Origin of the sequence: Lentzea sp. NPDC058450 (assembly GCF_042721395.1) — a bacterium.
GTDB lineage: Bacteria > Actinomycetota > Actinomycetes > Mycobacteriales > Pseudonocardiaceae > Lentzea.
In genome coordinates, this window is record NZ_JBHXLO010000002.1 from 1 (window position 1) to 55,045 (window position 55,045).

General features: G+C 70.5%; 57 protein-coding genes (1 of these 57 cut by a window edge). 33 read left to right on the forward strand and 24 right to left on the reverse strand.

Annotation, left to right across the window (positions count from 1 at the left end; translation table 11 throughout):
• Positions 1-178 precede the first annotated feature (178 nt).
• Genes ACFWNN_RS04255 through ACFWNN_RS04280 form a run of 6 tightly spaced genes read right to left on the reverse strand, consistent with a single transcriptional unit; the run spans position 179 to position 5,257 of the window.
• On the reverse strand, positions 179-910 hold the full coding sequence (locus ACFWNN_RS04255) for an adenylyltransferase/cytidyltransferase family protein (protein WP_382438406.1): 732 nt from the start codon (positions 908-910) through the stop codon (positions 179-181).
• A complete protein-coding gene (gene catC, locus ACFWNN_RS04260; protein WP_382438407.1) occupies positions 907-1,194 on the reverse strand; it encodes a muconolactone Delta-isomerase in 288 nt (95 codons plus the stop codon). The genes ACFWNN_RS04255 and catC overlap by 4 nt, the downstream gene beginning before the upstream one ends.
• 2 nt (positions 1,195-1,196) lie before the next feature.
• Entirely contained in the window at positions 1,197-2,315 is a 1,119-nt protein-coding gene (locus ACFWNN_RS04265) for a muconate/chloromuconate family cycloisomerase (RefSeq protein WP_382438408.1), read from the reverse strand.
• Positions 2,312-3,139 (reverse strand): dioxygenase, encoded by an 828-nt coding sequence (locus tag ACFWNN_RS04270; protein ID WP_382438409.1) that lies wholly within the window; start codon positions 3,137-3,139, stop codon positions 2,312-2,314. The genes ACFWNN_RS04265 and ACFWNN_RS04270 overlap by 4 nt, the downstream gene beginning before the upstream one ends.
• A 7-nt stretch (positions 3,140-3,146) precedes the next feature.
• Positions 3,147-4,691, reverse strand: a complete 1,545-nt coding sequence (locus tag ACFWNN_RS04275; protein WP_382438410.1) for a 4-hydroxyphenylacetate 3-hydroxylase family protein — start codon at positions 4,689-4,691, stop codon at positions 3,147-3,149.
• 2 nt (positions 4,692-4,693) lie between these two features.
• Complete coding sequence (locus tag ACFWNN_RS04280; RefSeq protein WP_382438411.1) at positions 4,694-5,257, reverse strand: flavin reductase family protein; 564 nt, start codon at positions 5,255-5,257, stop codon at positions 4,694-4,696.
• A 110-nt stretch (positions 5,258-5,367) separates the two neighbouring features.
• On the opposite strand from ACFWNN_RS04280, the gene ACFWNN_RS04285 reads away from it, so the two are divergent.
• From ACFWNN_RS04285 to ACFWNN_RS04295, 3 genes are all read left to right on the forward strand, one after another.
• The gene (locus ACFWNN_RS04285; RefSeq protein WP_382438412.1) at positions 5,368-6,165 is read left to right on the forward strand and encodes an IclR family transcriptional regulator C-terminal domain-containing protein; all 798 of its coding nucleotides are present in this window, start codon (positions 5,368-5,370) and stop codon (positions 6,163-6,165) included.
• Positions 6,166-6,185: 20 nt separating this feature from the next.
• Positions 6,186-7,490: an NAD(P)/FAD-dependent oxidoreductase gene (locus tag ACFWNN_RS04290; RefSeq protein ID WP_382438413.1), complete on the forward strand. Its 1,305-nt coding sequence runs from the start codon at positions 6,186-6,188 to the stop codon at positions 7,488-7,490.
• A gap of 160 nt (positions 7,491-7,650) precedes the next feature.
• Positions 7,651-8,079 (forward strand): XRE family transcriptional regulator, encoded by a 429-nt coding sequence (locus tag ACFWNN_RS04295; protein WP_382438414.1) that lies wholly within the window; start codon positions 7,651-7,653, stop codon positions 8,077-8,079.
• Here the strand turns inward: ACFWNN_RS04295 and ACFWNN_RS04300 are convergent, their stop codons facing one another.
• The gene (locus tag ACFWNN_RS04300) at positions 8,080-8,586 is read right to left on the reverse strand and encodes a DinB family protein (protein WP_382438415.1); all 507 of its coding nucleotides are present in this window, start codon (positions 8,584-8,586) and stop codon (positions 8,080-8,082) included.
• 115 nt (positions 8,587-8,701) lie between these two features.
• Here ACFWNN_RS04300 and ACFWNN_RS04305 point away from each other — a divergent pair, with 115 nt between their 5' ends.
• A complete protein-coding gene (locus ACFWNN_RS04305) occupies positions 8,702-9,568 on the forward strand; it encodes an RNA polymerase sigma-70 factor (protein WP_382438416.1) in 867 nt (288 codons plus the stop codon).
• 80 nt (positions 9,569-9,648) lie between these two features.
• Positions 9,649-10,395, forward strand: a complete 747-nt coding sequence (locus ACFWNN_RS04310; RefSeq protein ID WP_382438417.1) for an SDR family oxidoreductase — start codon at positions 9,649-9,651, stop codon at positions 10,393-10,395.
• A gap of 23 nt (positions 10,396-10,418) precedes the next feature.
• Here ACFWNN_RS04310 and ACFWNN_RS04315 read toward each other — a convergent pair whose 3' ends face one another.
• Complete coding sequence (locus ACFWNN_RS04315; RefSeq protein WP_382438418.1) at positions 10,419-13,061, reverse strand: AAA family ATPase; 2,643 nt, start codon at positions 13,059-13,061, stop codon at positions 10,419-10,421.
• Between the two features lie 106 nt (positions 13,062-13,167).
• On the opposite strand from ACFWNN_RS04315, the gene ACFWNN_RS04320 reads away from it, so the two are divergent.
• The 11 genes from ACFWNN_RS04320 to ACFWNN_RS04370 all read left to right on the forward strand — a co-directional run bounded on the left by ACFWNN_RS04320 (position 13,168) and on the right by ACFWNN_RS04370 (position 22,406).
• On the forward strand, positions 13,168-13,614 hold the full coding sequence (locus ACFWNN_RS04320; RefSeq protein WP_382438419.1) for a VOC family protein: 447 nt from the start codon (positions 13,168-13,170) through the stop codon (positions 13,612-13,614).
• The gene (locus tag ACFWNN_RS04325) at positions 13,614-14,957 is read left to right on the forward strand and encodes a dihydrolipoyl dehydrogenase family protein (RefSeq protein WP_382438420.1); all 1,344 of its coding nucleotides are present in this window, start codon (positions 13,614-13,616) and stop codon (positions 14,955-14,957) included. Before ACFWNN_RS04320 ends, ACFWNN_RS04325 begins: the two co-directional genes overlap by 1 nt.
• Positions 14,954-15,547: a VOC family protein gene (locus ACFWNN_RS04330; protein ID WP_382438421.1), complete on the forward strand. Its 594-nt coding sequence runs from the start codon at positions 14,954-14,956 to the stop codon at positions 15,545-15,547. Before ACFWNN_RS04325 ends, ACFWNN_RS04330 begins: the two co-directional genes overlap by 4 nt.
• Before the next feature lie 10 nt (positions 15,548-15,557).
• Positions 15,558-17,063, forward strand: a complete 1,506-nt coding sequence (locus ACFWNN_RS04335; RefSeq protein WP_382438422.1) for a leucine-rich repeat domain-containing protein — start codon at positions 15,558-15,560, stop codon at positions 17,061-17,063.
• Positions 17,064-17,121: 58 nt separating this feature from the next.
• Positions 17,122-18,090 (forward strand): NAD(P)-dependent alcohol dehydrogenase, encoded by a 969-nt coding sequence (locus tag ACFWNN_RS04340; protein WP_382438423.1) that lies wholly within the window; start codon positions 17,122-17,124, stop codon positions 18,088-18,090.
• Positions 18,091-18,137: 47 nt separating this feature from the next.
• Positions 18,138-18,644, forward strand: a complete 507-nt coding sequence (locus ACFWNN_RS04345) for a DUF4231 domain-containing protein (protein ID WP_382438424.1) — start codon at positions 18,138-18,140, stop codon at positions 18,642-18,644.
• Between the two features lie 56 nt (positions 18,645-18,700).
• Positions 18,701-20,149 (forward strand): carboxylesterase/lipase family protein, encoded by a 1,449-nt coding sequence (locus ACFWNN_RS04350; protein ID WP_382438425.1) that lies wholly within the window; start codon positions 18,701-18,703, stop codon positions 20,147-20,149.
• Between the two features lie 70 nt (positions 20,150-20,219).
• Positions 20,220-20,528, forward strand: coding sequence for a hypothetical protein (locus ACFWNN_RS04355; protein ID WP_382438426.1), 309 nt, complete (start codon positions 20,220-20,222; stop codon positions 20,526-20,528).
• On the forward strand, positions 20,525-21,484 hold the full coding sequence (locus ACFWNN_RS04360; protein ID WP_382438427.1) for a hypothetical protein: 960 nt from the start codon (positions 20,525-20,527) through the stop codon (positions 21,482-21,484). The genes ACFWNN_RS04355 and ACFWNN_RS04360 overlap by 4 nt, the downstream gene beginning before the upstream one ends.
• Complete coding sequence (locus tag ACFWNN_RS04365) at positions 21,481-21,915, forward strand: YbaB/EbfC family nucleoid-associated protein (RefSeq protein ID WP_382438428.1); 435 nt, start codon at positions 21,481-21,483, stop codon at positions 21,913-21,915. The genes ACFWNN_RS04360 and ACFWNN_RS04365 overlap by 4 nt, the downstream gene beginning before the upstream one ends.
• 53 nt (positions 21,916-21,968) lie before the next feature.
• On the forward strand, positions 21,969-22,406 hold the full coding sequence (locus ACFWNN_RS04370; RefSeq protein WP_382438429.1) for a tetratricopeptide repeat protein: 438 nt from the start codon (positions 21,969-21,971) through the stop codon (positions 22,404-22,406).
• Positions 22,407-22,454: 48 nt separating this feature from the next.
• Here ACFWNN_RS04370 and ACFWNN_RS04375 read toward each other — a convergent pair whose 3' ends face one another.
• Genes ACFWNN_RS04375 through ACFWNN_RS04385 form a run of 3 tightly spaced genes read right to left on the reverse strand, consistent with a single transcriptional unit; the run spans position 22,455 to position 25,836 of the window.
• Positions 22,455-24,065, reverse strand: a complete 1,611-nt coding sequence (locus ACFWNN_RS04375) for an SDR family oxidoreductase (protein ID WP_382438430.1) — start codon at positions 24,063-24,065, stop codon at positions 22,455-22,457.
• A gap of 2 nt (positions 24,066-24,067) precedes the next feature.
• The gene (locus tag ACFWNN_RS04380) at positions 24,068-24,979 is read right to left on the reverse strand and encodes a PDR/VanB family oxidoreductase (protein WP_382438431.1); all 912 of its coding nucleotides are present in this window, start codon (positions 24,977-24,979) and stop codon (positions 24,068-24,070) included.
• Positions 24,979-25,836 (reverse strand): metal-dependent hydrolase, encoded by an 858-nt coding sequence (locus tag ACFWNN_RS04385; protein WP_382438432.1) that lies wholly within the window; start codon positions 25,834-25,836, stop codon positions 24,979-24,981. The genes ACFWNN_RS04380 and ACFWNN_RS04385 overlap by 1 nt, the downstream gene beginning before the upstream one ends.
• A gap of 72 nt (positions 25,837-25,908) precedes the next feature.
• Here ACFWNN_RS04385 and ACFWNN_RS04390 point away from each other — a divergent pair, with 72 nt between their 5' ends.
• Complete coding sequence (locus ACFWNN_RS04390; RefSeq protein ID WP_382438433.1) at positions 25,909-26,520, forward strand: TetR/AcrR family transcriptional regulator; 612 nt, start codon at positions 25,909-25,911, stop codon at positions 26,518-26,520.
• Here ACFWNN_RS04390 and ACFWNN_RS04395 read toward each other — a convergent pair.
• Positions 26,465-29,023 (reverse strand): BTAD domain-containing putative transcriptional regulator, encoded by a 2,559-nt coding sequence (locus ACFWNN_RS04395; protein WP_382438434.1) that lies wholly within the window; start codon positions 29,021-29,023, stop codon positions 26,465-26,467. The two genes, ACFWNN_RS04390 and ACFWNN_RS04395, sit on opposite strands and share 56 nt — an antisense overlap.
• A 63-nt stretch (positions 29,024-29,086) precedes the next feature.
• Between ACFWNN_RS04395 and ACFWNN_RS04400 the strand changes: the two genes are divergently transcribed.
• Positions 29,087-29,638 carry a DUF4386 domain-containing protein gene (locus ACFWNN_RS04400; protein ID WP_382438435.1) on the forward strand — a complete coding sequence of 184 codons (552 nt, stop codon included), beginning with the start codon at positions 29,087-29,089 and terminating at the stop codon, positions 29,636-29,638.
• On the opposite strand, the gene ACFWNN_RS04405 is transcribed toward ACFWNN_RS04400, so the two are convergent.
• The 6 genes from ACFWNN_RS04405 to ACFWNN_RS04430 all read right to left on the reverse strand — a co-directional run bounded on the left by ACFWNN_RS04405 (position 29,610) and on the right by ACFWNN_RS04430 (position 35,184).
• Positions 29,610-30,566 carry a class I SAM-dependent methyltransferase gene (locus ACFWNN_RS04405; protein ID WP_382438436.1) on the reverse strand — a complete coding sequence of 319 codons (957 nt, stop codon included), beginning with the start codon at positions 30,564-30,566 and terminating at the stop codon, positions 29,610-29,612. The genes ACFWNN_RS04400 and ACFWNN_RS04405 overlap by 29 nt on opposite strands.
• A 108-nt stretch (positions 30,567-30,674) precedes the next feature.
• Positions 30,675-31,517, reverse strand: a complete 843-nt coding sequence (locus ACFWNN_RS04410; protein ID WP_382438437.1) for an SGNH/GDSL hydrolase family protein — start codon at positions 31,515-31,517, stop codon at positions 30,675-30,677.
• A 64-nt stretch (positions 31,518-31,581) separates the two neighbouring features.
• Positions 31,582-33,774: a heavy metal translocating P-type ATPase gene (locus tag ACFWNN_RS04415; RefSeq protein ID WP_382438438.1), complete on the reverse strand. Its 2,193-nt coding sequence runs from the start codon at positions 33,772-33,774 to the stop codon at positions 31,582-31,584.
• Positions 33,764-34,600: a hypothetical protein gene (locus tag ACFWNN_RS04420; RefSeq protein WP_382438439.1), complete on the reverse strand. Its 837-nt coding sequence runs from the start codon at positions 34,598-34,600 to the stop codon at positions 33,764-33,766. The genes ACFWNN_RS04415 and ACFWNN_RS04420 overlap by 11 nt, the downstream gene beginning before the upstream one ends.
• Positions 34,597-34,776, reverse strand: a complete 180-nt coding sequence (locus ACFWNN_RS04425) for a heavy-metal-associated domain-containing protein (RefSeq protein WP_382438440.1) — start codon at positions 34,774-34,776, stop codon at positions 34,597-34,599. The genes ACFWNN_RS04420 and ACFWNN_RS04425 overlap by 4 nt, the downstream gene beginning before the upstream one ends.
• 126 nt (positions 34,777-34,902) lie before the next feature.
• The gene (locus ACFWNN_RS04430) at positions 34,903-35,184 is read right to left on the reverse strand and encodes a metal-sensitive transcriptional regulator (RefSeq protein ID WP_382438441.1); all 282 of its coding nucleotides are present in this window, start codon (positions 35,182-35,184) and stop codon (positions 34,903-34,905) included.
• Between the two features lie 691 nt (positions 35,185-35,875).
• On the opposite strand from ACFWNN_RS04430, the gene ACFWNN_RS04435 reads away from it, so the two are divergent.
• Together ACFWNN_RS04435 and ACFWNN_RS04440 are read left to right on the forward strand one after the other, a co-directional pair.
• Positions 35,876-37,807: a potassium transporter Kup gene (locus ACFWNN_RS04435; protein WP_382438442.1), complete on the forward strand. Its 1,932-nt coding sequence runs from the start codon at positions 35,876-35,878 to the stop codon at positions 37,805-37,807.
• Positions 37,808-37,816: 9 nt separating this feature from the next.
• Positions 37,817-38,419, forward strand: coding sequence for an AAA family ATPase (locus ACFWNN_RS04440; RefSeq protein WP_382438443.1), 603 nt, complete (start codon positions 37,817-37,819; stop codon positions 38,417-38,419).
• On the opposite strand, the gene ACFWNN_RS04445 is transcribed toward ACFWNN_RS04440, so the two are convergent.
• Positions 38,416-40,197, reverse strand: a complete 1,782-nt coding sequence (locus tag ACFWNN_RS04445; protein ID WP_382438444.1) for an FAD-binding dehydrogenase — start codon at positions 40,195-40,197, stop codon at positions 38,416-38,418. The genes ACFWNN_RS04440 and ACFWNN_RS04445 overlap by 4 nt on opposite strands.
• 162 nt (positions 40,198-40,359) lie before the next feature.
• Here ACFWNN_RS04445 and ACFWNN_RS04450 point away from each other — a divergent pair, with 162 nt between their 5' ends.
• Complete coding sequence (locus ACFWNN_RS04450; protein ID WP_382438445.1) at positions 40,360-41,517, forward strand: PucR family transcriptional regulator; 1,158 nt, start codon at positions 40,360-40,362, stop codon at positions 41,515-41,517.
• Between the two features lie 136 nt (positions 41,518-41,653).
• Here the strand turns inward: ACFWNN_RS04450 and ACFWNN_RS04455 are convergent, their stop codons facing one another.
• Positions 41,654-42,058 (reverse strand): ribonuclease domain-containing protein, encoded by a 405-nt coding sequence (locus tag ACFWNN_RS04455; protein WP_382438446.1) that lies wholly within the window; start codon positions 42,056-42,058, stop codon positions 41,654-41,656.
• 223 nt (positions 42,059-42,281) lie between these two features.
• On the opposite strand from ACFWNN_RS04455, the gene ACFWNN_RS04460 reads away from it, so the two are divergent.
• On the forward strand, positions 42,282-43,100 hold the full coding sequence (locus ACFWNN_RS04460) for a cellulose binding domain-containing protein (RefSeq protein ID WP_382438447.1): 819 nt from the start codon (positions 42,282-42,284) through the stop codon (positions 43,098-43,100).
• Here ACFWNN_RS04460 and ACFWNN_RS04465 read toward each other — a convergent pair.
• Entirely contained in the window at positions 43,097-43,909 is an 813-nt protein-coding gene (locus ACFWNN_RS04465; RefSeq protein ID WP_382438448.1) for an alpha/beta fold hydrolase, read from the reverse strand. The two genes, ACFWNN_RS04460 and ACFWNN_RS04465, sit on opposite strands and share 4 nt — an antisense overlap.
• Before the next feature lie 93 nt (positions 43,910-44,002).
• Positions 44,003-44,575 (reverse strand): TetR/AcrR family transcriptional regulator, encoded by a 573-nt coding sequence (locus ACFWNN_RS04470; protein ID WP_382438449.1) that lies wholly within the window; start codon positions 44,573-44,575, stop codon positions 44,003-44,005.
• A 109-nt stretch (positions 44,576-44,684) separates the two neighbouring features.
• On the opposite strand from ACFWNN_RS04470, the gene pcaH reads away from it, so the two are divergent.
• Genes pcaH through ACFWNN_RS04500 form a run of 6 tightly spaced genes read left to right on the forward strand, consistent with a single transcriptional unit; the run spans position 44,685 to position 49,674 of the window.
• Positions 44,685-45,422 carry a protocatechuate 3,4-dioxygenase subunit beta gene (gene pcaH / locus ACFWNN_RS04475; protein WP_382438450.1) on the forward strand — a complete coding sequence of 246 codons (738 nt, stop codon included), beginning with the start codon at positions 44,685-44,687 and terminating at the stop codon, positions 45,420-45,422.
• Positions 45,415-45,909, forward strand: a complete 495-nt coding sequence (locus ACFWNN_RS04480) for a protocatechuate 3,4-dioxygenase subunit alpha (RefSeq protein ID WP_382438451.1) — start codon at positions 45,415-45,417, stop codon at positions 45,907-45,909. The genes pcaH and ACFWNN_RS04480 overlap by 8 nt, the downstream gene beginning before the upstream one ends.
• Positions 45,906-47,018, forward strand: a complete 1,113-nt coding sequence (locus ACFWNN_RS04485) for a lyase family protein (RefSeq protein ID WP_382438452.1) — start codon at positions 45,906-45,908, stop codon at positions 47,016-47,018. Before ACFWNN_RS04480 ends, ACFWNN_RS04485 begins: the two co-directional genes overlap by 4 nt.
• Position 47,019: 1 nt before the next feature.
• Positions 47,020-47,382 (forward strand): 4-carboxymuconolactone decarboxylase, encoded by a 363-nt coding sequence (gene pcaC, locus ACFWNN_RS04490; RefSeq protein WP_382438453.1) that lies wholly within the window; start codon positions 47,020-47,022, stop codon positions 47,380-47,382.
• A complete protein-coding gene (locus tag ACFWNN_RS04495; protein WP_382438454.1) occupies positions 47,379-48,551 on the forward strand; it encodes a 4-hydroxybenzoate 3-monooxygenase in 1,173 nt (390 codons plus the stop codon). The genes pcaC and ACFWNN_RS04495 overlap by 4 nt, the downstream gene beginning before the upstream one ends.
• 34 nt (positions 48,552-48,585) lie before the next feature.
• Complete coding sequence (locus tag ACFWNN_RS04500) at positions 48,586-49,674, forward strand: winged helix DNA-binding domain-containing protein (RefSeq protein ID WP_382438455.1); 1,089 nt, start codon at positions 48,586-48,588, stop codon at positions 49,672-49,674.
• On the opposite strand, the gene ACFWNN_RS04505 is transcribed toward ACFWNN_RS04500, so the two are convergent.
• The gene (locus ACFWNN_RS04505) at positions 49,652-50,929 is read right to left on the reverse strand and encodes a molybdopterin molybdotransferase MoeA (protein WP_382438456.1); all 1,278 of its coding nucleotides are present in this window, start codon (positions 50,927-50,929) and stop codon (positions 49,652-49,654) included. The two genes, ACFWNN_RS04500 and ACFWNN_RS04505, sit on opposite strands and share 23 nt — an antisense overlap.
• A gap of 62 nt (positions 50,930-50,991) precedes the next feature.
• Between ACFWNN_RS04505 and ACFWNN_RS04510 the strand changes: the two genes are divergently transcribed.
• From ACFWNN_RS04510 to fdhD, 3 genes are read left to right on the forward strand one after another with little or no spacing between them, the layout of a single operon-like run.
• Positions 50,992-52,233, forward strand: coding sequence for an MFS transporter (locus tag ACFWNN_RS04510; RefSeq protein ID WP_382438457.1), 1,242 nt, complete (start codon positions 50,992-50,994; stop codon positions 52,231-52,233).
• Positions 52,230-52,769, forward strand: a complete 540-nt coding sequence (locus ACFWNN_RS04515; protein ID WP_382438458.1) for a hypothetical protein — start codon at positions 52,230-52,232, stop codon at positions 52,767-52,769. The genes ACFWNN_RS04510 and ACFWNN_RS04515 overlap by 4 nt, the downstream gene beginning before the upstream one ends.
• A complete protein-coding gene (gene fdhD, locus ACFWNN_RS04520; RefSeq protein ID WP_382438790.1) occupies positions 52,663-53,463 on the forward strand; it encodes a formate dehydrogenase accessory sulfurtransferase FdhD in 801 nt (266 codons plus the stop codon). Before ACFWNN_RS04515 ends, fdhD begins: the two co-directional genes overlap by 107 nt.
• Here fdhD and ACFWNN_RS04525 read toward each other — a convergent pair.
• A complete protein-coding gene (locus ACFWNN_RS04525; RefSeq protein ID WP_382438459.1) occupies positions 53,460-53,933 on the reverse strand; it encodes an NUDIX hydrolase in 474 nt (157 codons plus the stop codon). The genes fdhD and ACFWNN_RS04525 overlap by 4 nt on opposite strands.
• An 89-nt stretch (positions 53,934-54,022) precedes the next feature.
• Between ACFWNN_RS04525 and ACFWNN_RS04530 the strand changes: the two genes are divergently transcribed.
• Together ACFWNN_RS04530 and ACFWNN_RS04535 are read left to right on the forward strand one after the other, a co-directional pair.
• A complete protein-coding gene (locus ACFWNN_RS04530; RefSeq protein WP_382438460.1) occupies positions 54,023-54,892 on the forward strand; it encodes an ABC transporter ATP-binding protein in 870 nt (289 codons plus the stop codon).
• Position 54,893: 1 nt separating this feature from the next.
• On the forward strand, positions 54,894-55,045 hold the 5' end (the start) of the coding sequence (locus ACFWNN_RS04535; RefSeq protein ID WP_382438461.1) for an ABC transporter permease. Its footprint extends 916 nt past the window's final position; 152 of the gene's 1,068 nt are visible here — the first part of the coding sequence; it begins with the start codon at positions 54,894-54,896; the stop codon falls past the right edge of the window.

The window sequence follows — 55,045 nt, forward strand, 5'->3', positions numbered from 1 at the left end:
CGCCGCGCGCAAGAAGTAAGTTGGGTTCATGCAGACGCTGAAGGGTACCTTCACACGGATGAGGGGACCCCTCAGTGCCGGAGCGCCACGGATCCTCCGCCAGCTCCGCCAGGTCGACGGTGCGACGGCACGGTTAGCCGGCGGTAAATCCACATCGGACGAAGCCAGGGTCCTCAGGTCAGAGCCGGTCCACGAACTCGACCACCGCGGGCCCGTCCGGCCCCTCGACCAGCACCGGCCCGGACACGATCACCCGCGCCAGCCGTCCGTCCCGCAGCCCGAGGTACTGCCCGTCCGGCGGCACCGCGGTCCCCGGCGGCACCGCGAGCACACCGTCCGACAGCACGCCCTCCACCCGGTGCGGCCGCCCCAGCACGGCGTTGGCAGCGCTCACCTCGCCGCGCCGCACCAGCTCCCGCACCCGAGTCGACGAACACCCGTCCACCAGGTCGACCCCGAGCGCCTCCAGCCCCAGCTCCCGCAGCGTCTCCACGGTCCCGGCACCGCGATGCCCGAATGTGAAGTTCACCCCGACCACGACGGCCTCCGCGTGCAAAGCCGAGACCAGCACGTCCGAGACGAACGCGGCAGGCGACAACGCGGCGAACCGGCGCGTGAACGGCAGCACCAGGATCGCCTCCACCCCGAGCGAGTGCCCGAGCTCGGCCCGCCGGTCCACGGTGCTCAACGCCGCCGTGTCACGGGCCAACCCCAGCACGGCCGCCGGATGCGGGTCGAACGTCACCAGCACCACCGGCCGGTCGCCGGCCAGCGAGCGCGCGGCGGCGATCAGGTGAGCGTGCCCACGATGCACACCGTCGAACACCCCGATCGTCACCACGCAGCCCGGCCAGTCCGCCGGAACGTCCGCGAGCGAACGCCACACCAGGCCTTCCCGCACCGCTGTCATGGTTGCGCCGCCAGATCGGAGGGATGTGTCGCGAGTGGAGTCACCTGGACGTTCATGAACTCCCACAACGGCAACGACGACAGGAAAGCGTGCAGCTCGTCGTGCGTCGGCACGTCGAAAACGCTGATGTTGCTGTACTGCCCGACCACCCGCCACAGGTGCGGCCACACGCCCATCCGCTGCAGTTCCAGCGCCCGTTCGCGTTCGGCGCGCACCAGCTCGGCACGGCGCTGCGGGTCCATGTCGTGGGGCAGGGAAACGTCCATCCGCACGTGGAAGAGCACGGTCACCTCCGGGTGAAGGCCGCGACGGCCGCCGGGTCCAGCTCGATGCCGAGCCCGGGGCCGACCGGCAGGTGCAGGTCGCCGCCGTCGTAGCGCAGCGGCGTGGCGAGCAGCTCCTCGCGCATGAGCAACGGCCCGAACAGCTCGCTGCCCCACGTCACCGCCGGAGAGGCGCAGGCGAGGTGCAGCGACGCCGCCGTGCCGACCGGGCTCTCGATCGAGGTGCCGCCGTGGCACGGAATACCCGCCGCGGCCGCGATCGAAGCAATGGCCGCCGTGGCCCGCAGCCCGCCGGACTTGGTCGTCTTCAGCGAGTACACGTCCGCCGCCCGCATCCCCGCCAGCCGCAACGCGTCCGACGGCGTGCGCAACGACTCGTCCGCCATCACCGGGATCGGCAACGCGCGGTTGATCTCCGCGAGCCACTCGACCTCCGCTCCCGGCACCGGCTGCTCGACCAGCTCGACCCCGGCGTCGGCCAGCACCGGCAGGTACCGCAACGACGTCAGCCGGTCCCAGCGCGCGTTCAGGTCCACCCGCACACCCGCCACGCCGGCCAGCTTCTCGGCGATCGCGCACACCCGCCGCACGTCGTCGGCCGGGTCCTGCGCGCCCATCTTGAGCTTGAAGCTGCGGTGCCCGAGATCGAGCCTGGCCATCGCCTCCTCGATCACGACCGGCGCCGGTTCCGTGCCGAGCGCCCACGTCACCGGGATCGACGTCCGTGCGAGCCCGCCGAGCAACGTGTGCACGGGCACGCCCAACGACCGTGCCCACGCGTCGTGCAACGCGACCTCCACGGCGGCCTTGGCGTAGAGGTTCGCGTTCACAACGTCGTTGACCGCTTGGAGAATGCCCGCGATGTCGTCGACTCGGCGGCCCAGCAGCAGCGGGGCGACGTACTGGTCGATGACGACCTTCATCGTCTCGACCGACTCGCCGCCCCACCACGGCCCGCCCGGCACGACGCCCTCGCCGAGGCCGACCGCCCCGCCCGCGGTCCGGACGTGGACGAGCAGCACGGGCTGCGCGTCCATCCCGGTGCGGGCGAAGCGGTGCGGCCGGACGAGCGGGACGTCCAGCAGGACGGTGTCCACGCCGTCGATCAGCAGGTCGTTCATGCCCGCTCGAGCACGAAGTCGTACGTCACGCGCTGGTCGACGGGCGTCAGCACGAGCTCGGGCTTCACCGCTTCGGCCACGTCGTCGTCGACGTACTGACCGCCCGCGAAGTACAGCTGCGTGGTGATCGGCCGATGCCCGTCCGCGCGCACGACGAGGTGCAGGTGCGCGGGCCGCCACGGGTGCCAGCCCGCCGCGTCGATCATCCGCCCGGTCGGCCCGTCCGTCGGGATCTGGTACGGCGCGGGCTGCACCGTGGTGATCTCGAACCGCCCGTCGGCATCGCAGGAGACGACACCGCGCAGGTTGCCGGACGGGATGTCCGGCGCGAAGCCCGAGTAGTAGCCCTCGGAGTCGGCGTGCCAGATGTCGAGCTCGGCACCGGCCAGCGGCTGCCCGTCGAGGTCGGTCACGCGCCCGGAGAACACCAGCGGGTCACCTGCCTCGTCCGGACGGTGGGGGAGCGTGCACACCGACGGCAGCGCGACCTGGTCCGGCAGGTAGTACGGCCCGAGGATGCTGCCCTTGGTGCCGTCCTGGGTGCGGGCCGCGACCTCCTCGACGACGTGCTCCACGAACACGTCCAGGAACAACGGCCACTCGGCGCCCTCACCGAGGTCCATCAGCCACTGCTTCGCGGCCTGGAACTCGGGGTAGGTGACGTCGTGTGCGCGGATCGCCGAGTGCACGCCCTGCAGCACGGCGGCGACCACGGTGGACACCCGCTCGGTGGAGACGGCGACGCCTTCCCGTGCGGTGGAACGGAAGTTCGCGCTGGCGGAGGCGCCGGAGTCGGCGGCGGTGGGGGAGTGAACGGCAGTCATCGGGAGGTCACCTTCCGTTCAGCGTGGTGGCGCCGGGGTTGAAGAGGTCGGGAACGGTCCAGCCGTTCAGGTCGTACTCGGCCATGCACTGCTCGGCGAAGCCCTTCATGGAATCAGCCATTCCGGACTGCTGCGCGGCGAACAGCATCTCCGCGCGCACGCCCTCGTGGTTGCCCGAGTAGTTGCGCTCGTACAGCTCGTGCCGGCCGCCGAACTCGCTGCCGATCGAGTCCCAGATCAGCTTCATCAGCTTCACCCGCTCGACGGCGTCCATGCCGTCCGACCCGCGCACGTACTTGTCGAGGTACGGCCGCGTCTCGTCGGACATGAAGTCCTTCGCCGACGACGGCAGGTAGATGAGCGCGGATCCCATGTCCTGCATGATGATCTCGCGGATGCGCGGGTAGCCGACGGTCATGAACCACCGGTAGGCGAGGCCGAAGTCGAGGTGCGGCAGCACCGCGCCGTCGACCCACTCGTCCGGCCGCGCGCACATCGCCTCGGACAGCGCGTGGAACAGGTTGCGCCACCCGATGACCTCGCCGACGCGGGTCTGGATGCCGCGGAAGTCCTTGACCCCGGTGGCCTCCACGCCCTTGAGCAGCAGTCCGGCGATGAAGTCGAGCTTCACCGACAGCCGCGTGACGCCGTGGAACGTGAAGCGGTGCAGGAACCCGGAACCGGGGAAGAACGTGCTGGCCTTCTCGGCGTCGCCGTAGATGAAGACGTTCTCCCACGGGATCTTCACCCGGTCCAGCACGAAGATCGTGTCGTTCTCGTCGAACCGCGACGACAGCGGGTAGTCGAACGGCCCGGTGGTCTTGTCCACGTTGGCCGAGTAGGAGTTGCGGCAGATCAGCTTCATGCCCGGCGCGCCCATCGGCACCGTGCACACCAGCGCGAACTCGCGCTTCTTGATCGGCAGGCCGTAGTGCGCGATGAAGTTGTAGTTCGTGATCGCCGACCCGGTCGCCACGACCTTCGCGCCGGACACGATCAGGCCGTCGTCGCGCTCCTCCTCGACGTGCATGAACACGTCGCTGACCTCGTCGGGGTTGCGGTTGCGGTCGACCGGCGGGTTGATGATCGCGTGGTTCCAGTACAGGACCTTCTCCTGCGACTCCTGGTACCAGCGCCGCGCGTTGTCCGCGAACGGGTTGTAGAAGTCGGCGTTCGCGCCCAGCGTGCCGAGGAACGCGGCCTTGTAGTCGGGGCTGCGGCCCATCCAGCCGTAGGTCATCCGCGCCCACTCCGCGATGGCGGCGCGGTCGGCGTACAGATCGGCACTGCTGCGGGGCGTGCGGAAGAACGGGTGCGTGAAGCCGCTGCTGCCGGTGTCGGTCGGCGCGGTCAGCACGGCCTGCTTGTCCGGGTCGTGCAACGCGTCGTACAACCGCGCGGTCATCCGGACGGAGTTGCGGAACGCCGGGTGCGTCGTGACGTCACCGACCTTCTCGCCGCCGAGGAAGATCTCGCGTCCGTCCCGAATGGACTCGATGTACTCCTCGCCGGTCATCGGCCGGGTCGTGCGTTGCTGTTGCTGCGTGGTCATGCCTAACCCTTCAGCGTTGAAGTGGTTCGCAGTGGGGCGAAGCCGGAGCCGAACCACCCGATGTCGGGGCAGTCGACCGAGCTCATCCAGTGATCCGCGGTGCGGTCCGCCATCTCGCGGAACGCACCACCGAAGAACAGCAACGGATCGGCGTCGCTGGTGCTGAGGTGCGTGACCTCACCGATGACGATCAGGTGGTCACCACCGTCGTACGTGCGCCACGGCAGACAGGAGATGGTCGCGGCGTTGCCGAGCAGGACGGGGGCGGTCGGCCCGTCGGCCCAGCGCGGCGCGGGCCCTTGGGGGCGGCCCGCGAAGGTCCACGCCGCGTCGAGCTGGTCGGCGGCGAGGACGTTGACGGCGAACGGCTTGCCGTCGAGGAAGCGGCAGGCCTTGGCCTTGCGCGTGAGCGTGACCTGGCACAGCGCCGGTTCCAGCGAGACGGCCGTGAAGGCGTTGACGGTCGCGCCGTGCGGCTCTCCGTCGTCGTTGCGGCAGGTCACGACCGTGACACCGGTGGCGAACCTGCCGAACCCGTTGCGGATTGTGCGGTGATCCAGAGTCATCTCCCGCTCCTCCTGTACGCTGTGCGTACAACATGTACGCTTTGCGGTTACATGAGGGTGCACCGACGTTGCGGCCGTGTCAACGGGGCACGGTGCGGAAAGATGGGGCGATGACCAGCGGGCCGGACGAGCGCGACTTCATCCAGAGCATCGAGCGCGGGTTCGCGGTGCTGCTCGCGTTCGACGAGGACCGGGTCAGCCCGAACCTCGCCGAACTGGCCGCCGCGACCAACCTCTCGCGCCCGGCCGTGCGCCGGATTCTCCTTACGCTGCAACGGTTGGGGTACGTGCGCAACGAGGGCACGAGGTGGACGTTGACGCCTCGGGTGCTGAGCATCGGGCAGCACTACTCGGCGTCCCACGCGATGATCGAGATCGCCCAGCCGCACCTGCTGGAGCTGTCCGCGAAGACCGGCGAGTCGGCGTCGCTCGCGGAGCTGGACGGACGGGACGCCGTCTACGTCGCCCGCGTGCCGGTGCGGCGGATCATGAGCATCAACGTGTCGGTCGGCACCCGCGTGCCGGTGCACGCGACGTCGATGGGCCGCGTGCTGCTGGCGTGGGCGCCGGACGCCGTGACGGACGAGATCGTCGCCGCCGGCCTGCCTGCGCTCACCCGGCACACCGTCACCGACGCGGACGCGTTCCGGGCGAGCCTGCGCCAGGTTCGCTCGGACGGGTGGTCGATCGTGGCGGAGGAGCTGGAGATCGGGCTGCTCTCGGTGTCGGCGCCCGTCCGCGACCGCACCGGGGAGGTGGTCGCCGCGCTCGCGTCGTCGACCTCGGTCGGGCGATCATCTGTGCAGGAGATCCGCGGCGAGGTGGTGCCGTTGCTGCTCGACGCCGCGGAACGGATCAGCGCCGACCTGGGGCACAAGAGCTCCGCGCGGCGTGAGGGCTTCTACTGACGGTTGTACGAGGAGGACGGATGTCCGCTCGGCCGAGGGTCCTGGTGATCGGTACCGGGTTCGCCGGATTCCACTGTCTGCGCACGCTGGAACGCGCCCTGCCGGAGAGCGCGGCCGAGCTGGTCGCGGTCAACCCGGTCGACTACATGCTCTACATCCCGCTGCTGCCCGAGGTCGCGGGCGGCGTGCTCGACCCGCGCCGGGTCGCCGTGCCGCTGCGCAACAAGCTCAAGCGCACGAAGCTCGTGCTGGGCGCCGCGACCGGCATCGACCTCGCCGGCAAGTGCGTGCAGGTCACGGACGTCGAGGGCCGGGCGCGTGAGATGGCGTTCGACCGGCTGCTGATCACGTCCGGCAGCGTCACGCGGCTGCTGTCGATCCCCGGTGTCGCGGAGCACGCGAAGGGCTTCCGGACCATCGCCGAGGCCATCCACCTGCGGGACCACGTGCTGCGGCAGCTCGAACTGGCCGACCAGTCCGACGACCCGGAAGAACGGCGCGCGCGGTGCACGTTCGTGGTGGTGGGTGCGGGCTACACGGGGACGGAGGTCCTCGCGCAGACGCAGCTGCTGACCCAGGACGCCTGGCGTCACCTGCCGGGCCTCAAAGACGTGAAACCGCGGTGGATCCTGGTGGACGTGGCCCAGCGCGTGCTGCCGGGACTGGATCCGCGGCTGTCCGGCCCGACGCACAAGGTGCTGGTGAGGCGTGGCGCCGAGGTCAAGCTGGAGACGAGCCTGAAGGAGATGACGGCGACGTGCGCGCGTCTGTCTGACGGCAGCGAGATCCAGACACGGACCGTGGTGTGGTGTGTCGGCGTGCGGCCCGACCCACTCGTGAGCACGTTGAACCGGCCCGCGACCAACGGCCGGATCGACACCGACACGCACCTCCGCGTCTGCGAGGACGTGTGGGCCGCGGGTGACGCCGCCGCCGTGCCCGACCTGGTCCGGCCGGGCGAGATCACGGCCATGACCGCCCAGCACGCCGAACGCCAGGGCAAGACCGCCGCGCACAACATCGCCGCGTCGCTGGGCCACGGCACGTCCCGCGAGTACCGCCACAAGGACCTGGGGTTCGTGGTCGACCTCGGCGGCTGGCAGGCCGTCGCGAACCCGCTGGGCCTGCCGCTGACGAGCCTGCCCGCCAAGGCCGTGACGCGCGGCTACCACCTGATGGACCTGCCGTACGGGCGGTTCCGGACGGCGGCGAACTGGATCACCGAACTGGGTGCGGGCCGGCAGATCACGCACTTCGGCGTCGTTCCCGACCGGGGGATCACCCTGGCGCAGGCCGATCTTCCTCCGGCGGCCGCAGGGCACTGACCAGGAGTTCTGGTGGAGGGCGCCGCGTCGCCGCCCGCCCTCCACACCCCCAGAGTTGACACCCGCTCAGACTCATAAATCTGAGTTGACGAACTCTGGCACGCCGCCGATCGCACGGTCAAGCCGGTCCGGTGTGATCGCGGTCAACTACGATGTCCGGGTGGTAGCCCAGGGGGATCCGGCGTCGCTCGCCGGGCGGCTGGATCGGTTGTTCGGAACGGTGCGCCCGGCGGGCCAGCGCGAGTACACCTACGAAGAGGTGGCCGCGGCGATCCGCGAGGCAGGCATCTCGATCTCGCACACCTACGTCTGGCAGCTGCGCAAGGGCCTGCGCGACAACCCGACGAAGCGCCACCTCGAAGGCCTCGCCCAGTTCTTCGGCGTGCCCACGTCGTACTTCCTCGACGAGGACACCAGCGGCATCGACGACCAGCTGGAGCTGCTGGTGGCGTTGCGGGACAGCGACGTGCGCTCGTTGGCGTTGCGGGCCAACGGTCTGTCGCCCGCGAGCATCAAGGCCGTGCTCGGCATGATCCAGCACGCGCGGTCGATCGAGGGCCTGCCGCCCGCCGGCGACGACGCGGAGTGATCACGCCCCGGTGACGCCGTCGATCCCCTCGCGCAGGAAGTCCGCGTGGCCGTTGTGCCGCGCGTACTCGTGGCACAGGTGGTTCAGCACGAGCCGCAACGACACCTGCTCGCCCCAGCGCGGCTGGTAGCCCGTCACGTCGAGCGACTCGGCCTCGCGTTCGATCCGGCGCGCGTGCTCGACCTCGTGCTGCCAGGCGGCGAACGCCTCGGAGCGCGTGGAGTTCGAGGCGTCGTAGGCGGCCTGGTAGTCGTTCTCCTCGGACCAGACGAGGCTCAGGTCCTCGCCGTTGATGACCTTGCGGAACCAGGTGCGCTCGACCTCGGCCATGTGCCGCACCAGGCCCAGCAACGTGAGCGTGGACGGGGGCATCGAGCGGCGGCGCAGGTCCTCATCGGACAGTCCGTCGCACTTCATCGCGAGGGTGGCGCGGTGGAAGTCGAGGAACGCGCGCAGGGTCTCGCGTTCGCCCGCCTGAAGCGGAGGGCTGGGGCGTTCGGTGGTCACGCGCGCCAGTCTGATCTCCGAGATGATCTCCCGCACCCGGATTAACGCGTGCCGGGAGCCACAACGCTCGCTTGTCCGATCGGCGCTACCGTTGCCGCGAGGAGAGGGGTGGCGGATGACCCAGCAGCTCGACGAGGCCGAGTCGGCGTTCGCGGCGGCCCGGCCGAGGCTGTTCGGCATCGCCTACCGCATGACCGGCAGCGTGGCCGACGCCGAGGACCTCGTGCAGGAGGTGTGGCTGCGCTGGCAGCTCGCGGACCGCTCGGCCGTGCGCAACGCCGAGGCGTACCTCGCCACCGCCATCACCCGGCTCGCGATCAACGAGTCGCAGACCGCGCGGGCCCGTCGCGAGACCTACGTCGGGCCGTGGCTGCCCGAGCCCGTCGACACCACCGCGGACCCGCAGGTCGGGGCCGAGCAGGGGGCGGTGCTGGAGCTCGCGGTGCTGATGCTGCTGGAGAAGCTGACCCCGACCGAACGCGCCGCGTACGTGCTGCGCGAGGCGTTCGACTACCCGTACCGCGAGATCGCGGAGATCGTGCAGACCAGCGAGGTGGCGACGCGGCAGCTGGTGAGCCGGGCGCGCAAGCACCTCGCCGACGAACGCCGCGTGCCGGTCGGGCGTGCGGACCAGCGCAAGCTGCTGGAGGCGTTCGTGGCGGCGGCGCAGGCCGGTGACCTGGCGGCGCTGGAGGAGCTGTTCGCGCAGGACGTCGTGAGCTGGTCCGACAGCAACGGCGCCATCCGCGCGGCCGGACGCCCGCTGTTCGGCGCGGAGACCCTGGCGAAGATCATCTCGGGCTGGGCGCCGTCGTTCTGGGCGGGCGCGGAGATGGCGTTCGTCGAGGCGAACGGGCAGAGCGCGGTGCGGCTGAGCAAGGCCGACGGGACGTACGCGGTGATCACCGTGACGGCCTCGGACGAGGGCATCGACCAGGTGTTGTGGCTGGTCAATCCCGCCAAGCTGGGTGCGTTTCGGTAGTCCTGTCACAACCTCGGTGGCTGTCCTGTCTTAGCTCGTGAACGCCCGCACTCCAGCGGGCTCACGAGAGGGACGGACCCATGAGGATCGTTGTCATCGGTGGCACCGGGTTGATCGGCAGCCAGGTCGTGCGGCGGCTCGGCGAGCACGGCCACGACGCCGTGCCCGCGTCCCCGAACACCGGCGTCAACACGCTGACCGGTGAGGGGGTGAAGGAGGTCCTGCAGGGCGCCGACGTGCTGATCGACGTGTCGAACTCGCCGTCGTTCGCCGACGACGACGTCATGAACTTCTTCACCACGGCCACGACCAACCTGACCGAGGCGGCCGGCGAGGCGGGCGTCGGCCACTACGTCGCGCTGTCGATCGTCGGTACGGACGAGCTGCCCGAGTCCGGGTACCTGCGCGCGAAGGTGGCGCAGGAGAAGCTCATCAAGGAGTCGGGGCTCACCTACTCGATCATCCGCGCGACCCAGTTCTTCGAGTTCGCGGGTGCCATCGCGAACTCGGCCGAGCTGGACGGCGCCGTGCACCTCCCGCACGGTGGCGTCCAGCCGATCGCGGCGTCCGACGTGGCCGCGGTCGTGGGGCGCACGGCCGCGGGTGAGCCGGTCAACGGCGTGCTGGAGATCGGCGGGCCGGAAGAGTTCACAATGGACGGTTGGATCCGCACGGTTCTCGCGCACCGCAAGGACGAGCGCGAGGTCGTCGGTGACCCGCAGGCCAAGTACTTCGGCACGTTCCTGACCGGCAAGCAGCTCGTGCCGAACGCCGGCGCGCACCTGCAGCCGACGTCGTTGCGGGACTGGCTGGACGCCGGGAACTGATCAGCGGACCCGCGCCGCCGACGTCAGAACTCCGCGTCCCTGAGTTGGCGGCGCGAGGTCACACCGACCTTGCCGAACACCTTGCGCAGGTGCCACTCCACGGTGCGCGGGCTGAGGAAGAGCCTCGTGCCGATCTCCGGGTTCGAGAAGCCCTCCTTGGCCAGCTTGGCGATCTGGTACTCCTGCGCGGTCAGCTCGTCGGTCGGTTCGGCGGTGCGCTTGCGGGCCGTCTCGCCGGTCGCCTGCAGTTCGCGCCACGCCCTGTCGGCGAACGCCGGCATCCCGCACGCCGTCAGCGTTTCGTGCGCGGTGCGGAGGTGGTCGCGGGCTTCCACGCGGTGGCCTTCCCGGCGCAGCCACTCGCCCTGGAGCAGGTGGGCGCGGCCGAGTTCCGGGCGCAGCGCGGTCTGTTCGAAGTGGACGATCGACTCGGCGAAACCGGTGGGGTCGCCGTCGAAGGCGCGCAGTCTTGCCTTGATGCCCAGCGACCACGGGGTGTCCACCCACTGGGCTGATCGGGTCAGGGCCTCGGTGACGAGCTTCGCGTCACCGGTGCGGGAGGCGGCTTCGGCCAGTTCCGAGGCGACGAGGCAGCTGTAGACGAGGGTTTCCGGGATCCGTTGCGCCGCGGCCAGGGCCTGGTCGTGGCGGCCCAGTCCGTTGTGGAGGACGGCCAGGGTCCAGTCGGCGAACACGGCGAGCCTGCCCTGACCGGTCTTCAGGGCGTCGGTGCGGGCCGCGGTGGACAGGTCCTCGCCGCGGAAGGCCGCCTGCATGAGGATCGCGTAGCCGACCGGCGGGGTGCCGGTCACCTCCGCGATGCGCCGGTCCTCCTCGATCAGCGCCTGGGCGGCCGCGGGGTCGCCGGCCAGGATCTCGTTGTCCGCCAGGAAGTTCAGGGCGAACTGGAGCTGGACCAGTGCGCCGGCGTCCCTGGCCAGCTTGACCTGGTGGTGGGCGAACGCCCGCCGGGTGTCGAAGTCCCAGAGTTCGCTCGCGATGATGCCCGCCGCGCGGTTGCCGAACAGCCACGGGGTCCCGTCCCCGAGCGCCCGCACCTCGTTCAGCGCCTCGGTCATCGGGGCGATCGCCGCCGCGTAGCCCGCGGTGATCCGGGTGGTCAGCGCGTCCAGGACGAGGTCCAGGGCGCTGGGCGGGGTGCGCGGTGGGGGAGCCTCACGGGTGGTGCCGGGCGTTCCGGCCCAGACTTCGGCCGCGAGTGCCTCCAGGTGCGTCTCGCGGGCCAGGGCCTGGTCGAACGGCGTGAGTCTGCGGGCCGCGCTGAACAGGAGCGGGGCGGCGTCGGCCACTCGGCGCTGGTCGAAGGCGATGTGCCCGCGCAGCTGTTCGACCTGGGCGCTGCGGAGCTCGTCCGGCGGGCCGGCCTCGACGGCGCTGAGCAGCCGCAGCGAGGCGTCCAGCGATCCGGCATCGCGTTTCGCTCTGGCGGCGGCCAGTTCGCGGTCCGCACGCCGACCGGCCTCCGGGGTGAGCGCGGCGGCCTGTTCGAGGAACGCCGCCGCGGCCAGCAGACCACCCCTGGCCTGGGCACGTCCCGCCGTGTTCTCGAGAGCGGCGGCCACCGCCTCGTCGGGTGCGGCGGTGCCCTGCGCCCGGTGCCAGGCGCGGCGGTCCGGGTCGATGGCCTCGTTCGTGACGTCGGCCAGGGCGTTGTGGACCTTCAACCGGTCCGCGACGGACGCCGCGCGGTAGACGGCCGAGCGGACCAGCGGGTGGCGGAAGCGGACGCGGGCGCCGAACTCGATCAGGCCGGTGTTCAGGGCGGCCGCGGCCGGATCGGCGCCCAGGCCCAGCAGGCCCGCCGCCTGCCAGAGGAGGGTGGCGTCGCCCAGCGGTTCGGCAGCGGCGGTCAGCATCAGGAGACGGGTGTCCGCGGGCAGGTCGTCGATCTGCCGGGCGAACCCGGCCTCGATCCGGCTGGTCAGCGGGGCCGCGTCGAGGCCGTCGGCCAGTTCGGCGGTGGTCCAGGCCCTCGGCAGCTCCAGCAACGCGAGCGGGTTGCCGCGCGCCTCCGCGACGATCCGGTCGCGCACCCGCCCGTCCACCGGGCCCTTGACCACCGACTCCAGCAACGCCCGCGAGTCGGCGTCGTCCAGGCCGCGCACGTGGAGTTCCGGGAGTCCGTCGAGGTAGTCGTTGCCTTCGCGCAGGACGAAGACCAGGGCGATCCGTTCGGCCAGGAGGCGGCGGGCCACGAAGCCGAGCACCGCCGAGGACATCGAGTCGAGCCACTGGGCGTCGTCCACCAGACACACGAGGGGCTGTTCGTCGGCCACCTCGGCCAGCAGCGTCAGCACCGCCAGGCCGACCATGAAGCGGGTCGGCCGCGGGCCGGTGGCCATGCCGAACGCGGTGGCCAGTGCCTCGCGCTGGGGCGGCGGCAGGTGGTCGAGGCGGTCCAGGAACGGGACGCAGAGCTGGTGCAGGCCCGCGTAGGGGAACGCGCTCTCGGACTCGACGCCCGCGGCCCGCGCGACCCGGAAGCCGTCGGCCCTGCCGGACACCTGGTCGAGCAGGGCGGTCTTGCCGATGCCGGCCTCGCCGCGCAGCACCAGCACCTGACCTGCGCCGGAGCGGGCCTGCGTGAGCAGTCGGTCCAGCGTCTCACCCTCGGTGCGCCTGCCCAGCAGACCTTCGTCCGACACGGGCCCGAGCCTACGGGCCAGGGACTCACCAGGGTGTTCCACGGGTTCGAAGAGGGCTCCCGCAGGAGCAGAGTCGTGTCATCGACGAGATGAGGAGATGAACACGATGGACTACAGGTTCGAGGTGGCCGTGATCCCGGTCAGCGACATCGACCGGGCGGTGCACTTCTACAAGGCGCTGGGCTGGCGGTTCGACGCCGAGTTCGCGGACGACGAGGGGTATCGGCTCGTCCAGTTCACGCCGACCGGCTCGCCCGCCTCGATCATCTTCGGCACCGGCGTCTCGAACGCGGTGCCGGGCAGCGCCGAGGGGCTGCACCTGGTCGTGGACGACATCGAGGCCGCACGGGAGGACCTGGTCGGGCGCGGGGTGGAGGTCAGCGAGATCTTCCACGACAAGACAGGGGTGTTCCACCACGCCGGGGTCGAGGGACGGGTGGCCGGGCCGGATGCCGCGCGGGCCAGTTACGGGTCGTTCGCCTCGTTCAGCGACCCCGACGGCAACGGCTGGGTGCTGCAGGAGGTCACGACTCGCCTGCCCGGACGTGTGTGATGGCGACTGACTACGACGTGATCGTCATCGGTGGCGGGTCGCCCGGTGAGCACTTCGCCGCGGCCGTCGCCGAGGGCGGGCTGCGGGTGGCCGTGGTCGAGCAGGAGTTGCTGGGCGGGGAGTGCTCGTTCTGGGCTTGCATCCCCTCCAAGACGTTGGTCCGGGCCGGTGAGGTGCTCGCGGCGGCTCGGCAGGTGCCCGGTGCGCGGCAGGCGGTGACCGGTGGGGTCGACGTCGCGGCGGTGCTGGCGTACCGCGACTTCATGGTCTCGTCCTACGACGACGCGGGCGGCGCCCAGTGGGCCGAGAGTGCCGGGATCGACGTGCTGCGCGGTCACGGCAGGATCGCCGGGCACGGGCTCGTCGAGGTGGCCGGGCGGACGTACTCGGCCGATCACGTCGTGATCGCCACCGGGTCGGCGCCGTTCCTCCCGCCGATTCCCGGGCTGAGCGAGCTCGACGTGTGGACGAACCGCGAGGCCACCGGTGTCGCCGAGATCCCGCGGCGGTTGCTGGTGCTCGGCGGCGGACCCGTCGGGGTCGAGATAGCGCAGGCGTTCCGGAGCTTCGGGGCCGAGGTCGCGCTGGTCGAAGGTGCCGACCGGGTGCTGCCCCGGGAGCCTGAGGCGGCCGGGCGGGCGTTGACCGAGGCGCTGGCGGCGGACGGGGTCGAGTTGCACCTCGGATCGCACGCCAGCAGGGCGTCGTTCGTCGACGGCGAGTACGTGCTCGACTTCCCGGACGGCAGCCAGTTGCGCGGTGACAAGCTGCTCGTCGCCACCGGCAGGCGCCCTCGGGTCGACGGGATCGGCCTCGACACCATTGGTGTCGAAGCGAACCCGCGTGGACTGGCGACGGACGAGCGGATGAACGTCGCCGAGGGGGTCTGGGCCGTCGGTGACGTCACCGGGCAGTGGAACCTGACGCACGTCGGCAAGTACCAGGGGCGGGTCGCCGCCGCGAACATCCTCGGGCGGCACGCGACCGTCAACTACGACGCCGTGCCCAGGGTCGTGTTCACCACCCCCGAAGTCGCCGCGGTCGGTGCCGCGGAAGGCGAGTACACCGCCACGGCGCAGCTGTCCGGCGTCGCCCGCACGGCCACCTACACCAGCGAGTACGCCACGCGGCCCGGATTCCTGACCCTCGTGTCCGACGGCGAGGTGCTCACCGGCGCGTACGCCGTCGGACCGGAGGCCGGCGAGTGGTTGCAGCAGGCGACCCTGGCCATCCGGGCGAAGGTGCCGCTGGCCGTGCTGATCGACGTGATCCAACCGTTCCCCACCTTTTCGGAGGCGTTCCTCAACGCGCTCCGCGACCTCGTGAAGGAAGTAGCGAAGTGAAGCTCGAAGAGATCGACATGAAGCTCGAAGTCACCGTCGTCCCCGTGTCCGACGTCGAGCGGGCGAAGGAGTTCTACACGCGGCTCGGGTGGCGGCAGGACGTCACGCCGCCGTGGGTCGTGCAGTACACGCCGCACGGGTCCGGCGCGTCCATCCACTTCGGTGAGGGCGTGACGACCGCGGCACCCGGTTCGGGGCGGCACTTCCTGATCGTGGCGGACATCGTCGAGACGCACGAGGCATTGCTCGCGGCCGGGATCAAGGTCGGGCCGCTGTTCCACGGCGGGCCGGACGGGCCCGTCGAGGGTGCGGACCCGGAGCGTCGCAGCTACTTCACGCGGGCCGAGTTCGCCGACCCGGACGGCAACCTGTGGATCCTGCAGGAGGTCACGACCCGGCTTCCCGGCCGGGTGGACGCCGACGACACGTCGTACACGTCGATCACGGACCTGGCGGCGGCGTTGCGGCGGGCCGCGGTGGCGCACGGCGAGCACGAGAAGCGCAACGGCGGCGAGTACGACGTGAACTGGCCCGACTGGTACGCCGAGTACATGGTCAAGGAGCAGACGGGCGCGGAGCTGCCGCAGTAGGTTCGAGCGGGTGAGTGTGGAGAGAGCGCTGCGCGGGACGCCGACCAGGTTGGCGTTCCGCGCGCTTTGTGCCGCGGTGGCCAGAACCGGTGCGGATCTCGCTGCTGTTGAACGACGGCTGGCCGGCTGGCCGGACGACGTGCGGGAGGCGCCGTACTCGTGGGTCGCCGGGCTGGAGTCCGGGTTCACGAAGACCGTGTGGCCGCTGGTGCGGTCGGTGGATCTGCACACGGGTCAGCACGGGATGCGGCGACTGGCGGTGCCGGATCCTCGGGTGCGGGCCGAAGTGCGTGGCGTGACGCGGGTGAAGCTCTCCTGGTACGCCATGGAGCAGGTGGCAGCGCTGCCGGAGATCGCCGAGCACTGGGAAGCGTTGCGGGCCGTGGAGTTCCGCGGGCTGATGAAGTTCGACGGGCGGGCGCTGACCCGGTTCGTGGCGGGTGAGGCGTTCCAGTGGCTCGAGTCGCTCGTCGCGGACGCGTCGTTGCCGATCGACAGGCCGACTGCGTTGCGGCACATCGGGATGCGCGCGCCGGGCGTGGTTCGGTTGCTGCGCAACGGGTTCGTGCCGGAGCTGCGGTCGGCCGAGGTGCACGTGGCGACCGTGGAGGAGGCCCGTGAGCTCGCGGACTGCCCGTTGGCCGAGCTGGACCTCGCGCTCAGGTTCGACTGCGACGCGACCGAGTTCTTCAGTCGGGCCGACCTCGGAAACCTGACCAGCCTCAAGGTTCGTGGCGGGGTGCCGGACGTGGACCTGCCCGCGCTCGAACACCTCGACCTCAGCGGTGAGATCAGCGGTTCGCCGCACTACTACAGCCCGGTCGCGCACCCGATCGGTGACGTGCGGGCGCTCGCCCGGCTGCCTCGGCTCAAGTCGCTGAACCTCGCCGCCACCGGTCTCGCCGACCTGGACGAGGTCATGGCGCTGCCACTCGAATCCCTTGACGTGTCAGGAAATCCGCTGGGAGGACTGCCGGACGGACCCGCGTGGCAGACGCTTCGCGGTGTGCGCGCGGACGACTGTGCGATCGGCGAGCTGGACTGGCTGCCGGACGCGCCCGAGCTGGACGGAATCTCGTTGGCGCACAACGACATCGACTCCGACGGTGTGCGAAAGCTCGCACGATGGTCGGTGACGCCCCAGCTGTGGGAGTTGAACCTGCACGACAACGTCATCGGCGACGACGGTCTCGTGGAGTTCGCTCGATCCGGTGCGGCAGAAAACCTTCTCGAACTCGACCTGGCCCAGGACGCCTGGACGGCGGGCCGCCGCCGGTACCGGACGCCGTTGCCCGCCGAGGTGCTGGAGGCGTTCCCGAACCTCGACGCGGTGTTCACCGGCGTTGTTGACGGGTATCACGGCACTCGGCCCGCCACCGGGCTGCTGGCGAGTGAACGACCAGCGGTCGTCGCGTTCCTGAAGCACGTGAAGCCCTACGAGTTCGACGAGGCAGAGGAACGGGACCCGGACCCGCCCGCCGAAGACTTCCGGGATCGCCGTAGGGGGCGTCCCTGATGTGCTGAGGGCCGGGCGCGGCGAAGCTTCCCTCACGAGCGAATGAGGGAGACCCGCCATGAAGGCGATCGTCCAGGACAGATACGGCTCCGCGGACGTGTTGGAACTCAGAGAGGTCGAACGGCCCGTGCCCGGCGCGGGGGAGGTGCTCGTGCGGGTCAGGGCGTCCTCGGTGAACGCCGCCGACTGGCACATCATGCGCGGAGACCCGTACTTCGCGCGGTTGTTCCTCGGGCTCAAGGGGCCGAAGGCGCGGATCCGGGGGATGGACTTCGCGGGCGTGGTCGCGGAGGTCGGGCCGGGCGTCAGCGGCATGCTGCAGGTCGGGGACGAGGTGTTCGGGGAGGTCGAGGGGTCCTTCGCCGAGTACGTGCGGGTGCCCGCGAACCTGGTGGCGCACAAGCCGTCCAACCTCACGTTCGAGCAGGCGGCGACGCTGCCGCTGGCCGGCAACACCGCGTGGATGGGGCTGCGCGAACTGCAGGCCGGGCAGAAGGTGCTGATCAACGGCGCGTCCGGTGGGGTCGGGCTGATGGCAGTGCAGATCGCCAAGGCGCGCAAGGCCGTGGTCACGGGGGTGTGCAGCACGCGCAACGCCGAGCAGGTGCGGTCGGTAGGGGCCGACCACGTCGTCGACTACACGACCACGGACTTCACCCGGTCCGGCCAGGTCTACGACGTCGTGTTCGACCTGGTGGGGAACCGGACGATGGCCGAGTTGCGGGCGTTGCTCACCCCCGACGGCACGCTGGTGCTCTCCGGCGGCGGCAGCTTCACCGGGGGCGCGCTGTTCGGGCCGTACCGGCTGATCATCCAGGGGCGGCTGCTCGCGTCGTTCACCCGGCAGCGGCTCGTGGTGCTGGAGGCCAAGCCCAGCAAGGAGAACCTCGCCGCACTGCGGGAGCTCGCCGAGTCCGGGAGGCTCGTGCCCGTCATCGAGCGGACCTACCCGCTGACGGACGCGCCCGACGCGATCCGGCACGTCGAGTCGGAGCACGCGCGGGCCAAGGTGGTCGTGACAGCCTGACTATCGTTGAGGGGACCGGAGTTCAGTTCCTTGAGGGGGGAACCGACATGAAGTCCATCCCTGCGTTTCCGGTGCACATCGCGGAGATGAACGGCGGGGTGATCGCCACCGCGGACGCGTACGGCCAGTGGCTGCGGACGTTCTACGACGCCCGCGCGCACTGGCACCGGCGGTTCTACCGGCTCAGCGGGACGCTGGTGATCGTCGTCGGCGCCGCGCTGCCCGTGCCGACGAGCCTCGACTACCCCGGCAAGGCCCTGACGATCTCACTCGCCGGCCTCCTCGTGGCCGGGCTGACGGGCCTGCGGGCGTTCTACCGCTGGGACCAGTCGTGGGTGCTGCTGCGCAACAGCGAGATGGCCGTGACGGCGGCCTACCTGGAGTGGAAGGCCACGCCGGGCAACTTCCCCGCGTCGGACGAGCCGGAGCAGCGCGCGGTGCAGGAGAAGGCCGCGAGCGCGTTCATCGACCGGCTCGGCGAGCTCAGGAAGCTGGAGGCCACCCGGTACTTCAAGGATCTGGCGTTCCCGGACCTCAACGGCGCCAAGTCCTGATCCGCTGAGCGGTAAATGCCTGGCGTTCCCGCCGGGGGTGCGCTGACGATTCCGCCATGGTCGAAGCAAGGGTCACCGGCGGAACGGTTCGCGGCACGGTCGAGGCGGGAACGGCGGTGTTCCGCGGCATCCCGTTCGCGGCACCTCCGGTCGGGGAGGGCAGGTTCGCGGCGCCGCGGCCGGTGGTGCCGTGGGACGGCGTGCGGGACGCGGTGGCGTTCGGGCCGCCGCCACCGCAGGCCGGGGTGTTCGGGATGAACGGCATCGGCGTGGCCGGGGACGAGTGGCTGACCGTCAACGTGTGGTCGCCCGACCTGTCGGGCGGGCTGCCGGTGCTGGTGTGGATCCAGGGCGGTGCCTACACGGTCGGCACGTCCGGGCTGCCCGAGTACGACGGCACGCGGCTCGCGTCGGGCGGCGTCGTCGTGGTCACGTTCAACTACCGGGTCGGTGTCGAGGGGTTCCTGCAGGTCGAGGGCGCTCCGGCGAACCGGGGCCTGCTCGATCAGGTCGCCGCGCTGGAGTGGGTGAGCGCCAACATCCGCGCGTTCGGCGGGGATCCGGAGCGCGTGACGGTCTTCGGGCAGTCGGCGGGCGGGGGATCGGTGGCGGCGCTGCTCGCCATGCCTCGCGCTTCCGGGCTGTTCCACCGGGCGATCGCGAGCAGCGTGCCCGGGGTGTTCTTCGCGCCGGACCTGGCCGCCGACATCGCCTCGGTGTGCGCCGCCGAACTGGGGTTGCGCGCGACCGTCGCCGATCTGTCCACTGTGGAACCGGAGATGCTGACGGCCGCCGGTGACGAGGTCATGGCGAAGATGAGGCAGTACACCCGGTGGGGCCCGGCGGCGCACAAGCGGATCCCGTTCGCGCCCGTGGTCGACGGTGACGTGCTGCCGGTGACGCCGTGGGAGGCGTTGAAGGCCGGTGCGGGGCGGGAGGTCGAGCTGGTCACCGGGCACACGCGGGACGAGCAACGGCTGTTGTCCGTGCTGGACGGGCTGGTCGGCCAGGTCACCGCGGAGCAGGCGGCGCAGGCGCTGGAGTTGTTCGCGCCTGGTCTGACCTATCCGGACCTGGCGCCGGAGGAGCTGTTCGAGGCGGTGTGCTCGGACAGGCTGTTCCGCATGCCGTCGCTGCACCTCGCGGAGGCCCAGCTCGCCGGTGGCGGACGGGCGCACGTCTACGAGGTGACCTACGCGCCGACCGAGATGTTCCTCGCCTGCCACGGCCTGGACGTGCCGCTGGTGTTCGGCAACCTGGACGTGGGCGGGACGGCGGCGGTGCTCGGGGAGGTCACCTCGGTGATGGAGGAGGTGTCGGCGCGGATGCGGACGGCGTGGACGGGGTTTGCACTGCACGGTGACCCGTGGCCCGCCTACGACCTGGAGAACCGGCTGACGCGGGTGTTCGGCGAGCGGGACGAGGTCGTCGCTTACCCGGAGGAGGTGTCCCGGCAGATCTGGACAGAGCACGTCTTCGACGTGATCTCCGTTGTGCGGGACTAGAACCCACGCTTTGTGCCGTGTTCGCCCGTTCCGCGACGGTGATCTTGCGAGCGGGTCTAGCTTGCGGTGCATGAGCTCATTCGCCGTCGAGGTGGGGAACCTCGTGGACGCCGCGAAGGTCATGGAGACGCACGTCGCGGGCTCGTTCGAGTCCGTGCACCTCTGGATCAAGGGCGCCACCGAGAAGGAGAACGACGCGTTCTACAGCGGCGACGGCCAGGGCGGCCGTCACCTCTACGACCAGGTCGGGGACGAGTGGAGGGTGACGGCCGGCTTCCTGGGCCGCATCGCCGCCGACAACGCCGAGACGGCGCGGCTGGTGGGGGAGGCGTTGCGGGAGATCGCGCAGCGCTACCGCGAAGCGGACGGTCAGGCATGACCGGCTCGTTCGAGGTCGACGTCGAGAGCGACTCCGAGTGGCTCGCCGCCATGAACGAACTCGGTCCCGCCTGCCGGGAGATGCTCAGGATCTGGGCCGAGATGGAGGGCGAGGAGGAGCAGCTCTCGAACTACACGCCGCGGATGGAGGAGATCTTCCGCTGCTTCTCGTCCGGCTCGCAGCACCCTGCTGACGAGATCGCGGACGCGTTGCGCGACAGCCGTGACCTCATGATCGCGGTGAACGAGAAGCACCTCGAGCTGGTCCAGGGCGCCCTGAAGACCTGGCACGGCACCGCGGCCGACGACTTCGAGGTCTACCTCGCCTCGATGAAGGAGGCGTCGAGGAAGTACGAGAACGCACTGGTGGGCGTGAGCCTGCTGGTCGAGGCCTACCGCAGCCTCGTCCTGTCGATGCGCCGGGACGTCGTGGCGCTCGTGCAGCGGTGGATCGCCGCGATGGAGGCGGAGGAGCAGACCCAGGCCAAGATCGGTCTGGCGATCGCGTCGGCGTTCGTCGCGCTGATCGGCACGTTCGCGACCGCCGGGGGAGCGACCGGCCTGGTCGTGGCGGCGCTGGGCGGTGGTATCGGCATCGAGATCGAGCAGATGGGCGCGTCCAGCTACTTCGAGATCATGACGAGCCTGGTCCACCAGGGCGAGGACATCGTCCACGGCGTGAACCGGGCCCGCGCGAAGATCGAGAAGGGTTTCCGCGACCTGACCGAGGACATCACCGGCACGAAGCTCGGCGAGGTGCGCCCGGCCCGTCCGCAGATCATCACGGCCCCGAGCTTCGACCCCGACGACTTCTCGCTGTCGGAGGAGTTCCAACGGGGACACCCGGTTCCCGCCCCCGGTGGTCCGCTGGTCGAGGAGCCGAAGCCGGAGAAGGGCCCGGAGAGCGACATCGACGAGCACGGCACCGACGTCTACCCGGAGCAGGTGATGCGATGACCTCGCCACGTGAACTGGCCGCGCAGGGTTCTTTCCTGCTGGAGAAGGCGAAGCGCCGCCGGGACGCCCTGGAGGCGGTGCAACGGCAGTCGGCGGCCGAGATCGGCGAAGCGTCCTCTCCGGACGGTCTGGTGCGGGCCCGGGTCGACGCGGGCGGGATGCTCACCGGGCTGTTCCTCGCGCCCGGCGTCCGTCAGCTGGACCCGCGCGAGCTGGCCGCGTTGATCACATCGGTGACGCAGCAGGCCGCTGCCGGTCCCCGCGCGGCGGTCCGGCGCAACTACGAGCAGCTGCAGAACGAAGGCGTGCTGAAGCAGATGCCGTCGTTGCTGCCGGAACCCGTCGTGGCACCGCCGCCTCCGGTGCGGCGGCGACCCGCGCCCGTCGAGGAGGAGCAGGACCGGCCGATCCTGCGCGAGCAGGGCTGGTAGGGAATACCTGCCCGCCGGACGCGTTGTACGCGACCGGAAGGGAGGTTCTCCTCATGAACGAGTACTCCGTGCACGACAGCACGGGATTCAACGCCTACCAGCCGAACGGTGAAGTGGCGGCAGATCGCTGGATCACGGTCCGGCACCTGTTCGACCCGGACCACGTCGAGACTCCCGCCGAGAAGTGGGAGCGCGCACAGGCGCTGTTCGAGTCCCGTGACTACATCAAGGCGGCGCAGCTGCTCGCCGAGGTGGCGGACGAGGTCCCGTTCCAGACGGACCTCCGCCTGCTGCTGGCCCGCGCCTACTACCACTCCGCGCAGCTGGGCAAGGCCGAGGCGCAGCTCCGCGTGATCGTGGACCGCGACCCGGTCGAGCACTACGCCCACCTGCTGCTGGGGAGGACCCTCGAACGGCAGGGACGAGCTGAGGAGGCCGCACCCTGGCTGCGGCTCGCGGCCGCGTTCGGCGGGGACCTGGCCGAGGTCTAGGCGAACGTGCGAGGGGACGGTTGGTCAGGCCGTCCCCTCACCCTCCCCCTAGCCCACGTCCAGCTTGGCGAAGCTGCGCAGCAGTCCCGGCACAGCACGGCTGGCCAGCCTCGCCGCCTTGGCCTCCGCGGTCACCGGCACCACCGGCCGGTTGCGTCGCACCGCGCGCACGATCTCCCGCGCCACTCCCTCGGGCCCGAACCCGCGCCGCGCGTAGATCTTCGTCGCCCGATCCTGCTTGCGGCGTTCTTCTTCGTTGCTGACACCGGAGAACGTCGTGGTGTTCGTGATGTTCGTGTTCACCAGGCCGGGACAGATCGCGCTGACCCCGATGGCGTGCGGGGCGAGCTCGGCGCGCAGGCAGTCCGACAGCATGAACACCGCCGCCTTGCTGGTGGCGTACGCCGAGAGGATCTTCGACGGCAGGTAGGCCGCCGCCGAGGACAGGTTCACGACGTGACCGCCCTCGCCGCGTTCGATCATCAGCTCGCCGAACGCCCGGCAGCCGTGCACGACGCCCCACAGGTTGACGTCCAGCACCCGTTGCCACTGCTCGGTCGAGGTCGACATGAACGACCCGGAGTGGCCGATGCCGGCGTTGTTCACGACCACGTCGGGCACGCCGTGCTCGTCCGCGACCTGCCGCGCCCACGCCCGCACCGCTTCTTCGGAGCGCACGTCCACCTCGTAGGCGTGGCCGTTGGTGAGGTCGGCGGTCTCCTTGGCGGCGCGGAAGTCCACATCGGACACGATCACCTTCGCGCCGGTCTCGGCGAACGCGACCGCCGTGGCCCGGCCGATCCCGCTGCCGCCACCGGTGATCACGACGAGCTCGCGCTTCGGCGTGGAGTCGGTGACGAACTCGCTGATCATCCGGGACAGGGGTGCCGGATGACTGAGCGGTGCCCAGTGGCCTGCCGCGATCCTGCGCCGGGTGAGCGACGGCACCCAGCGTTCGAGGTCGAGCGGTTCGGTGCGGATGTACCGGTCCCGGGTCGGCTGGATCACCTGCACCGGCATGGGCGCGAGCCGGTGCCGCGGTGACCGCATCACCTGGCGGATGTTGGCCCGGTACAACGAGATCCCGCGCACGGCATCCCGCGTGATCGTGCGTGCGGGCGTGACCTTGACGCCTTCGAGCCGGCGCAGCACGGCGCCCCAGCGCGGCCCGAGGTAGAGCCGCCAGAACAACGGCGCGAGCACCGGCAGGTGGAACGCGCCGATGTACCAGGAGCGGACGAACTGCCGGAGGTGCGCGAGCGACAGGCCCTTGCGGCTCCAGTGGCCCATGTGGTCGAGGCACGGCCCGGAGATCGACGTGAACGTGGCGATCCGCGCGCCCGGCGTCGTCACGGCCTCCCACGACTGGATCGACCCCCAGTCGTGCCCGACGACGTGCACCGGCTCGTCCGGGCTGACCGCGTCGATCACCGCGAACAGGTCGGCGGCGAGCCGTTCCAGCCGGTAGCCGTCCTCAGTGGACGGCGCGGTGGACTCGCCGGCGCCGCGCACGTCGTAGGTGACGACCCGGAAGTCCTTCTCCAGCAACGCCGCCACCCGGTCCCAGACCTCGTGCGTGTCCGGATACCCGTGCACCAGGACCACGGTCGGCCCGTCGCCGCGCACCTGCACGGCGAGCTCGACTTCCCCCGAACGCACCTTCACAGTTCCTCCAACACCAGTCGGTCGCCGTCGGGCCGGTCCACGCAGATCCGCACGCCGCCGACGTCGCACGTGCCGCAGAACCCCTGCCGGCACGAGTAGGCGACGGACGGGCGGAAGTCCCTGATCACGTCCAGCGCCGACCGGTCGGCCGGCACGTCGAGGGTCACGCCGCTGCGCCGCAGTTCGACCGCGAACGGCCGTCCGTCCACGATCGGCGGCGGGCTGAACCGCTCGAAGTGCAGCCACCGCGACGCGAACTCGTCCCGCACCTGCTCCAGCATCGACGACGGGCCGCAGCAGTACACCGCCCCACGCGGGTGGGCGTCCTGCAAAAGCGGGCCACCCCGTCCGATGCGCACGTCCACGGGTCCGGCGGGGAGTTCGTCCAGGAACGGCATCGCCGTCCTCGACCGGCCGCAGTAGACGAGCCGCCAGTCGAGCCCGGCCCGTGCCGCCGCGTGCACCATCGGCAGGATCGCGGTGATCCCGATCCCACCCGCCACGAACACCACCGGTCCGAGGCCGGCGAACGGGAACGCGTTGAGCGGCCCCCGCACCTGGACGCGGTCGCCGACCTGCAACGCCTGCACCTCACGGGATCCCTCGCCGACCTCGCGCACCGCGATCCGGTAGGTGTTCTCGCTCGGATCGCCGCACAGGGAGTACTGGCGCCGCAGCCCGGACGGCAGGTGCAGGTCGACGTGGCACCCCGGCTGCCAGGCGGGCAGTCCCGTGCCGCCGAACCGCAGGCTGACCACCCCGTCGGCGACGTGTGAGCGTTCGACAACGGTGAGCCACAAGGCATCCCGGGTCGGTCCGGGCCGGGCGCGCCCGCCGAACCGGGTGACGGCGGCGTCGTAGAAGGCCCCGAACCGGGTGAGGCCGCCCAGCGCGGAACCTCGCGACATCAGTGCGCCTCCCGCGCCGCCGGCGAGCTCGCCAGGTACGCGATCGCCTGCGACGTCGAGCCTTCCTGCCGCGGGTGGTAGGCCGGGTGGAAGTACCGCAGGAACGCCCGGAAGATGTCCGACAGCCGCGGCAGCAACCCGCGCCGTCCCGCCCGCATCGCCTCACGCCAGGTCAGTCGCACCCGAGTCGTCCGGTCGGCGCGCACCATGAACCGCGCGCCCCGCACCCACAGCCAGAACAGCACTGGCGCGACCAGCAGCATCGTCCGCGCGCGCCGCACGTACCGGCGGTCCAGGTGGCACATCAGGTCGTACGCGACGCTGCGGTGCTCGACCTCCTCGGCCGCGTGCCAGCGCAGCAGGTCCAGCATCACCGGGTGGATGCCCGCCCGGTCCAGCGCGTCGGCGTTCAGCATCCAGTCGCCCAGGTACGCGGTGAAGTGCTCGATGGCGGCGACGATCGCGACGCGTTCGATGAGCTGCTCGCGCGCCTGCTCGCCGGCGAGTCCCGGCGTGGGCGCGAGGATGCGCTGGAAGACGTGCTCCATCTGGCGCGTGAACGGGCGCGGGTCCAGGCCGTTCGCGAGCAGGTGGTCGAGGACCTCGCTGTGCGCCTCGGCGTGCATCGCCTCCTGGCCGATGAACCCGAGCACGTCCTCGCGCAGCGTGTCGTCGTTGATCAGCGGCACGGCCTGCTGGAACGTGCGCACGAACCACCGCTCGCCCTCGGGCAGCAGCAGGTGCAGGACGTTCATGACGTGCGTGGTCACCGGCTCGTCCGGGACCCAGTGCATCGGCAGGGTCGACCAGTCGAACTGCACGTCACGCGGCTGCAGAACGAGGTTGTCCGGCTCCATCGCAAGTACCTCCGCCAATTACTACGCCTGCGTAGCTTTGTGAAAGCTACGCTACCGTAGCAATATGGTCGCGTGAACACAACGCGTCGCAAGTACGCCCGCCGGCTGCCTCCCGAGCAGCGCCGCGAGCAGCTGCTGGACGCCGCCCTGAGTCTGATCCCGGCCGGCTTCGACACCGTGACCATGGAGTCGGTGGCCAAGCGGGCCGAGGTCACCAAGCCCGTGCTCTACGACCTGTTCGCGAACCGCGGCGAGCTCATCGGCGCCCTGCTCGAACGCGAGGCGGGACGCGCGACCGAGCAGGTCATCGCGGCGCTGCCCACCGACTTCGCCACCCGCTCGCCGGACGACGCGTTCGCCGACGCCGTCCGCGCGTTCGTGAACGCCGTGGTGGAGGCGCCGGACCGGTGGCGGCTCGTGCTGCTGCCGCCCGAGGGGACGCCCGCCGAGTTCCGCGCCCAGGTCGAGCTGGTCCGCGCCGGGGTGCTGGCGCAGATCGAGGACCTGGCCGCGCTGGGACTCAAGGAGCTGGGCCGCCTCGACGACCTCGACTCGGCCCTGCTCGGGCACGCGATGCTGGCGCTGGCGGAGATGTCCGGGCGGCTCGTGCTCACCGACCCGGAGAAGTTCACGCCCGACCGGCTGGCGGCGTTCGTGACCCGGATCGCGCACGGCCTGCGCTGAGTGCCCCGCGCATGTACCTCAACGCCTCTCGATCGTCCATTCCGGACGCTTCGGTGGTCAGGCCGTGGACGAGCTTCGCCGCCGCCATCGCGCCGAAGTCGTTGGCGTGCTTGAGGTAGCCGAGGACTCTCGCTGCTTCGCCCGGCATGCTGTCGCGGGTGATCGCGATGAACTCGACGGCGACGACGCTGGCCGCGACCACGTTGCCGGTCTCCAGCAACTCGTCGACGTGCGCTCCGAGCAGCTCGAACGCCCTGCCGAGATCGCCGCGGCGGAACGCCCGCCGCGCCTCGGTGGTCTTGTTGGCCGACAACGTTCCCGGCGGCACGTCGACGTCGGCGGCTGCGTCGAAGAACTCGTCGGGCTCGCGTCCCTGGAACATCGCGCTGTAGCCGAGGGTCTGCAACGCCCAGTGCGCCAGCGTCGGCGGCCCTGTCACCCGGTACCGCGCGGCCAGCGCCGCGACCCGGCGGTCGACGTGCCCGAACTGCCCGGCGCCGATCAGCGTCCCGGACGGCATCAGCTCCAGGAACCCCTTCAGGTGCGGATCGTCCACCGCCGCAACGGCTTCCGGCAGGCACGCCACCAGTCCGAGGCCGTCCCCGGAGGCGTACGCCCGCGCGTACCGGCTCAGCGGGTCGTCCCGGACGTCGGGCAGGGCGGCCGGACTCGACCCCTGGATGTTCCGCTCGGCGACCCAGATCAGCCAGAACCCGCCGGTGAGCCGCTCCGCCCAGTCGCCGATCTCGCGCCGCCCGCGCAGCGGTAGTTCGGTGACCACGGGCCGTACGAGTGCGTCGACCAGCTCCGGGTGTCCGGACTCGAACGCCCACTCGACCGCCACCCGCAGGTTCGGCCACAGCTCGGCGAGCCGTCCGACGCCCTCGACCTCGTCCGGCCCGCGCAGCAGCTCGCCTGCGTGCGCCACCTGCCGCAGGCACCACTGCGCGTGCTCGTTCATCGCGGTCGCTCGGTCCTCCAGCAGCGAGGAAGCGAACTGCCGCAACGGTTCCAGCATCCGGAACCGTCGTCCGAACAGTCCTTCGTGGACGGTCAGCATCGACCGTTCGACGAGGTCTCCGAGCAGGTGGTCGTCCGTCACCGCGTCGAGGCCGAACGGCGCCGCGAACACCGACAGCCGGCAGAACAACGCCTGCTCGTCCGCCGACAACAGGTCGTACGACCACTGGATCGCCGCCCGCACGGTTCGGTGCCGCGCGGCGCCCGTCCGCCGCACGCCGATGTCGAGCCGGTCCAGCAACTCCACGGGCCGATGACTCCGCACCCGTGCCGCGGCCAGTTCGATGGCCAGCGGAATCCCGTCCAGCCGGCGGCACAGCTCCGCCACCGCCGCGTCGCCCGTGTACGAAGGATCAGCCGCGCGCGCCCGGACGTCGAACAGCTCCACGCTCGCCTCGGCGTCCAGCGGCTCCACGACGACAACCCGTTCGTCGGGCACCGAAAGCCGTTCCCGCGAGGTCGCCAGCACCCGGACCGACGCGCTCACCGCGGCGGCGAAGGCGGCGGCCCCGTCGAGCACGTGCTCGCAGTTGTCCAGCACCAGCAACGAAAGCCGCGCGGCGACCACCGCCTGCGCGACTGAGACCCCCGGCCGTTCGACGATTCCCAGTGCGTCCGCCACGGCGCGCGGCACGTCGGCGGACGAGGTGATCTCCGCCAGTGACACGAACGCCCCGCCCGCGGTCGACGCCAGCCGCGTCTTGCCGATCCCGCCCGGCCCCACCAGCGTCACCACCGGCGCACTTCGCAGCGCGTCCGCCAGCGCCGCGAGATCGGCCTCCCGCCCGATCAGCACCGGAGCCGGGACCGGCACGTGCGCCAGCACCTGCTGCTCGGCGGCGCGCAGTTCGGGCCCCGGTTCCACCCCCAGCTCGGCGACCAGGTGCTGCCGAACCCGTTGGTACACCGCGAGAGCGTCGGCCTGCCGCCCGGTCCGGTACAACGCCGTCATCAACAGCGCCGCGAGCCCCTCCCGGGCCGGGTGGTCCGCCACGAACGCCGACAGCTCCCCGACCACCGCCCCTGGCGAGGCCACCACCCGGCGCCCGAAGTCGGCCTCGACCGCGCCCAGCCACTCCTCGACCAGCCTGGCGACGGCCGCGGCCAGCCCCGGTGCGTCCAGGCCGGCCAACGGCGTCCCGCCCCACGCCGCCACCGCCGCCTCGGCGTCCCCGTTGTGAACGTGCTCAAGGAACCGCGAGACGTCCGTGGGCACGTCGAGCCGGTAAGCCGCACCGACCCGGGCGATCGCCTCGGCGCCCAGCGACTTCCGCAGCTGCGCGACGTGCCACTGCAAGGCCTTGGGGGCGGTGGCAGGGGGAGCGTCACCCCACACGAGGTCGATCAGCCGCGGCACCGGCAACGCCACCCCGGGCGCGAGCGCAAGGGCCGCCAGCACCACCTGCGACCTGGGCGAACCGACGTCGATCGGCTCACCGTCGTCGGTGGTGGCGCGGACACCACCGAGCACCCCGATCCGCACCGGCGAATTCTCACACACCGCACGCACACCGGTCGCACACCGAGGCGGGCGAGCCTCTGCTGCATGACAGCACGTGTGGTTGGTTCCCTCTTCATCACCGCGACGGCCGCGGGCGTGGTCAGCGCGGCCACCCAGGGCACGACGAGAGGCGTGATGGTGTTCGTCATGGCCGTGGCCATCGCGTTCATCGCGCCGACGTTGTTCCCGGTCCTCAAGGCCCACGGCGAGGGCATGGCGATGGGCTACGTCGTCGCCAGGACGCTCGAGGTCGTCTTCCTGATGTCCGCCATCGCCCCGCTCGCGCACGTTCACATCGACGAGGTGTGGGGCCACGCGAGCGCCATCTACTTCTGCGTCAGCGTCGGGCTCCTCAACGTCCTGCTGTTCCGGTCGAGGCTCGTGCCCCGGTGGATCTCGGTGTGGGCGCTCGTCGCCGTCGTGCCCTACCTGGCCGGTGCCGTGCTCGTGCTGCTCGACGTGCTCTCGCAGACGCAGGCCGGCGCGTTGTTCGTGCCGCTCGCGCTCAACGAGATGGTGCTGGCCGGGTGGTTGCTGGTGAAGGGGTTCCGCCCCGCGGCGCGGGACGTCACCCCCGCCGGGTCCGGACGTGCGTGAGCAGCGCCAACCCGGTCTGGTCGTGGCCCACCTGGACGTCACACCCCGGCAGCAACGCCCGCACGGCGTGCTCGTCGCGTTCGATGAGCTGCCACTCCATCAGGTACTCGAGCGCGTAGCGGAACGGGTTGCCGCCGGTGAGGCTGGAGAAGTGGAACAGGCCGCCGGGACGGACGAGCCTGGTCAGCACGGCCTCCGTGAGCCGCACGGCCGCACGGTCGTTGAGGTACTCGTAGAGGCCGTTGACCAGCACCAGGTCGTACGGGCCCTGCTCGGCGATCTTCGGGATCGCGCGGAACACGTTGCCGCTGAAGGTGGTCGTCGCGTCGCGCAACGGCCCGAGCCGCTGCTCCGCGAGCTCCAGCGCGTCCGGGTCGACGTCGGTGATCACGAACCGGTCGCCGGGCCGGACGATGTTCGGCGGGATGCGCCGCAGGTCCGGTGCGGTGCCGGAGGCGATCAGCAGGATCGAGACGGGACCGCCCCGCTGGGCGGTCAGGGTGTCGCCGATGAGCCTGGTCTGGTGCAGCACCCGGTTGCGCAGCTGGTGGGTGATCGCCACGCCCTGCAGGTGCGTCTCGACGTGCCAGCCGAGCGTGCCCGGCGTCGCCTCGACGTTCTGCGCGAGGACGTGGTCGAGCAGCCGGAAGTCGCTGGGGTAGCCGCGCGCCCATTCGTTCTCGTCGCGCATGAAAGGGGAACGCGCACATGCCGACCGCGCGGGCTGCACGACCGCGGCGACGTCTTCCTCCGGGATTCCCGCCTGCACGGCGTGGTGGATCTGCACGCCGAGCGCGTGCAGGCGGCCGCCGACCATCATGTGCGCAGACGGGTCGCTGAGGTTCAGCTCCCGCTCACCGCGCAGGAAGCCGTCGACGGCGTCGCTGAGCCGGTGCAGGGCGTCGGTCGTGTGCGGGAGCACGGTCATCAAGCACTCTTCCTCGTTGTGGCAACGGGTTCAGAGCCTGTCAGAGGCCTGAGCTGATCAACAGGGTCTTTCGGGTAATACGCGAAGAACCCTGCCCTGGTTCGTCTCTCAGCGACCCGCTGCCGTTACGGCCTCGGCGATCGCCTGGTGTCCGGCGGGCGTCGGGTGCACGTCGGTGCGGTCGCAGAAGTAGGTGAGCGCGCACACCTTGGCGACCGATGCCGGGACCTGCCCGTACCTGGGGTCCTGCGCCAGTTCGGTCAGTGCGCCGTAGCCGCCGGTCGCGGCCGTGACGTCGGCGAACTTCGCGCCGAACTTGGCGTACTGGGCCGCGATCTTCGTGTTGAAGTCCTGGAACATCGTGACGGACACGCCGGCGAGGTTCTTGCCGTTGGGGAACGACGGGTTCACCCACGCGCCGAGGAACACGTCCGGGTAGGTCAGGCCGACGATCTTGACGTCCGGCGCGGCCTCCCGCAGCTCGGCGAGCGCGCCCGCGACGTTGGTCTGGATGCCGGTGACGGTCCTGGTCGCGCAGTCCAGCGGGTCCGGTGTGATCGCGCACGGCGTGAGGTCGTTGCCGCCGATCACCACCGTGACCAGGGCCGCCTTCCTGCCCTTCAGGGCGTCCACGGCGGCGTCGAGCTGGGTCTTGCCGCCGGCGTCCGGTCCGCACGCGGGTCTGCTGCCCAGGTCGGCGGAGGTGGCGCCGTTGCAGGCGAGGTTGATCAACTTGAGGTTCTGCTGCTTCGCGATGATCTGCGCGAAGCTCTCCTTGGTGCCGTCGGGGCTGAAGCCCGTGGCGTAGGAGTCGCCGATCGACACGTACACCTGTTCTTCCGGCGGTGGCGTGCTGGACGACGACGTGGGCACGGCGGTCGGCTCCGGTGGTGTCGAGGTGCACGCTCCCAGCGCCACCAGCAACGTCACGACCAGGGCGAACCTCGGCACAACTGCTCCTCGTTGTCGGGAAGACTGATGTGCCGAGGCTACGAAACCGCCCGTGAGGGTCGTGTCAGCGGAAGCCGCGCAGCCGCAGGCTGTTGCTGACGACGAACACCGACGAGAACGCCATCGCTGCGCCCGCGATCATCGGGTTGAGCAGGCCCAACGCCGCCAGCGGCAGCGCCGCGACGTTGTACGCGAACGCCCAGAACAGGTTGCCCTTGATCGTGGTGAGCGTGCGCCTGGCGAGCCGGATGGCGTCGACGGCGGCCCTCAGGTCACCGCGCACCAGGGTGAGGTCGCTGGCCTCGATCGCGACGTCCGTGCCGGTGCCCATCGCGAGGCCGAGGTCGGCCTGGGCGAGCGCGGCGGCGTCGTTCACGCCATCGCCGACCATGGCGACGACCCTGCCCTCGTCCTGGAGGCGCTTCACGACGTCGACCTTGTCGGCGGGCAGCACCTCGGCGATGACCTCGTCGATGCCGACCTCGGCCGCCACCGCCTCCGCTGCCGCCCTGTTGTCGCCGGTCAGCAGCACCGGACGCAGCCCGAGCCGGCGCAGGCCCTCGATCGCCTCCTTCGAGGTGGGCTTCACGGTGTCGGCGACGACCAGCACACCGCGCGCCTTGCCGTCCCACGCGACCAGGACCGCCGTGCGTCCCTGGCTCTCGGCTCGGTCCTTGTGGTCGCGGAGTGCCGGGTCGAGCCGGACGCTCCAGTCGGTGAGCAGGCGTTCCCGGCCGACGAGTACCGCGTGAGCGTTCACCACACCTTGCACGCCCAGGCCCTCGACGTTCCGGAAGTCCTCGACCTCGGGCACCTCCCCGGCCGCCGCCGTGATGGCCCTGGCGATCGGGTGTTCGGAGGCGTTCTCCAGCGCCCCGGCGAGCGTCAGGACCTCGGTCTCGTCCTCGCCCTCGGCGATGTGAACGCTCACCAGGCTCATCCGGCCCGTCGTCACGGTGCCGGTCTTGTCGAGCACCACGGTGTCGACGCGGCGGGTGGACTCCAGCACCTCCGGCCCCTTGATCAGGATGCCGAGCTGCGCACCCCGTCCGGTGCCGACCAGCAACGCGGTCGGCGTCGCGAGCCCCAGCGCGCACGGGCAGGCGATGATCAGCACCGCCACCGCGGCCGTGAACGCCGCCCCTGCGCCACCGCCGGTGCCGAGCCAGAACCCGAGCGTGCCGACGGCGAGCGCGATCACGATCGGCACGAACACCGCCGAGATCCGGTCGGCCAGCCGCTGCACCTCGGCCTTGCCGTTCTGCGCGTCCTCGACCAGCCGCGCCATCTGCGCGAGCTGCGTGTCCGCCCCGATCCGGGTCGCTTTGACCAACAGTCGCCCGCCGGCGTTCACCGTCGCGCCGACGACGGTGTCACCGGGGCGCACCTCCACCGGCACGGACTCGCCGGTGAGCATGCTCGCGTCGACCGCGGAACTGCCCTCGTCGACGACGCCGTCCGTGGCGATCTTCTCGCCAGGGCGCACGACGAACCGGTCGCCGACCTTCAGCTCGGCGGTCGGGATCCGGGTCTCCCTGCCGTTCCTGAGGACCGCGACGTCCTTGGCACCGAGTTCGAGCAACGCTTTCAGCGCCGCGCCGGCCCGTCGCTTGGAGCGGGCCTCGAAGTAGCGCCCGGCCAGGATGAACGTCGTGACGCCCGCCGCGACCTCGAGGTAGACGTTGCCACTGCCGGCACTGCGTTCGATGGCGAACGAGAACCCGTGCGTCATGCCGGGGGTGCCGGCGGTGCCGAGGAAGAGCGCGTAGAGCGACCACAGGAACGCCGAGCCGACGCCGAGGGAGATCAGCGTGTCCATGGTGGCGGCGCCGTGCCGGAGGTTCGTCCACGCCGCCTTGTGGAACGGCCACGCGGCGTATGTGACGACCGGTCCGGCCAGTGCCAGCGAGAGCCACTGCCAGTAGGTGAACTGGAGGGCCGGCACCATCGCCAGGGCGACGATGGGGACGGACAGGACCGTTGAGGTGGTCAGCCGTTCTTTCAGCGTCCTCGTCGGGTCGGTCTCCGGGGCTTCGGATTTCGTGGTGGGGAGTTCGGCGGTGTAGCCGGTGTCCTCGACGGCTTTGACGAGGTCTTCCGGGGTCAGGTCGCTGGTGTAGCTGACCCGTGCCTTCTCGGTGGCGTAGTTGACCGAGGCCTCGACGCCGTCCAGCTTGTTGAGCTTGCGTTCGATCCGCGCGGCGCAGGAGGCGCAGGTCATGCCGCCGATCGAGATCTCGATGGTGTCAGTGGCCATGACCGCCCTCCTCGTGCGTTGTGAGCGTGAACTCGGCCGTGCGGACCGTGTTGTCGTGCTTGAAGTCCAGGAACAGGCCGTACTTTCCGGCGGTCGGTACCTCCACCGCGAACTTCACCTGGTCTGATTTCTCGGGGTGGACGTGGAGGTAGGCCAGGTCGTCCGCCCTCAGCGCGACCAGGTGTCCCTTGGCGCCCAGGTAGTCCTGCAGGTTCGTTATTGGTTTGCCGTCCTTGGTGATGTCGAGTTGGACGGTCGATGCCTTGCCGGCGTTGAGGTCGCCGTTGAGGGTCACCTCGTAGCCGTCGGCTTGGAACGTCCGGCTGTCGGTCTGGTGGCGTGGTTGGTAGTTGCCTGGGATGTGGACGTCCGCGCCTAGGGTCGTCTTGGCGCCTGCTTCTGGTTTGAAGTCGGCGAAGAGGCGGTACGTGCCTGCTTCCGGGAAGGTCAGCGGTGTGGTCCAGGTGCCGTTTTCGGCCATCTGTGGGTGTACGTGCTGGAAGTTCGAGCCGTCTCTGCGGACTGCGATCAGGTGCAGGCGTTTTTCGTGTTCTAGGGCGAACTTCGTCACGGGTTGTCCGTCCGGGCCTTCGATGTGGAAGGTGCCCGGGTCGGTCTCGTTCAGGCGCAGGGTGTAGCCGTTGTCCGCGACGGACAGTCCTGGTGGGAGCTTGGACTGGGGCTGTTCGTGGGTGTCGGTGTGCGCTTGTTCCGCGTGTGCCGGCGGGGGTGCGGGTGGGCCGGCGGCGGCGCCTGCTGCCCAGGTGCCGCCGAAGATCGCGGCCAGTGCTGTGGCGTAGAGGGCGACTTTGGCTCCGGTGTTCATCGCGGGGCCAGTTCGTAGCCGGCCTCGGTGATGGCGTTGCGCACGTCGTCGAGGGCGATGGCGGTGGTGCTGGTGATCGTGAGGCGGCCGGTGGGCACGTCCACGGCCACGTTCGTGACGCCGGTGAGCTTGGAGACTTCTTCGGTGACGCTGCCGGCGCAGTGGCCGCAGGTCATGCCGGTCACGGTATGGACGGACTCAGAGTGGACGGACTCAGAGTGGACGGACTCAGAGTGGACGGACTCAGAGTGGACGGACTCAGAGTGGACGGATTCGCTCATGGTGGAACTCCCGTTGTGGATTTAGGAGCGGACCAGGCGGGCGATGGCGTCACTGGCTTCCGCGATCTTCGCGTCGGCCGTGGAACCGCCTTCGGTGATGGCCTGGCTCACGCAGTGCTTGAGGTGCTCGTCGAGCAGCCCCAGTGAGACCGCCTGCAACGCCCTGGTCGCCGCGGAGATCTGGGTGAGCACGTCGATGCAGTACTCGTCCGTTTCGATCATCCGTTGCAAGCCGCGGACCTGGCCTTCGATACGGCGTAGGCGGCGCAGGTGGGCGTCTTTGGTGTTGGCGTAGCCGTGCATGTCTCGCTCCTTCTCCGGCCTGCCGCGCGGCCGGCTGGTTATGCCGGGGGTGCGGTTGGCTGCCCTCTCTTTATACCCTAGGGGGGTATGGGTATGTCAAAGGTCGCCTTGCGTTGGTGGTTGGGTTTGGGTGCAAAGACAACTGCGGACGAGCTTTGGTTACGTCATCGCCGCTGGCGCGTCGATAGAGATTGGGGCTTGACTTCGGGGCCCTTGCGAGGCGCTCATCGGCCGTTAAAAGCCGGGCTGAAAAGCGCCCGGCCGATCCGCGAGGCTAGCACCTCGCACCCAAAGTCAAGCCCCAATCTCTTTGCAGCGTGGGCACGTTGGGTGGGCACGTCACGTCATTACCGGTTGACCGGAGCTAAGAGGTAAGGACGCCTCGCCTTCGGCATTGCGCTCGGGTCTTGGCCGGGCGCTCGGCTGCGCCATCGCGATGCTTACGCTCGTTCGGGCTCGCCTCCGGCTTCGCATCCCCTAAAGCCATTTGCGCTCGGCAAGGCCCAGCCGTCTTGGCTCACCACGGACCCATGCGCTCCGCCGCCTCGCCCCGCCCACTGCGTGCGGCAACCTCGCCCCTACCGCTGGCGTGGCCAGGCGTCAGGAACGCGTAAAGATCACCCGGTTGTGCTGAGCGGGGTGGTGGGTGCGCGGTTATCTTGCGGGCAGCAGGCGGTCTAGGGGGTTGCTCGTGGCTGATCAGCAGGTTTCAGGGCCGTCGCGGGCCGGGCTGGCGCGGGACACCGTTCGGTTGGCCGTTGTCGTTGGCGCGCTTGGGGTTGTGTTCGGCGACATCGGGACCAGCCCCATCTACACGATCCAGACCGTGTTCAATCCGGCTGACCCGCATCCGGTGCCGGTGAGCGTGAACAACGTCTACGGGGTTGTGTCGCTCACCTTCTGGTCGGTCACGGTGGTTGTGACGGTGACCTACGTGTTGTTGGCCATGCGGGTCGACAACGACGGTGAGGGCGGGATCATGGCCCTCATCACCTTGCTGCGGCGGTGGAAGGCCAAGCAGGGGCGGAAGGCTGCGGCTACGTTGGCCGCGTTGGGGATCTTCGGCGCTGCCCTGTTCTTCGGGGACAGCATGATCACGCCTGCTATCTCGGTGTTGTCCGCTGTGGAGGGGCTCAAAGTTGTCGAGCCCGAGTTGGAGCGGTTCGTGGTGCCGATCACCGCGGTGATCATCGTGGGGCTGTTCCTCGTGCAGCGGCGGGGGAGTGGGGTGGTCGGGCGGTTCTTCGGGCCCGTGATGATCCTCTGGTTCACGGTCATCGGGGTGGCGGGGATCGGTGGGATCGCCAGCCATCCGGAGATCCTCAAGTCGTTGTCGCCGACGTATGCGCTCGGGTTTCTGTTCGGGCACTTCGACATCGCGTTCTTCGCCTTGGCGGCTGTGGTGCTGGCGGTCACCGGTGCTGAGGCGCTGTACGCGGACATGGGGCACTTCGGGCGGTCCGCGATCGCTCGTGGGTGGTTGTTCCTGGTGTTTCCGGCCTGCGTGCTCAGTTACATGGGGCAAGGGGCGTTGATCCTGGACGACCCCGCGAACATCAGCGGGCCGTTCTTCCTGCTGGTGCCGGAGTGGGCTCGGTGGCCCATGGTCGTGCTGGCCACGGCTGCCACGGTGATCGCTTCTCAGGCGGTGATCACCGGGGCGTACTCGGTGGCTTCGCAGGCCGCGCAGCTCGGTTATCTGCCTCGGTTGCGGATCGCTCACACGTCGGAGTCGACGATGGGGCAGATCTACGTGCCGTGGATCAACTGGGTGTTGCTGGTGTCGGTGCTGACGTTGGTGTTCGCGTTTCAGACGTCTGCGGCGCTTGCGTTTGCGTTCGGCATGGCGGTCACCGGGACGATCACGATCACCACGACGTTGTTCCTGTTCATCGCGCGGGTGCGGTTCGGGGCCTCGGCCTGGGCGATCGGGCTCGGGTGTGTGGTGTTGCTCGGGGTGGACCTGCTGTTCCTGGCGGCGAACCTGACGAAGTTGTTGCACGGGGCGTGGTTGCCGTTGTTGATCGGGCTCACGGCGTTCACGGTGATGACGACCTGGCAGCGTGGGCGGGCGATCGTGACGAAGGCCCGGCGGGAGGCCGAGGGGTCGTTGCAGGCGTTCATCGAGGAGCTGCACCAACAGCAGCTGACTCGGGTGCCTGGGTGCGCGGTGTTCCTCAACCGTGGCAAGGAGACCGCGCCGCTGGCGATGCGGGCGAACGTCGAGCACAACCACGTGTTGCACGAGCGGGTGGTGATCGTGTCCATCGAGACGTTGCCGGTGCCGCGGGTGGCGCAGGAGAACCGCGTCGAGGTGGACGAGCTCGGGCACGGTGACGACGGCATCATTCATGTGAGCGCTCACTTCGGGTACATGGAGACGCCGGACGTGCCCGCGGCGCTCGCGTTGCTGGATCCCGCGCGGACCGAGGGCGTGCTGAACCTCGACGAGGCGCGCTACTTCCTGTCGAAGATCGAGCTGCAGCGCGGGCCTCGGCGCACGATGGCCGGGTGGCGGAAGCGGTTGTTCATCGCCACGTCGTACATCACGGCGGACGCCGCCGAGCACTTCGGATTGCCCCGAGAGCGAACAGTCATCATGGGCGCGCACATCGATGTTTAGGTGAGGGACATGACGAATCCCTACCTGGAGCTGGCGCCCTCGACCGAGAGCCCGGTGGTCGTGCTGATCGCGGGGATTCCCGGTGCGGGCAAGAGCACGCTCGCCGAAGCGCTGGCCAAGAAGCTTCGCGCGCCGATCTTCTCGATGGACTGGACACTCGGGTCGCTGATCCTGGCGCGCGCGATCACCGACGAGAACGTCGACGAGGTGCTGGACCTGCAGCTCAACGGCCTGGTCGCCCGGCATCTGCAGCTCGGCATCGACGTCGTCGTCGACGTCGCCGGGCACACCCGCGAGGCGCGCGCCCAGTGGCGTGAGCTCACCGAAACGCTCGGTGGCGTGTTCGTGGGCGTCGAGTGCGTGTGTTCGGACGAGGTGGTGCACCGCTCGCGCGTCGCCGGGCGCAGCCGGGGCATTCCCGGTTGGCACGCAACGGTTCCGTGGGAGCACGTGCAACGGATGCGCGGGCTGTGGGAGCCGTGGGACGAGGAGCACCTGGTGCTCGACTCGGCCGTCGAGAGCCCCGAGTCGTCGCGGGAGAAGGTGCTGGACGTGGTGCGGGGCCTGCGGTCAACAGGGGAGACCGCAGACCCCGTGAACGTGGGCCGCTAGGCGCTTTCGGCGGCGGCACCGCGGCCGGCCGCGCGCCCGGAGAACAGGCAGCCGCCGAGGAACGTGCCTTCCAGCGCGCGGTAGCCGTGCACGCCGCCGCCACCGAACCCGGCCACCTCGCCCGCCGCGTACAGGCCGCGGATCGGCTGGCCGTTCGAGCCGAGCACCCGGCCGGTGAGGTCGGTCTGCAGGCCGCCCAGCGTCTTGCGGGTCAGGATGTTCATCCTGATCGCGATCAACGGGCCGGAGCCCGCGTCGAGGAGCTTGTGCAGCCCCGCGGTGCGGGCGAGGCTGTCCCCGCTGTACGCCAGCGAGTTCCGGATGCCCATGATCTGGACGTCCTTGGAGAACGGGTTGTCGACCTGCTGGTCGCGGATGGTGATCTGGCGGCGCAGGTCGTCGAGGTTGATCAGGTTCTGGCCGGTGAGAGCGTTCATCCCGGCGACGAGGTCCGGGAGGTTGTTCTTGATGACGAAGTCGACGCCCTTGTCCATGAACGCCTTCACCGGCGGCGGCGTGCTGTTCAGCAGGCGCATCGCGAGGTAGGCGATGAGGTTCTTGGCGGTGATCTCCGGGTTCTGCTCGGAACCGGAGAGCACGAACTCCTTGTCGATGATCTTCTTGTTGAGCACGAACCACGAGTAGTCGTAGCCGGACTTGCCGATCAGCTCCAGCGTGCCGAGCGTGTCCAGCGACGGGATGCCCGGGTTGGGGAAGCGCTTGCCGCGGGCGTCGAGCCACAGCGACGACGGCGCCGCCAGCACGCGGATGCCGTGGCCCGGCCAGATCGGCGTGTGGTTGATCATGCCCTCGGTGTAGTGCCACATGCGGTCGCGGTTCACGAGCCGCCCGCCGGCCAGCTCGGTGATCGCCAGCATCCGGCCGTCGACGTGCGCGGGAACGCCCGTGACCAGGCGTTGCGGCGCGGGGCCGAGACGGGCGGGCCAGTTGCGGCGCACCAGGTCGTGGTTCGCGCCGATGCCGCCCGAGGTGACGACGACCATCGGCGCGTACAGCTCGAAGTCGCCGACCTTGGTGCGGGAGCTGGGGGTGCCGCGGGCCGCGCTGCTCGCTTCGAGGAGGCTGCCGCGCACGCCGGTGACGGCGCCGTTCGACGTGATCAGGCCGTCGACCTGGTGCCGGAACCTGAAGGTGACCTTGCCGTCGCGGACGGCGTCGCGCACCTTCTTCTCGAACGGCTCCATCACGCCGGGACCGGTGCCGAGCGTCATGTGGAAGCGCGGCACCGAGTTGCCGGGGCCGTCGGCGAGCTGCCCGCCGCGTTCCGCCCAGCCGACGATCGGGACCCAGCGCACGCCGAGGCCGTAGAGCCAGTCGCGCTTCTCGCCGGCGGCGAAGTTCAGGTACGCCTCCGCCCACTTGGCGGCCCAGTAGTCCTCGCCGAGGGGATCGTTCACGCCGCGGTCGAAGCCCGCCGTGTTGAACCAGTCGGCGCGCGCCAGCTCCAGCGAGTCCTTGATGCCCGCGGTGCGTTGTTCCTGCGAGTTCACGAAGAAGAGGCCGCCGAGCGACCAGAACGCCTGTCCGCCCAGGCTGGCCTCGGGTTCCTGGTCGAGCAGCAGGACCTTGCGGCCGGCGGCCGCCAGCTCGGAGGTCGCGACGAGACCGGCGAGACCGTGGCCGATGACGATCACGTCCGCGTCGACTCTCGGCGCCGCCCCGGCGACTGCCTGCCCCAGCGTCCCGCTCGCGGCGATGGCGCCGATCGCGCCGCTCGCGGCAAGGAGGTTGCGGCGGCTGATGTTCCCGTGTGACATCCCAGGGCCTTCCTCGTTGAAGGGTGGTGCCAACGCGAATTACTCTCGCGTAAAGCAACTAACCAGTAACCGGAGAGCGGGGGATAGGGTCCCGCCACCAAACGGCGACGGCTGTGTTGTGGCCGTCACACAACGTGGGGTTTGCGAGGCGCTGTGCCGGGTATGTCCGCGATGGTCCGCCAGGTGCTCGAAGCCGTCGCCGCCGACGACAAGGTGGTCGAACGGGTCGTCGACGCGGCGCGCGGCAACTCGCCGGAGGTCGCCCGGCTGCCCGCCGAGGAGAACAGGCGGCACATCGCGTTCCTGCTCACGGAGGGGATCGCGCACCTCGAACGCGGTGGCACGCCGGACGACGGCGACTTCTCCGCGGCGCTGGCGCTGGGCGCCGACCGCGCTGCTCAGGGCGTGTCGATGGCCGGGTTGCTGCGCGGGGTGCACGCCGGGCGCACCGAGTTGATCAGGGCCGCCGTGGAGCTCGCGCGGTCGCTGGGGGTCGACGACGGCACGATCCTGGACTTCATGATCAACCTGGATCACTACGTCGGCGCGGTCGAACGGCACATCATCAGCGGCTATCACACGGCCGAGCTGCAACTCTCGCGCACGGCCCGCGATCTGAACGCCCAGGTGCTGCGGCGGCTGCTGGTGTCCGGCGAGTTCCCGGACGCTGCTGAGCTCGCGCGCGCCGGGCTACGACCTGATGGGCGCTATCACTGCGTGGTGTCCGGGGTGACCGATCCCAGTCACGCGCGGGCGCTGGAGCAGCGGCTGCAGGTGTTCGGTGGCGTGTACGGGCTGGTCGAGGGGCGGCTGGCGGGGCTCACGCACGTGCTGCCGTCGTGGTCGGACGACCTGCTCGTCGTGTCGCCCGCCACAGCTCTGAAGTCACTGCGCGGGACGTACTCGTTGTGCACGCAGGCTTTGGCCGCGGCGGGGCCTTCCCTGGGCGTCCAGCTCCTGACCGACCTCGCCGGTGAGACCGCTCTCGCGGCGTTCCCGGGACTGGCCGAGACGCTGGCCGGTTCGCTGCTGGGCCAACTGGAACCGAAGAGCACGTTCCACCACGAGATGGTGGTGACGGCCTTGTGCTACCTCGACAACGGCGGGCGGCTCAGCGCGACGGCCACGGCGTTGCACATCCACGCGAACACCGTGCGGTACCGGCTCGACCGGCTGGTGGAGCTGACCGGCGCCGACCTGGGCGAGAACCCGGACGGCGCACGTTCCCACGTGCTGGCGACGCTGCACACCTGGTGGGGGCGGGGGGGGGGGCTCGAGCCGCCCGCCCCGGGTGGGTGGGTGAGTGGGGGGTGTGGTTAGCGGAGTGGGGGGGGGGGTAGTAGACCCCGGCCCTTCTCGTCTCATGTGTGTGGGGGGGGTTGTTTATTGTTTAAAGCCCCGCCCCGGGGGGGGGGGGGGGGGGGGGGCTCCCCCCCCCGCGCCCGGTGAGGTTCGTTCAGAGGCGGTAGAAGTTCGCGTAGTGGTCCGGGGAGAAGTAGACCGTGCCGTCGGTGCGGTCGACGATGATCCGGTACGCGTCCCGGGAAGCGTTGCAGGTGCGCGGGTAGACGTCGAACTCCAGGTAGCGGTGGCCGGCCGGGAGCTGGCCCTCGCGGTTCTGGTGCACGCCACCGGCGTAGTTGCACTGGCCGTTCGGCCAGCCCGTCGTCCAGCCGCGCGTGCTCGGGTAACCGCGCTGGCTCCACTTGGTGTTGACGTCGCGGGCGGCGGCGCAGCGCGACTGCGTGCACGAGTTGTAGACGGCGGCGTCCGCGGCGGGCGCGACGACCGTGGTCAAGCCGAACACGGACGCGACGACGGCGAGCGCCGCGAGGAAACGGCGTGGTTGCAGGGATTGCACTTCAGACCTCCATCGGCAGGGAACGAGGTACGTCTGCGATCTTTGCTGTTGATCACCACGAGCTGATGAACGGCAGGGAACCATCCGCGCAACTGTGGCCACTGCACGCTCGCACACTCCGTGACGTCCCGCGCGACTCGAAGCCCTGACGACTCTGAACGCCCGAGTTGATCAACGCCGAACAGCCGATTGCGGACGCTGCCTCCGCCGATAGATTTGTCCAATGGCAGCACGGAAGCACTGGGCGGTGCTGTTGACCTTGCTCGTGGCCGGGTGCACGGCCCCGCAGGACGGCAGGCCCCTCCCCGCACCCCGGATCTCCTCCTCGGCGGACAGCGAACCGTCCACAAAGGTGCGGACCGTTGTGGACGGCCGCACCGTCGAACTCGCCGACGGCACCCGCGCCCGCATCTCGCGCCTCGCCGAACCGTCCTCGTGCGCGGCGGCCGCAGCCACCGACTTCGCCACCAAGACGTTGCAGGACAAGGAAGTCCGGGTGACCAGCATCACGCCGGGCGAGGTCTCGCTGGCGCTGGCCGACGGCACCGACTACGCGCTGCTGGCCGTGCAGTACGGCATCCTGCGCACCTCCGGTGTGGACGGCGGCCCGCTGGTCGAGGCGGAGACCAAGGCAGCCCAGGCGAAACTCGGCCTGTGGGCCCAGGGCGACTGTCCCACCACGACCACACCCCCGTCGTCCGCCGTCCCGCCGCCACCCGCGTCCCCCTGCGTCGTGGTCTACCGGATCACCAGCCACTGGGCCGGCGCCTTCCAGGCCGAGGTGACCATCCGCAACGTCAGCGGCGCGCTGGTGGAGGGCTGGACGGTGCGCTGGCGGTTCGACGGCGGCGAGACCGTGTCGCAGCTGTGGAACGGGACGGTGTCCCAGTCCGGCGCCGAGGTGAGTGTCGCCAACGCGGCCTACAACGCGTTGATCGTCAAGGACGGCTCGGTGACGTTCGGCTTCAACGGCGCCGCGACCGGACCGACCTCGCCGCCTTCCTCGTTCAGCGTGAACGGCGCCGCCTGCGTCACCGGCTAGTGCTGCTGCCACCAGGTGGTGACGATCCTGGCGTACTCGTCGGCGTTCTCCTCCCAGACGAAGTGGCCGGCGTCGACGACGTCGAGCCTGCTGCCGGGCAGTTCGCGGTGCAGGTACTCGGCGTTGGAGACCGGGACGACGGCGTCGCGCTCGCCGTTGATCACCTGCACGGGCGTGGTGATGGTGGGCAGGAGCCCGCTCAGCTCCTTCAGGTCCGCGGGGTAGGCGCGCACGTACGCCATCTGGTCGGCGAACCGCTGGCCTTGGTAGGCGGCCAGGTAGTCCTGCCGCACCACGTCCGGCAGCGCGTAGCCCTCGATGGCGTCCATGGCGACGTTCACGACGTCCTTCGGGCCGAGCGCGCGGTACGGCGCGAGGTCCTCGTCGTGGACCCAGTCGTGCAGCGGGGAGCCGAGATCGGTGGGTGAGGTGGCGCCCCCGCTGCCGATCACGATGCTGCGGAACCTGCCCGGTGCTTTCGCCGCGGCGAACAGGGTCGCGCTGGTGCCGATGTCCGGGCCCACGACGTGGGGCTGGTCGAGGTCGAAGGCGTCGGCGATCTTGAGGAGGAACTCGCCCATCCGGCTGGGGGACAGCAGGTCCTCGCGCAGTTCGGAGTGGCCGAAGCCGGGCAGGTCGACCGCCGTCAGGCTGGCGTGGGCCGAGAGCTTCGCCCAGGTCGCGTCGTAGGCGTAGATGCTCTCGGGCCACGGGCTGAGCAGGAGGGCTGCCGGCTTGGCGTTGGGGCTCACGGCGTAGCGGACGGACAGGCCGTCGATGGTGCGGAACCTCGGGTGGATGTCGCTCATGAGTTCAATATGACCGGTCGTCTTAGTTTGCGTCAAGGGTGTTGAGACGATCGGTCATATTCAGCGGGCGGGCGGTGCCGAGGGCGGATGATCTCAGTGCAGGAGGGTGCCGAAGACGACCGTGAAGAACGCGCCGAACGACGCCCCGTCCTTGGCGGCGCGTTCGCCGACGATGGCGCCCTCCCACGCGTTCAGCACGAACCTCGCCAGCGTGCTCGCGCCCTGAGTGGTCACCAGCGACCCGTCCTCCTGGGCCTCGTGGATGACCGCGCCGATCGCGTCGGCCCAGGCGTCGAACGCGGCTTTGACGCCGGAGCGGATGGCCGGGATGTGGTCGGCGGCCTCGGTGCTGAAGTTGCCGAAGACGCAGCCGCGGTCGTAGCCGACGTCCTCGATGTCGCTCGCGAGCGCCTCGAAGTGGTCGCGCAGCCTGGTGAGGGGCGGGGTGTCCGCCGTGCGGAGCAGGTTCAGGTGCCGGGTCTCGCCGTAGCGGTCCATGATCACGAGAGCGAGGGCTTCCTTGCTCTCGAAGTGGTTGTAGAACGAGCCCTTGGGGACGCCGGCGCTGTCGGTGATCAGCTTGACCCCGCACGCGTTGTAGCCGTGCCGGTGGAACTGCTCGAACGCGGCGTCGACGATCTGCTCTCGCACACTTGCCCTGGGCATACCGCCAATATGAGCGGTCGTCTCGGTGTCGTCAAGTGAACGCCGTCCTTTCCGTTGAATGGAAAGCGCCATCGACTCGGGTGGGGTCGTTTGCCTAGCGTTCGATCACGTGACAGCCAGCCAGCACGAGATCAGCGACGAGATCGCGAAGATCCAGGCCGACTCACCGAGAGGTGCGCCGCTGCTGGACTTCGCGCCGTACCGCAGCACGCTCCTGCGTCACCCCACCAAGGAACCCCGGCACGTGGACCCCGAGGGCGCCGAGCTGCTCGCCCCGGTCTTCGGCCACTCGGACGTGGACGCGGTCGAGTCCGATCTGACGATCCAGCGCGGCGGCGAACCGATCGGCGAACGCATGCGCGTGCACGGCCGCGTCCTCGACGGCGACGGCCGTCCGGTGCGCCGTCAGCTCGTGGAGATCTGGCAGGCCAACGCCGCCGGCCGTTACTCGCACCAGGGCGACCAGCATCCCGCGCCCCTGGACCCGAACTTCACCGGCGTCGGCCGCTGCCTGACCGACGACGACGGCTGGTACTCGTTCACCACCATCAAGCCGGGCCCCTACCCGTGGCGCAACCACCACAACGCCTGGCGTCCCGCGCACGTGCACTTCTCGTTGTTCGGCACGGACTTCACGCAACGGCTGATCACGCAGATGTACTTCCCCGGCGACCAGCTCCTGGCGTTGGACCCGATCGCCCAGTCGATCACCGATCCCGCCGCCCTCCAGCGGCTGATCGCGTCCTACGACCACGCGCAGTCCGAGCACGAGTGGCTGCTCGGCTACCGCTGGGACATCGTGCTGACCGGCAGCCACGCGACCTACCTGGAGCCGTCCGATGACTGACTCGACTCCCGGCCAGACCGTGGGGCCGTTCTTCCACCACGCCCTGGCGTTCCCCGGCGACTCCGAGCTGGTGCCGTTCGGCTCGGCCGGTTCCGTGGTGCTGCACGGGTACGTCCACGACGGCGACGGTGCCGTCGTGCCGGACGCGATGATCGAGATCCGCCAGTCCGACGCGGCCGGTGTCGTGCCGCGCGTCGGCGGGTCGTTGCGGCGCAGGGGTGCCGGGTTCACCGGATGGGGCCGGTCCTGCACGGACGGCGCCGGCCACTACTGGTTCAGCACGGTGGAGCCCGGCCTGCCGTTCTTCGCGGTGACGGTGTTCGCCCGCGGCCTGCTCGACCGGCTGTTCACGCGCATCTACCTGCCGGGGACCGCGGACGCCGTCGACGGCCTGGTCGCCGTGCGGGAGCCGGACGGGCGGCTGCGGTTCGACATCCACCTGCAGGGGCCGTCCGAGACCGTGTTCTTCAAGTTCCCGCGGACGTGACCGTGCTCCCCGGTTCTCATCGTGCCGCCGGCCTCCTCGACGACGCCGCCCTCGTGCGGGCGATGCTCGACGTGGAGGTCGCCTGGGCGTCGGTGCTCGGGTCGTCGCTGGAGCTGGGCGACTGGGCGCCGGTGCTCGACCCGGTGGAGGTCGAGGCGGCGGGCAACCCCGTGCTGCCGCTGGTGAAGGCGTTGCGCGCGCGGGCCTCCGTGACCGTCCACACCGGACTGACGAGCCAGGACGTCCTGGACACGGCCTTCATGCTGCTCGCGCGGGGTGCGGTGGAACGGGTCTCGGCCGATCTCCGGCGGGTGGGCGCCGCGCTCGCCGGGCTGGCGGTCGAGCACCGGGTCAGCGTGATGGCCGGTCGCACGCTGACCCAGTTCGCCGTGCCGATCACGTTCGGGCTGAAGGCCGCGCGCTGGCTGGTCGGCGTGCTCGACTCGCTCGACGAATTGGACACCGTGCGGCGGTCGTTGCCCGTGCAGTGCGGTGGTGCCGCCGGGACGTTGTCGCGCGTGGCCGATCCCGCTGTCGTGCCTGCCTTTGCCGCTTCGCTGGGGCTGGTCTGGCCGGGGATGCCCTGGCACACCTACCGCGCGCCGGTCACGCGCCTCGGCGACGCGGTGGTGCGGGTCTGCGACGCGCTCGGCGTGCTGGCGGCGGACGTGCTGACGCTGGGGCGGCCGGAGATCGGTGAGGTGCGCGAGGGGTTCGTGGCGGGCCGCGGCGGGTCGTCGACCATGCCGCAGAAGCGCAACCCCGTGCTGTCGGTGCTGGTGAACAGCGCGGCTCTGCAGGCTCCCGGGCTCGGCGCGCAGCTGCACCTCTGCGCGGCACGGGCCGTCGACGAACGGCCGGACGGGGCGTGGCACGCGGAGTGGCCCGCGCTGCGGGCGTTGCTGGAGCTGGCGGTGGTGGCGTCGGCGCAGGCCGCCGAACTGGTGGAAGGCCTCGAAGTGCGCGCGGACGTGATGGCGCGCCGGGCCTCCGAGGCCGCCGGGGAGTTGCTGGCGGAACGGGGCGGTGGCACGGATCCGGCGTCCTACCTCGGCCAGGCGGAGACGTTCGTGGACGGTGTTGTGAAGCGGTGGCAGGGGAGTTGGTGAAGTGTCCTACGACGACGGCATGAAGGTCCGGCGTGAGGTCCTGGGGGACGCGCACGTCGATCGGGCCGCACCGGACGCGTTCACGCGCGACTTCCAGGAGTTCATCACGAAGTACGCGTGGGGCGAGGTGTGGACGCGGCCTGGGCTCGACCGCCGGACGCGGAGTGCGATCACGCTGACGGCGTTGATCGCGCGCGGGCACTGGGACGAGCTGAGGCTGCACGTCGCGGCCGCCGTGCGGAACGGGCTGAGTGAGGACGAGATCGCCGAGGTGATCTTGCAGAGTGCGATCTACTGCGGGGTTCCCGCGGCCAACCACGCGTTCTCGGTGGCGCGCCAGGTGTTGCGGGAGGAGCAGTCGTGAAGACGCGCACGCAGGTCGGGATCGTCGGGGCGGGCCCGGCCGGGTTGATGTTGTCGCATCTGTTGTCGCTCAACGGGATCGACAGCGTCGTGGTCGACAACAGAACGCGTTCGGAGATCGAGAACACCGTGCGGGCCGGCATCCTGGAGGCCGACAGCGCACGGCTGCTGGTGGACACCGGGGTGTCGGACCGGGTGCTGCGGGACGGGCATCCGCACGAGGGGATCGACCTGCGGTTCGGCGGCGAGAGCCATCGGATCGACTTCCGCGCGCTGGTGGGCGAGTCGGTGTGGCTGTACCCGCAGACCGACGTGTTCGTCGACCTCGCCGACGCGCGCTCCCGGGACGGCGGCGACGTGCGGTTCGGCGTCAGCGACACGGAGGTCGACCTCGCCGGGCCCGCGATCCGGTTCGTCGACAGCGACGGCGTGCGGCAGGAGGTGTGGTGCGACCTGCTCGTCGGGGCGGACGGGTCGCGGTCGATCTGCCGCGAGCAGGTGCCGGAGGCGCTGCGCACGCACAGCCGCCGCGAGTACCCGTTCGCCTGGTTCGGGATCATCACGCAGGCGCCGCGCAGTGCCGACGAGCTGGTGTACGCGCATTCGCCGCGCGGGTTCGCGTTGATCAGCCAACGCACGGAGACGCACCAGCGCATGTACTTCCAGTGCGACCCCGAGACCGACGCAGCCGGCTGGTCCGACGATCGGATCTGGGAGGAGCTCCAAGCCCGGGTCGCGGGGCCGGACGGGTTCACGCTCAAGGAGGGCCCGATCACCGAACGGACCGTGCTGCGCTTCCGGTCGTTCGTCGCGGAACCCATGCGGTACGGGAACCTGCTGCTCGCCGGGGACGCCGCGCACACCGTGCCGCCGACCGGTGCGAAGGGCCTGAACCTGGCGCTCGCGGACGTGCGCGTGCTCAGCGAGGTGATCGAACGCGCGTTGCTCAAGAACGACCGGGACGCGCTGGACGAGTACGGGCCGCGCGCGCTCGGCCGGGTGTGGAAGGCGCAGCACTTCTCGTATTGGATGACGACGATGCTGCACGCGTTGCCCGAGGCGACGGACTTCGACGTGCGGCGGCAGCTCGGCGAGCTGGGGTCCGTGACGGCGTCGGAGGCGGGCTCGAGGTTCCTCGCGGAGGGCTACACCGGCTGCTGGCCCGCTTGAGCGGGACTGGAGCGCGGTCGATCAGACTGGCCCGATGGACATCGCGGCGCTGCGCCTCGGCAACATCGGGCGGCTCCAGTCGGCGGAGGACGTCGTGCGGTCGCTCGGCGCGATGCAGGGCCAGGACTACGGCCAGTCGCTCTGGGCGATCGGCCTGCGCACCGGCGCGGGCCGGATCGCCGACGTCGAGGAGGCCCTGAGGTCCGGGCGCGTCGTCCGCACGTGGCTGATGCGCGGCACGATCCACTACGTCCTCGCCGAGGACGTGCGGTGGATGCTGGGCCTGTTCGGCGCCCGCGACCTGGCCCGCCTGACGCCCAAGGCGTGGGCGTACCACCACATGACGCCCGAGCTGATGTCGTTGGCGCGCAAGACTTTCACTGAAGCGCTGACTGGCGGCGGCTGCCTGACGCGGCGCGAGATGATCGACCTGATGGCGGGCGTCGGCATCCCGGACGACCGGCAGCAGAGCTACTTCACGTTCATCCACCTCGCCCAGGAGGGGCTCGTCGTGCCGGGCCCGCCGCGCGGCAAGGAGCAGACGTTCGTGCTGCTGGACGAATGGGCGCCACGGCAGCGTTCGCTGGAAGGCGACGAGGCGCTGGCGGTGCTGGCCGGGCGGTTCTTCGGCAGCCACGGCCCGGCGACCCTCGCGGACTTCGCGAACTGGTGCGGCATCGGCGTGCGCGAGGCGTCGCGCGGCCTGGACGCCGTGAAGTCGTCGCTGGTGTGCGAGGTGGTCGACGGCAAGGAGTACTGGCTGCCGCCGGACCTCACGCCGGGCTCCGGAGCGTTCATCCTGCCCGCCTACGACGAGCTGGTGATCGGCTACAAGGACCGTGCCGCCTTCTTCGGCCGCTACGACGAGATCCCGATCTCCACGTACAACGGCATGTTCTACGCGACGATCATCGAGGACGGCCAGATCGCCGGCCTGTGGCGCCGCGTCCTGAAGAAGACCTCGGTGGACGTGGAACTGCGGCCGTTGCCCGGCTTCGACGTCGACCGCCTCGCCGCGCACGTGGAGCGCTTCGGCGACTTCCTCGGCCTGCCGGTGCGCACCGTCGTGAAGGACGCACCGGAGTCGGGCTCGTCGAAGGTCAGCTGGCGCTCCCGGAAATGATCTCGACCTCCCCGCCCTCGTAGCCGGGCGGCACGACCGCGAGTGCGTCGGCCAGCGCCGCGCCCCACAACGATCCCGGCCGGTCGTGGCCCACGGGCGTCACCCCGCCGCCGGTTCTGGCGACCGGGATCAGGCGGGTGTCGTGGGGGTGAGCGCTCGGGTTGTCGAGGCGAGCGGTGATCTCCGGTTTTGGGGCGTGCCCGCCGAGCGTGTCGAGCAACGGGTGCAGCAACGTCAGCACGGCGGCGTAGGCGGCGAACGGGTTGCCGGGCAGCCCGACGACGCACCGGCCGTCGGGGAGGGCGGCGAGCAGCATCGGGTGGCCGGGGCGGCAGGCGACGCCGCTGACGAGGATCTCCGCTTTCAGGTCTGCCAGCACGCCGCGCAGGTGGTCTGCCGGGCCCTTCGAGGTGGCGCCGCAGGTGACCAGGACGTCGGCGTTGTCGCAGGTGAGGGCGTCTGTGAGTGCGGACGGGTCGTCGCGCAGGTAGGTGGTGCCGAGGAGGTCGGCGCGGGGGAGCAGGCCGGGGAGCATTGGCCCGATGGCGTCGCGGACCCGGCCCGGGGTGGGCGGGCCGGACTGGAGGAGCTCGTCGCCGGTGACGATCACGGCGATCCTCGGGCGGCGGTGGGCGAGGACGGTGTCGTGGCCGGCGGCTGCGGCGAGGCCCAGGACGGCGGGGGTGATGAGGGACCCGGCGGGGATGAGCTCGTCGCCCGCCGACCAGTCCTCGCCACGGCGGCGGATGTGCTTGCCGAGAGGGGGTGGGGCAGCCGAGTGCGGCGGGAGGTGGCCGGCGGTCGGTGAGTGGGCGTGGGGCGGTGCGTGGGTGGCGTTGGGTGCGTGGTGCAGGATTGCGTCAGCGATGGAGCAGTGCTCTACCGGGATCACCGATTCCGTGCCCGCCGGGACCGGAGCCCCCGTGGCCACGCCGAACGCCTCGCCGGGTCGCAAGCAGTCCTGCGAGGCCGCCTCCCCAGACCGCGAGAAGTCCTGCGACGCCTCGCCAGGCCGTCGAAACACCGGGGGCACCGGCTCTCCTGCCGCCACCCGCCCCACCACCGTCCACGGCCCACGACCCGCCACGGCGTACCCGTCCATCGCCGAGGTGTCACAGGTCGGTTGACTGGCCAGCGCCCGCACCGCCGACGCCAGGGCCAGGCCGAGGGCGTCGGGCAGGGGGAGTTCGGTCGCGTCCAGCGGCTTGGCCGCGGCGCGGGCCGTCTGGCGGGCGAGCGTCCAGGGCATGTTCATCAGGGCTCCCGTGGTATAGCCTACCGGATACTGTATGCAATCCTCGGGACGGGGTGAAGGGCATGCCAGTCGCGACTTATGTCCGTGATCACGTCGGCAGGCTCTACCGGGTGGGGGAGACCGACGTCGAGGTGTCGGGGCGCTCTCGCCGCACCGTGCTGTGGGCCGCGTGGGCGGCCATGCTCGCGGCCGGTGTCGGGCAGTACGGCTTCGGGGCTCTGATCCCGCAGCTGCAGGACCGGTGGAGCGTGCCGGAGTTGTTCTGGGCCTTGGCCCTGTGGACGTTGTGCCAGGCGGGCACGGCGTTCCCGGTGGCGTGGCTCAGGGAGCAGAAGCGCCTCACGTCCAGTGGCGCCATGTGGATCGGCGCGGTGCTGTGCGGCGCGGGCCTCATCACGCTGGGGCAGAACCAGTTGATCGGGTACTCGATCCTCGGCGGCGTGGGGGCCGGGCTGGTCTACGCGACCTGCCTGAGCACCGTCGTGAGGTGGTATCCGGAGACGGTGACGCGGAAGGTCGCGTTCGTCAGCGGCGCGTTCGCGTACGGGTCGGTGCCGTTCGTGCTGGCGGCCGGGGCCTACTTCGGCGGCGGGTTCCTCACCCAGGCCGGCATCGTGATCGCTCTCGTCACCGCGGTCGCCGGTGCGGTGATGAAGGATCCGCCCGAGCACTGGTGGCCGCCGCACATCGCCCCGCGCGAGTGGGCGCTGGACCGGGCGCGGGTGCCGAACCGCAGTGCGCTCAAGGAGTTCCGGACGCACGAGGCCATGCGGTGCGGCACGTTCTGGTGGCTGTACGGCGGGGTGGCGTTCGCCGCGGCCGTGTCGCTGTACGACCTGGTGTACCTGCCGTTGTTCGTGGGGGACCAGACGCTGGGCGTGGTCGCGCTGGCGACGCTCGCCGCCGCCACGGGGACGGGACGCGTGCTGGTCGGGTGGATCTCCGAACGGATCGGGCGGCGCAAGGCGCTGGTCTGGACGCTGGCGACGGGCGGGCTGGCGCAGTTCGTGCTGCTGTGCTCGCAGAACGTCGCGGGGCTGATCATCGGCGCCACGCTGGCGGGCCTCGGCACCGGGTGCTGCTACTCGTTGCTGGTCGGGGTGAGCCGGGAGTACTTCGGCGAGACCAACGGCGCGCAGAACTTCGGCGTGCTCTACACGGCCAAGGCCGCGGGCGCGTTGATCGCGGCGATCGTGCTCGCCTCGCAGGGGCCGACGTTCGCGTTCATCGCCGCCGGCGTGCTGGGGCTCGCGGGCGCCGTGCTGAGCAAACACCTGTCGCAGCCGGGAAGGCCGCGGCTGTGAGCCGGGTGCCGCGGCTCGCCAGGGGCTGGCACCAGACGCCCGCCGACGGGTGCTGCCTGATGGAGCTGACGTCGGTGCTCGCGGGCGAGGTGTGGTCGGACCGGCCCGCCTGCGTGCACCCGGTGCTGGCGTGCGTGGCGCGATGCGTGAACGACCAGTCCACTGAGGAGGGACGGCGCAAGCTCCTTCCGTTCGCCACCAAGGTGATCGGCACGCGCAGGGCGCCGGCCGAACGACTGGTCGCGCACTGCACGAGGATGGCCGGGATCGTCGCCCCGAAGTGGTGGCCGCGCAACTGGGTGGTGGCCAAGGCGGTCAGGGCGATGTCCGGGGACGAGGTGTTGCGGCGCCTGCTCGACGAGTGCGTCGCGATCTGCAGGGAGGTGAGCCATGGGACGGGTGACGAGCAGGCGGCGCGTGGTGCGGCTGGTGGACGACGCGGCCACCGCGCGACCGGACACGCTGGCGGTCGAGGAACCGCTGGAGATCCGCGTGCGGGGCAAGTCCCTCGCCGTGACCATGCGCACGCCGGGTGACGACTTCGACCTGGCGGCGGGCTTCCTGGTCAGCGAGGGCGTGGTGCGGGCGCCGTCCGACATCGCGGCGATCCGCTACTGCGCTGGCGCCACGGCAGACGGAAGCAACACCTACAACGTCCTCGACGTCGGTCTGGGCGAAGGCGTCGCACCGCCGGACCCGAGCATCGAACGCAACTTCTACACCACCTCGTCGTGCGGCCTGTGCGGCAAGGCGAGCCTCGACGCGGTGCGCACCACGGCGTCCTGGCAGGTGGCGAACGACCCGATCCGCCTCGACCCGAAGACGATCACCGAGTTCCCGACGAAACTCCGTGCCGCGCAACGGGTCTTCGACCGCACCGGCGGCCTGCACGCGGCCGGCCTCTTCGACGAGCACGGCAACCTGCTGTGCCTGCGGGAGGACGTCGGCCGGCACAACGCCGTCGACAAGGTCGTCGGCTGGGCCACCCGCAACGGCCGCCTGCCGCTGACCGGCACTGTGCTGATGGTCAGCGGCAGGGCGTCGTTCGAGTTGGTCCAGAAGGCCGTCATGGCCGGGATCCCGGTGCTCACCGCGGTGTCCGCGCCGTCGTCACTGGCCGCCGACCTCGCCGAGGAGATGGGCCTGACGCTGGTCGGGTTCCTGCGCGGCACCTCGATGAACGTCTACACCGGCGGCCACCGGCTGGGAGTCGCGGCCGGCGCCCGCTAGTGGATGACCAGGCCGCCGACCGGGACCGCAGCGACATGCCCGGTCGGCGGCCTCCCCGCGGCCAGCGCCAGACCGACGTCGACCAAAGCCACCCGGCGCAACGAGGGCACGTCCGCGAGCGGTGTCCACACAGGATCGGCGGTCGACCCGTTCGGCTCCGGCCGCGGTTCCCCGGTGACGCGCACCTCGTAGAAGACACCGATGTTCTGGTGCACGCCCTTCTCCGGCATGTGCCGCTCCGCCGCGGGGATGACCCGTGAGTCGACGCCGAGCAGCCGTTCGACCACGCCCGCACACCCCGTCTCCTCCAGCACCTCCCGCACGACCGCGTCGACCGGGTCCTCGGCGTGCTCCACGGCGCCGCCGGGCAACGACCAGTGGCCGTCGTCGAACGCTGAGGTACAACGGACGAGCAGCACGCGGTCGTTCTGGATGCTCACCGCGTAGGCGGCCAGCCGGAAGGTCGTCATGCGCGCACGTTAGCCCGGAAGGGGTCCTCCGCGAGGATGATGCCGCGCGGCGGACGCGATCTTGATACCGGCGATCTACCGTTCTGCCCATGTTGACTGTCAGGGGGATCAGCCGGAGCTTCGGCGATCACAAGGTGCTGGACGAGGTGAGCTTCGACGTCCGGCCGGGCCGGATGACGGGCTTCCTGGGCGCCAACGGGTCGGGCAAGACGACCACGATGCGCATCGTGCTGGGGGTGCTCGCCGCGCACGGGGGATCGGTGAGCTGGAACGGCCAGGAGCTCTCGCCGCAGAGCAGGCCCGACTTCGGTTACATGCCGGAGGAACGCGGCCTCTACCCGAAGATGAAGGTGCGCGACCAGATCAGCTGGCTCGCACGGTTGCACGGCATCGACCGCGACACCGCGCAGCGCAACACCGACGCGCTCCTGGAGGACCTGGAGCTGACCGGCCGCGCGAACGACCGGCTGGAGGAGTTGTCGCTCGGCAACCAGCAGCGCGTGCAGATCGCGGCCGCGCTGGTGCACGACCCGGCCGTGCTGATCCTCGACGAGCCGTTCTCCGGCCTCGACCCGATCGCCGTCGAGACCGTGCTGGACGTGCTGCGCAAGCGCGCCGCCGCCGGTGTCCCGGTGCTGTTCTCCAGTCACCAGCTGGCGATCGTGGAACGTCTCTGCGACGACGTCGTGATCATCTCAAAGGGACGGATCGTCGCCAACGGGTCGCGTGAGGACCTGCGCGCCCGGCACGCGGGCAGCCGCTACGAGATCGTCGTGCAGGAGGACGCGGGCTGGGTGCGGGACGTGCCCGGTGCGCGGATCCTCGAGCTCGACGGGCCGCGCGCGGTCTTCGAGGCGGAACCCCAGCAGGTGCTGCGGGCAGCGCTCGACCGCGGCGAGGTGCGTTCGTTCACGCCGGTGGTGCCCACGCTCGACGAGATCTTCAGGGAAGTGATCTGACATGGCACGCGCCTCGTTCAGCCAGGCGACGTGGCTCGTCGCCGAACGCGAGATGAAGACCCTGGTCACCACCAAGGGTTTCTGGATCGGCTTCGCCTTCACCGTCGTCGGATTGTTCGCGCTCACCGTGCTGCCGACGGTGTTCGGCGGGGA

Coding starts and splice junctions, on each gene's coding strand:
- ACFWNN_RS04305 (WP_382438416.1), top strand. CDS start 8,702: ATGACCCAGCAGCTCGACGAGGCCGAGTCGGCGTTCGCGGCGGCCCGG.
- ACFWNN_RS04360 (WP_382438427.1), top strand. CDS start 20,525: ATGACCGGCTCGTTCGAGGTCGACGTCGAGAGCGACTCCGAGTGGCTC.
- ACFWNN_RS04405 (WP_382438436.1), bottom strand. CDS start 30,566: ATGACCGTGCTCCCGCACACGACCGACGCCCTGCACCGGCTCAGCGAC.
- ACFWNN_RS04285 (WP_382438412.1), top strand. CDS start 5,368: ATGACCAGCGGGCCGGACGAGCGCGACTTCATCCAGAGCATCGAGCGC.
- ACFWNN_RS04320 (WP_382438419.1), top strand. CDS start 13,168: ATGGACTACAGGTTCGAGGTGGCCGTGATCCCGGTCAGCGACATCGAC.
- ACFWNN_RS04355 (WP_382438426.1), top strand. CDS start 20,220: ATGAGCTCATTCGCCGTCGAGGTGGGGAACCTCGTGGACGCCGCGAAG.
- ACFWNN_RS04270 (WP_382438409.1), bottom strand. CDS start 3,139: ATGACTGCCGTTCACTCCCCCACCGCCGCCGACTCCGGCGCCTCCGCC.
- ACFWNN_RS04340 (WP_382438423.1), top strand. CDS start 17,122: ATGAAGGCGATCGTCCAGGACAGATACGGCTCCGCGGACGTGTTGGAA.
- ACFWNN_RS04370 (WP_382438429.1), top strand. CDS start 21,969: ATGAACGAGTACTCCGTGCACGACAGCACGGGATTCAACGCCTACCAG.
- ACFWNN_RS04460 (WP_382438447.1), top strand. CDS start 42,282: ATGGCAGCACGGAAGCACTGGGCGGTGCTGTTGACCTTGCTCGTGGCC.
- ACFWNN_RS04325 (WP_382438420.1), top strand. CDS start 13,614: ATGGCGACTGACTACGACGTGATCGTCATCGGTGGCGGGTCGCCCGGT.
- ACFWNN_RS04310 (WP_382438417.1), top strand. CDS start 9,649: ATGAGGATCGTTGTCATCGGTGGCACCGGGTTGATCGGCAGCCAGGTC.
- ACFWNN_RS04450 (WP_382438445.1), top strand. CDS start 40,360: ATGTCCGCGATGGTCCGCCAGGTGCTCGAAGCCGTCGCCGCCGACGAC.
- ACFWNN_RS04415 (WP_382438438.1), bottom strand. CDS start 33,774: ATGGCCACTGACACCATCGAGATCTCGATCGGCGGCATGACCTGCGCC.
- ACFWNN_RS04500 (WP_382438455.1), top strand. CDS start 48,586: ATGGACATCGCGGCGCTGCGCCTCGGCAACATCGGGCGGCTCCAGTCG.
- ACFWNN_RS04465 (WP_382438448.1), bottom strand. CDS start 43,909: ATGAGCGACATCCACCCGAGGTTCCGCACCATCGACGGCCTGTCCGTC.
- ACFWNN_RS04480 (WP_382438451.1), top strand. CDS start 45,415: ATGACTGACTCGACTCCCGGCCAGACCGTGGGGCCGTTCTTCCACCAC.
- ACFWNN_RS04290 (WP_382438413.1), top strand. CDS start 6,186: ATGTCCGCTCGGCCGAGGGTCCTGGTGATCGGTACCGGGTTCGCCGGA.
- ACFWNN_RS04345 (WP_382438424.1), top strand. CDS start 18,138: ATGAAGTCCATCCCTGCGTTTCCGGTGCACATCGCGGAGATGAACGGC.
- ACFWNN_RS04470 (WP_382438449.1), bottom strand. CDS start 44,575: ATGCCCAGGGCAAGTGTGCGAGAGCAGATCGTCGACGCCGCGTTCGAG.
- ACFWNN_RS04255 (WP_382438406.1), bottom strand. CDS start 910: ATGACAGCGGTGCGGGAAGGCCTGGTGTGGCGTTCGCTCGCGGACGTT.
- ACFWNN_RS04275 (WP_382438410.1), bottom strand. CDS start 4,691: ATGACCACGCAGCAACAGCAACGCACGACCCGGCCGATGACCGGCGAG.
- ACFWNN_RS04505 (WP_382438456.1), bottom strand. CDS start 50,929: ATGAACATGCCCTGGACGCTCGCCCGCCAGACGGCCCGCGCCGCGGCC.
- ACFWNN_RS04265 (WP_382438408.1), bottom strand. CDS start 2,315: ATGAACGACCTGCTGATCGACGGCGTGGACACCGTCCTGCTGGACGTC.
- ACFWNN_RS04400 (WP_382438435.1), top strand. CDS start 29,087: ATGACAGCACGTGTGGTTGGTTCCCTCTTCATCACCGCGACGGCCGCG.
- ACFWNN_RS04525 (WP_382438459.1), bottom strand. CDS start 53,933: ATGACGACCTTCCGGCTGGCCGCCTACGCGGTGAGCATCCAGAACGAC.
- ACFWNN_RS04420 (WP_382438439.1), bottom strand. CDS start 34,600: ATGAACACCGGAGCCAAAGTCGCCCTCTACGCCACAGCACTGGCCGCG.
- ACFWNN_RS04425 (WP_382438440.1), bottom strand. CDS start 34,776: ATGACCTGCGGCCACTGCGCCGGCAGCGTCACCGAAGAAGTCTCCAAG.
- ACFWNN_RS04430 (WP_382438441.1), bottom strand. CDS start 35,184: ATGCACGGCTACGCCAACACCAAAGACGCCCACCTGCGCCGCCTACGC.
- ACFWNN_RS04350 (WP_382438425.1), top strand. CDS start 18,701: ATGGTCGAAGCAAGGGTCACCGGCGGAACGGTTCGCGGCACGGTCGAG.
- ACFWNN_RS04445 (WP_382438444.1), bottom strand. CDS start 40,197: ATGTCACACGGGAACATCAGCCGCCGCAACCTCCTTGCCGCGAGCGGC.
- ACFWNN_RS04440 (WP_382438443.1), top strand. CDS start 37,817: ATGACGAATCCCTACCTGGAGCTGGCGCCCTCGACCGAGAGCCCGGTG.
- ACFWNN_RS04380 (WP_382438431.1), bottom strand. CDS start 24,979: ATGTCGCGAGGTTCCGCGCTGGGCGGCCTCACCCGGTTCGGGGCCTTC.
- ACFWNN_RS04365 (WP_382438428.1), top strand. CDS start 21,481: ATGACCTCGCCACGTGAACTGGCCGCGCAGGGTTCTTTCCTGCTGGAG.
- ACFWNN_RS04280 (WP_382438411.1), bottom strand. CDS start 5,257: ATGACTCTGGATCACCGCACAATCCGCAACGGGTTCGGCAGGTTCGCC.
- ACFWNN_RS04530 (WP_382438460.1), top strand. CDS start 54,023: ATGTTGACTGTCAGGGGGATCAGCCGGAGCTTCGGCGATCACAAGGTG.
- ACFWNN_RS04510 (WP_382438457.1), top strand. CDS start 50,992: ATGCCAGTCGCGACTTATGTCCGTGATCACGTCGGCAGGCTCTACCGG.
- ACFWNN_RS04385 (WP_382438432.1), bottom strand. CDS start 25,836: ATGGAGCCGGACAACCTCGTTCTGCAGCCGCGTGACGTGCAGTTCGAC.